This is a genomic window from Mahella sp., assembly GCF_020054945.1.
GTDB lineage: Bacteria > Bacillota > Clostridia > Mahellales > Mahellaceae > Mahella.
Genome location: NZ_JAIHAU010000009.1, coordinates 1 through 57,671 on the forward strand (window position 1 = coordinate 1; position 57,671 = coordinate 57,671).

Consider the following 57,671-nt stretch of genomic DNA (forward strand, 5'->3'; position numbering starts at 1 on the left):
CCGGGATACATGGAAAGATGTTGAGGCTGACTATATAGCCCAAAACGTGCTGGACGCCGTTAGGTGGATTATTAATGACTTATATCTCACCAAATGAGCTGGGGCCCGGATAATAGTGTTTGCATGAGATAAGTGGATATAATATAATAAGCATATGAAACAGATGATGGAGGTAATTATATTTGAATATATTGGTCAGTAATGACGACGGTATACATGCCAGCGGTCTTCGCGCATTAGCTGCTTCACTGGCCGATATAGGGCATGTTACAGTTGCCGCTCCAGACAGGGAACGCAGCGCCGCAGGCCATGCTATAACCATGCGCGATCCTTTGCGAGCGGTACAAGTATCGTTTGATATAGCCGGAGTACAAGCCTATGCTATAGAGGGTACCCCGGCCGACTGTATCAAGCTCGGTATAGATGTGCTTATGGATGATAAACCCGATGTGGTATTCTCAGGCATAAATCGTGGTGCTAATCTTGGTACTGATGTAATCTATTCCGGCACTGTATCGGCGGCTATAGAAGGCGCTATATTCAATATACCGGCAGTGGCTATGTCGGTCACATCATATGAATATCTGGACTATAGTGCGGCGGCGGTGCTGGCAGCTGATATATGCCGTACGCTTATAGAACACGATATGCCTTCTAATATATTATTGAATGTCAATATACCACCTATGCCTATAGACGACATAAAAGGCATTCGTATAACCCATATGGGTGTTAAGCGTTATAAAAACAATTATGAACAGCGTTATGATCCCAGAGGCAGGCCATATTATTGGCTTACCGGAGAGCTCATTGAAGAAGCCAACGATGAGACCAGCGATATAGTAGCCATAGAACATGGATATGTTTCTATAACGCCTATACACTATGATCTGACGAAATATGATATGATTAAGGAACTAAAACAATGGCAGATAGGCGAATGGCCATTGAAATAAAAGTATAAATGGGAGAGTATATAATGAGCGATAGCGACGATTTACTTGCACGGATAAAAGAACATTATCAATCCATGAGTAAGGGACAAAAGCTTATAGCGGAATACATAATGGCTCATTACGAAAAAGCCGCCTTTATGACGGCTTCGCGCATAGGAGAGCAGGTGGGGGTCAGCGAATCCACGGTGGTAAGGTTTGCTGATCTATTGGGTTATGATGGTTACCCGGCGTTGCAGAAAGCGTTGAGAGAGCTTATACGCAATAAATTGACCACTGTGCAGCGTATAGAGATGTCGGCGGATTTCAATGATCCCAATGTATTATTTAAAACGGTTTTAAAGTCTGATATAAACAATATACGCTCTACTATAGAGGATATAGATGAGAATACGTTTAATTCCGTTATAGACAACATATTTGCCGCTAACACAATATATATTCTGGGGATGCGCAGTTCTGCTCCTCTTGCACAATTTCTGGGATATTACCTAAGCTTTATATTACCCAATGTGCGCGTGGTTACCTCAGGGGTCAGCGACGTATTCGAGCAGATGATTTGGATATCGGATAAGGATTTGCTTATAGGCATAAGCTTTCCACGTTATTCCAGCCGCACGATAGAGGCTGTTCAATTTGCCAAAGAAAGAAAGGCTAAAATAGTGGCTATGACCGACAGCCAGCTTTCCCCATTGACAAAGTGGGCCGATTGTACATTATTGGCTCGCAGCGATATGGCCTCGTTCGTGGATTCACTGGTAGCACCGCTTAGCCTCATAAATGCGCTCATAGTGGCCGTAGGGCAACGCAAGCGCGGCGATGTATCGATGTATTTTGGCGAGTTGGAGAAGATATGGAGTCAATACCACGTGTATGTGGGTAAGGAGAAGGATGAGTAGGTGGTATATGGTAAGGCACGGCCAAACGCTGTGGAATTTAGAGGGCAAAACCCAGGGCCAATGCGATATACCGTTGAGCGATAGAGGAAAGCAGCAAGCGTACGCCGTAGCCAAAGCGTTTAAAGGATGCGATATATCCCATATATTTTGCAGCGACCTCAAGCGGGCTCGCGAGACGGCGGAAATAATAGGGGAGGAAATAGATGCGCCTATTGATTTTTTGCCGGAGCTTCGCGAAATGAATCTGGGTTGCTGGCAAGGGCTGACATCGCAGATGCTTAGTACGCGTTATCCTAAGGATTATAATCTTTGGCGTACTGATCCGGGCAGGGTCATTATAAGCGGCGGCGAATCTTTAGATTCATTCAGGCAACGGATACGTTATTGCATTGAGGTTATAATTTCCAATGGATTTGGGGAAGATATAATCATAGTAAGTCATGGTTTGACGTTAAAGGTACTGACGTTGGAATTGCTCGGCATGGATATAAGGCATTTTAATTCTATAAGGATGGATAACGCCAGCATAACCGCTGTGGAGCTTAGAGAGAAGGGAAATATACTTGTATGGCTTAACGACACCTGTCATTTGCGCTAGCTATGATGTGGTAGTGGTCGGAGGAGGCGCCGCCGGCATGATCGCCGCAGGGACCGCGGCCGGCCGCGGTAAGCGCGTTTTGTTGATCGAGCGCAATGAAAAGCCGGGCAAGAAGATATACATAACCGGTAAAGGCCGGTGCAATGTTACAAATGCATCGGATTTAAACGGTTATATGAGCGCGGCAACAGGGTCTTTCCGGTATCGGATAAGTCCAGCGATATCATAAAGGGACTATACCGATATGTGGAGCAAAGCGGCACGGATGTATGGTTTAATGCGCGTGTTAAAGATATAATGACGGAGAATAATGTTGTAAAAGGGGTTGAACTTTATGATGGCAGGTCGGTTGAAGCAAGTAGCGTAATCCTGGCTACAGGCGGTTTGTCATATCCTACCACAGGTTCTACGGGTGACGGTTATACTATGGCTCAGCGATTGGGCCATACCATTAAGCCACTTATGCCATCGCTGGTACCTCTGGATATAGTCGAGGATTGGGTGAAAGGTCTGCAGGGGTTATCGTTAAAAAACGTTAAATTATCCGCTTATGCTGTCGGCAAACGATTTTTTGAAGAACAGGGAGAGATGTTGTTCACGCATTTCGGGATCTCTGGCCCGCTTGTCTTGACACTAAGCCGATATGTGCTCGACTGCAATGTGGCTGATATAGAGATCGTGCTGGATTTAAAGCCGGCTTTGACGCTACAACAACTGGATGAACGCATAAGAAGGGACTTCTCAAAGTATAATAATAAGCAATTTAAGAATTCCCTAGGCGACCTTTTGCCTCAAAAACTGATACCTGTCATAGTGGAATTGTCGCAAATAGAACAGGATAAACCCGTTAATCAGATTACCAAAGAAGAAAGGCGAAACTTGGCGGAGATGTTGAAGGAGCTGAAAATGCATGTGTCAGGCCTGCGTTCATTCAAAGAGGCTGTTATAACGCACGGGGGCGTGGATGTTGGAGAAATAAATCCCAAGACTATGGAATCGAGATTGGTAAAAGGGTTATATTTTGCCGGCGAGATCATCGATGTAGATGCTTTGACGGGAGGATATAATCTTCAAATAGCTTTTTCCACCGGTTACCTGGCCGGCGCCAGTTGCTGAAAGGATGTTCGAGCAGTTGTATAAGAGAATAATCAATAATATGGAGAAGCTTGAAAGAAAGATCAGCGTTGTGCTTATTACGGCGCTTATATTAACGGTGGTGTCACAGGCATTTTTATTTTTTTATTCGGACAATATACCTTTGAACAGAGCGGCCAGATTAGAAGGTCAATCGTTGCAAAGCAACGATATAACCTGGCAGCAACAAGCGCACTTGGTGCTTCATATAGAGGCGCAAAGCCTATATTTCGGCGATGTCTATGCTATGATAAATGGAGAGAGACGAGCGCTGCTGCGTGGCGAGGATACTTCGATAGTTGTATATGATGGGGATATATTGGAGATAGATGGCAGCGATTGTCAAGGGACGGTTATGCTTACTATAAAGGATGTCGATAGAATAATAGAACAACCGGAGATCGGACAGAAGCTTGTGGTGGCCGGCCGCATAGAAAAATGGGGTAAAATCGAATTTGAAAAATAATTATTGAAATCCCGAGCATAGTATTATACAATATGTTGTATGAAGTGCATGACTGAACTTCTATATATAGATATAACGGATAGGGGGCTATAACTTGAAACTTACTGATAATGCAATTAAAGTGCTTGAGAAACGTTATTTGGCAAAAGATGAGCAAGGAAACATCATTGAAACGCCGGAGCAAATGTTCAGGCGGGTGGCCCATCATGTGGCTCAAGCCGATTCCATATATGATTCCAAGGTTGATGTGTCGAAAACCGAACAAGAATTCTACGATATTATGACCGAGTTGGAATTTTTACCGAATTCTCCCACTCTTATGAATGCCGGCAGACCGCTGGGACAGCTTTCAGCATGCTTTGTTTTGCCCATAGAAGATTCTATGGAGGGCATTTTTGATTCTGTAAAAAATGCGGCGCTCATCCATAAAAGCGGTGGTGGCACTGGATTCAGCTTTTCGCGCTTGCGCCCGAAGGGGGCTACCGTGCGTTCTACCGGTGGCGTGGCCAGCGGTCCGGTCAGCTTTATGAAGGTATTCAATGCTGCTACGGAAGCGGTTAAGCAAGGCGGCACCCGTCGAGGCGCAAATATGGGCATACTTCGCGTGGATCATCCGGATATACTGGAGTTTATACAGTGTAAGAAGGATAACAGCGACATAACCAATTTCAATATAAGCGTCGGCATAACCGAGAGGTTTATGGAAGCAGTAGAAAGGGATGAAGAGTACGACCTCATAGATCCTCATACGGGCAAGACAACACAGCGTCTCAGAGCCAGACAGGTATTCGACCTTATAGTTGATATGGCTTGGCATAACGGCGAACCGGGCATAGTATTCCTTGATCGCATCAATAAGGATAATGCAGTGCCGGCTCTTGGAGAGATAGAAAGCACCAACCCTTGTATAACCGGAGATTCCTGGGTGGTTACCAGCAATGGTCCGGCACAGGTATGGGATATTCTCGGGCAGGAAGAGAATCTGGCTTTGAATGGCGTATTTAACAAGTCGGATAAAAAAGGCTTTTTCAAAACTGGAGTAAAGAATGTAATAAAATTGAGCACAGATCGGGGATATGAATTGACCCTGACAAAGGATCATTTGGTTAGAACTGCATCTAATGTTACAAGATTTAAAATTGATGAAGAATGGAAGGCAGCCGGTGAATTAAAACCGGGAGACCGTATTATCCTTTCAAATAACAGGGGACTGGTATGGGAAGGCAAAGGCAGCTATAATGAAGGCTTTCTTTTAGGACTTCTCATTGGGGACGGTACTCTTAAAAAAGAAGGCGGAATTATTTGTGTCTGGGGTAGTGATGAAGAAGCTCAAACACTTATGAAGGCTGCCGAGGATGCAGCATATACCCTGCCGCACAGAGGAGATTTCAATGGATTTCAGACAATAATCAGTGACAGACAGGAAAACAGGATGCGCCTTGCTTCATTGAGAGATCTGGCTGGTGAATACGGTATCCTGCCTGGAGATAAAAAAGTCAATTGTTCCATAGAGAAAACCAGTTATAATTTCCACAAAGGCTTCCTTAAAGGCTTATTTGATTCTGACGGGACAGTAGTAGGAACCCAGAAAAAAGGAATTTCGGTAAGACTCTGGCAAAAAGATATTGAATGTCTGAAAACGGCTCAAAGAATGCTTCACAGGCTTGGTATCGCATCCACGATTTATGTTGACAGAAAAGAGCAGAGTATGAAATCCATGCCTGATGGCAAGGGGGGACATAGGGAATATACTGTACAGTCAGGACATGAACTAATCATTTCCCAGGATAATTTGTTCCAATTCGCTGAAACAATCGGATTCAGCAGCAGTGAAAAGCAAAAAAGATTGAAGGAAGGTCTTGACAATTATAAGCGCAGCTTGAACAGAGAGCGGTTCTATGCTGAAGTTACAGAATGTTTTGAAATGGGAGAACAAGAAGTATTTGACGTGCAAGTTCCCGCAATCAATGCTTTTGATGCCAACGGCATATATATACACAACTGTGGCGAACAGCCTTTGCTTCCATACGAAAGCTGCAACCTCGGTTCGATAAACCTGCTTTCGGTAGTACAGCCCGTAGACGCCGGGAAATGGGAGATAAATTATGCTAAATTGGCCAGGATAGTGGATACCGCAGTGCATTTTCTGGACAATGTCATAGATGTGAATCTTTATCCCCTGCCTGAGATAGAAAAAATGACTAAGAGCACGCGAAAGATAGGATTAGGAGTCATGGGTTGGGCCGATATGCTGTTCAGGCTGGGCGTACCCTATAATTCAGATGAGGCAATAGAACTCGGTACTAAGCTCATGAAATTTATATGCGATAGGGCAAGACAGCAGTCGGTCGAATTAGCTGAGCAGCGTGGTACGTTTCCTGCGTATGAACAGAGCATATGGAATGATAAGGGATTGAGGGTGCGCAATGCCACCGTCACCACCATAGCGCCTACCGGCAGTATAAGCATTATAGCCGGTGTTTCTAGCGGGATAGAGCCGTTATTTGCCATATCATTCGTGCGTAATGTGATGGATAATACCCAATTGCCGGAAGTGCACCCAATATTTGAGGAAGTGGCTAAACAAAGGGGCTTTTACAATGCCGAATTAATGCGCCAAATAGCGCGTCAAGGCAGCATAAGGCACATAGACGGCATACCCGAGGATATAAAAAAGGTATTTGTTACAGCTCACGATATATCGCCGGAATATCATATCCGCATGCAGGCTGCATTCCAACACTATACCGATAATGCGGTGTCTAAAACGGTGAATTTTCCGAACAGCGCTACTCAAGAGGATGTGCGCCAGGCCTATATCCTTGCCTATAAGCTGGGATGTAAGGGCGTTACCATATACCGCGACGGCAGCAGGGAGGCACAGGTGCTGAATATAGGCGATAAAGATAAGGCTGATGCTGACGCTATGGCTCAACCCGAGCTGACCATCATACCGAGGCCTAGGCCGGAGATTACCCGGGGAATAACGGAGAAGGTACGAATAGGATGCGGCAATCTCTATATAACGGTGAACTATGATGATCAAGGCATATGCGAGGTATTTACCAATCTCGGTAAAGCGGGAGGATGCCCGTCTCAATCTGAAGCCACCAGCAGGTTGGTATCGCTTGCGCTGCGTTCGGGGATCGATGTGAAGGCGCTGGTGGATCAGCTAAAAGGCATACGCTGTCATACTACCATACGACAAAGGGGATTGAAGGTATTATCCTGTCCTGACGCTATAGCCCGTACTATCGAAAAGGTCATGAAAATACAGTCGGATGAGCAGCAGAACCACTTTGACACAGCCGATGATATAGAAAAACAAGATGATAATGAAGGCGGAGCTGTGTGCCCGGAATGCGGCGGAGAGTTGGAGCATGAGAGCGGATGCGTGATGTGTCCGAGCTGCGGCTATTCCAAATGCGGCTGATTCATATAAAAATTTCTTCTATGCTCACTCTAAAATAGCGAGCCTGTTTTACTCCCAGATAGTTCTTCGAAACACCGTCCTTCCTTTATGGGGAGAGGCTTACTCCCCTCTCTCATACATGACATTATCATAGAATAGCAACAGTTTCGACAAATTTCTTGCTCATGATAAAATTATGTGGTATTATTAAAGGCGGATAAATTCATTATTTTTATAATTACAATATGCAGGAGAAAATACTAATGAAAGCAGAGTATATCAATCCGTTTTTAGAGGCTGGGCATATGGTGTTGTCTATGATTTGCGGTATTGAACCTAAGGTTGGAAAGATATATCTTCGAACTTCGCCATTTTCAGCAAATGATCTCATAATAATTATAGGGGTAACTGGTAAAATAAAAGGTCAAGTACATTTTCTTTTATCTAAGGAGGATGCAAAAGGTATAGCATCATACATGATGGGTGGTATGGAAGTAAAAGAATTGGATGAGATAGCTGTAAGCGCCATAGGGGAAATAGGCAATATGGTGATGGGCAATACCAGTACCATATATGCACAGAAGGGGCTGCAGATAGACATAACGCCGCCTACTATACTGACAGGGGATAGCATCGAGATTTCCAGTAAAACACCTGCTATATCCGTGCCAATGGATCTGGAGCGCTTCGGCAGTATGGAGATAGTAATAGCTGCTATAGAACAATAGGGGATGGTAATATGAAAGCTGTGACGGTTCAACAGATGCGTTCTATAGATAGAATAGCAATAGAGCGTTACGGTATACCCGGCGTAGTACTTATGGAGAATGCTGCTTTGGCAGTTGTGGACAGGGTGATGAAACGTGTTCAACATCATAATGGCCGTCGCATTGCCGTTGTATGTGGCGGAGGCAATAATGGCGGCGACGGCCTGGCAACGGCCAGGCATCTTTATCAACATGGCTTAAACGTAAAGATTTATCTTTTGACCAATCCTTCTAAATTTAATGGCGATGCCGCTGTAAATTTTAATATCATTCAGGGAATAGGCGTGCCTTGCATGCAATTAGACGATGAGAATGCCTTGCATGAATTTTACACCGATATAAAGTATGTCGATGTGATTATTGATGCAATATTCGGTACTGGTATCAAGGGAGAGGTAACGGGTTTGCCTGCTGATGTAATAAGAGCTATAAATGAGTCAGCCGGTTATGTGATATCTGTCGATATGCCGTCGGGTATAAACGGTGATACGGGTGAGGTGTGCGGATGCGCAGTGACAGCCGACCAAACCGTGACGTTTGCGTTACCGAAGATAGGCCAGATCATCTATCCGGGTAAAAAGTATGTCGGACATTTGAGCATAGCCGATATATCTATACCGAAGGCTGCTATAAATAATGTGGATATAAACGCTGCATATATAACTGCTGATGATATAGCTTTGCCTGTGCGTGAAGCAGACAGTCATAAAGGCGATTACGGTCACGTATTGGTGGTGGGTGGTTCCGTCGGGTTTTCCGGTGCGCCGATCATGGCCGCTAAAGCCGCCATGAGAAGCGGAGCGGGTATGGTTACTGCGGTCGTACCGTATGGTATATACAATGCAGCAGCGGCTTCGGTGCAGGAAGTTATGGTGAAACCTGTAACTGATGATGGCGTGGGCAGAATTTCGGCCGATGCTCTAGCCGATATCCTTGCCTTGGCGCAAAAAGCCGATGTCATGATTATAGGCCCCGGTATGCAGGTCTATGATGAAATTTTTTATGTTTTGAGGAATATTATCGATTATATAGATATACCTATAATAGTAGATGCTGATGGCTTAAATGCCATTGCCCAACAAAAAGATTTGCTTAAGAACAGTAAAGGCAATATTATTTTGACGCCGCATCCGGGTGAGATGAGCCGTCTGACAGGGCTACCTATTGGACAGATACAATGCCAACGCATCGATATAGCCAGGAATTTTGCCTCTCAATACAACGTTGTGGTTGTATTGAAGGGGGCGGCTACCGTAACAGCTTGCCCGGATGGCCGCGTGTATATAAATAGTACCGGGAATGCGGGTATGGCCACAGCCGGAAGCGGAGATGTATTGACAGGCGTTATAGCGGCTATGGCAAACCAATGCCGATGCCTTGATAAAGCTTCATATATCGGTGTCTTTATACATGGGCTGGCGGGTGATAAAGCCGTTGAGGACAAGGGGATGGATGGATTGGTGGCCGGTGACATAATAGAAATGATACCGACAGCCATAAAATACATTTATAACCATTGACTTATGGATTAAATGTGCAGTATAATTCATAGTGTTTATGTTCTTCCTTACATATTTTTTGAGGAGGTTCTAAAAATGTCGGTTTCCAAAAAGATACTGGTTAGCCTGCCCGACAGTCTATTGAAAGAAGTAGACGAGATTGTGGCTATGGAGAAGAAGAACAGAAGTGAATTTATAAGAGAAGCTATGAAGCTTTATATAAGAGAAAGGCAGAAGATAGAGATAAAAGAACAAATGATTAAGGGCTATCAGGATATGGCCAGGATAAATGAGGATATGGCCGAGATCGGCGTCAAGGCCGACAATTACGCCCTTAATGCGTATGAAAGCTTTATTGGCGGAGAGTGATAAAATTAGATGATTATAAAGCGAGGGGATTTGTTTTATGCCGATCTAAGCCCTGTGATTGGTTCCGAACAGGGCGGGGTTCGGCCGGTGTTGGTAGTGCAGAACGATATAGGCAATAAATATAGCCCTACTGTCATAGTGGCAGCTATAACGTCGCAGATCAATAAAGCGAAATTGCCGACCCATGTGGAAATAAGCGCTTCTGACTATGGCTTGCCTAAGGATTCGGTAATACTATTAGAGCAAATACGTACCATAGACAAAAAACGCTTAAGGGAAAAAATAGGTTATCTTTCGGCTGAAACTATGAAAAAAGTGGACGAAGCATTACAGATAAGCTTTGGCCTTATAGAGTTATGATTCAAATCGATTGATCGTATGGTCGGTCGACTTTTTTATCTTGTGCTCCTATAGCACCGTACATATTGTAATATTAATGAAATATCTATTTTTAACCGATAATTATTATCAGTAGAAGTTCTTTGCTCTTAAACAAAACCTGCAAGCGGTCGATAAAATGCAAAAGAGGAGGGAAAGGCACATACGCCTTATGTGCCTAAATAATATGAAAGGTACTATTGTATCTACGTGGATATCCACGCTGAGGGAATTATACGGTAAAGATACCGTAAACGCTGCCTTAGAAAGGCTTGATTGGGATGTAAATAGAATCATAGCTCCTTTGGATGATATAGCTGATGAACAAGCCAAGGCAATAATAGAGCAGGTAGCACATGATGTGGGCAAAGAGCCCGCAAATGTATGGCGCGATTTAGGACGTCATAATATATATACATTTTCCAAATGGTTTCCGTCGTATTTCGAACGCAGCAGCTTAAAAGGCTTTTTACTGATGATGGATGCCGTTCATGCTCAGCTGACCAAGATAATACGAGGTGCCAAACCTCCGCGCCTAATATGCACAGAGATAACGCCGGATCAGGTTGATATGGAGTATATATCCAAAAGAGGATTGTTCGATTATTTTCTGGGCTTGTTAGAAGGCAGCGCCGCTTTCTTTAATGAACAATTGGACTATTACAGGTATAGCAACTTTTGCTACATCATGGTTATTTCCCGGGTTATCTATTGGGCAAAGGGTTACATATGGGATTGTTATGGCGGTTATAGGTTACATAGTTTCGCGTATAGTGATGGCCCCTATGAAACTCATAGAAGATGAGATGGATAAATTAGCGCAATTGGATTTCAGCCATGCGATATTGTTGCATAGCCATGATAATTTCCAGCGTCTAATGGATAAAATAAATATAGTTAAATCTAATATAACCAAAGATATGGTATTCTTAAAGGGTGGTACTGATGATATGTATAATTTCGCCAGGAACTTCTCTGATATAGCGATGGATATGAAAGGTGTTTCCGATACCATATCGGATGTAGTGCAGGATGTGGCCAACGGAGCGATTTACCAAGCTGACGAAACGGTTAATGCCGTTGGTATATTAGATAACGATATAAGGGATATAAATCAATTAGCCGAACAAGAAGAAAATAGCAGAGAACAATTAGAGCGGGCAGTAGAAAACATTCAAACTTCATCGCAAAATGTCCGTCGTGTATCGGATGTATTGGTGGAAGTAAAGGATAATTTCTCAGCTGTGAACGAACAAAGCGCGAACTTGGTTCAAAGTGCTGATGATATATTACAGATAAGCGCTGCTGTAGAGGATATAGCCGAGAAAATTAACTTATTATCGTTGAATGCTTCTATAGAAGCGGCAAGGGCGGGGGAGGCCGGCAAAGGTTTTGCGGTGGTTGCCGGAGAGGTTAGGAAATTGGCGGAAACATCCAAGCGTTCGGCCCAAAGCATAAGCAGCAGCTTACAATTGTTTGTGCAGCAGATCAATAATCTGGCGGAGCAGATCGCTGCTCAATTTCAGCAGATCGATGAAAGCAATGAGTTGCTGCAAAATGCTTCCGGCGATACCATGAGCGCCGCCGATAACATACAGGCTGTATCGCAGCAGATTGCTTCTCTGGTAGATAGGTTGTTTAACGAAACCAAACAGTTAAGCAAGGTTTTCGATAATATACAATCGCTGGCTGCCATAGCTGAGCAAAATTCCGCCTCTTCGGAAGAAATGAGCGCTAATGTTACCACGTATTCCAATAAGATAAAGGAATTGATGGACTATATAAATCAGCTTGAGGAGCTCACGGCCAGTTTCAAAGAACAGCTTGAAGAATATCGTATCTAACTTGCTCAAAAGGGATATATATATTATAATATTAATATAGATCAGTTAGGTCGCTGTTATAGTGTATATACTTTAATTGCGGCAAACGGGTTTTTGGAGCAAACTATAATATTAAGGATTGCATAGCGCAGTTATACCGTATATGCCTATTTTGGCATGTTCCAGATTAAAGTGTATATAGTACCTGCAATTAGTATGAGGTGTTATGATGTGGCAACAAGTCTTAAATGCGGTATCATTATTTCGCATAATAGACCTTATAGATATATTGATAATAGCCTATATAGCATATAGGATACTTATGCTCATAAAAGAAACGAGGGCGGAGCAGGTGCTCAAAGGCCTCGTTATATTGCTGATATCCACCCAATTAAGCGAATGGTTGGGGCTCAATACCGTAAACTGGTTACTTAGAAATGCTATGACCGTCGGCGTTATAGCTCTGCTTATAGTATTTCAGCCTGAGCTCAGAAGGGCGTTGGAGCATATAGGCCGAGCCGGACTTATAAATATTTCGTTATTCATGCCCAGCGAGAACGATTATAGCGATGCCGTAGAGGAAATAGTTAAAACCGTGCAGAACTTATCCAAGGATAAAATAGGAGCGCTCATTATTATAGCAGGCAAAACGGGCCTGAATGAGATCATAGAAACAGGTATCAGAGTAGATGGAAAGGTTTCATCCGAGCTATTGAGCAACATATTTGTGCCTAACACGCCTTTACACGATGGTGCCGTTATTATAAAAGATGATCGCGTAATAGCGGCGGGGTGTTTTTTGCCATTGACCGATAGGCAGGATATAAGCAAACAGCTCGGTACACGTCATAGAGCGGCGATAGGCATATCAGAGGTCAGCGATGCGTTGGCTATAGTGGTTTCGGAGGAGACAGGCGTTATATCTATTGCGCGTGAAGGTAAGCTTACCAGATATCTGGATTCCAAAATGTTAAGGGACATATTGGTTCAAATGTATGCTCCGAGTCACGAAACAAGAGCTTTCAATTGGCGCATATGGCGGGAATGGAGGGAAAAGCATGGACAGAATATGGGCGGCGATGAAAAGTAATTTACCACAAAAAATAATATCTATAGTATTTGCGATAATACTTTGGTCTTATGTTGCCGGCGATCAAAATCCCAATATAGCGCGAACTATACGCAATATACCGGTTGAGATACAAAATGAGGCGGTTTTAAAAGGCAAACATCTAATACGTATGAATACGGATATACAAGAGGTAAGCGTAAAAATAGAAGGGCGCCGCAGCGATGTAGCCGCTTTTAAACCATATGATATAAAAGCCGTAGCCGATATAGGTTCGATAAATACCAGCGGTAAACACCAACTACCGGTTAAAATCATAAATGTCCCGAGCAATATAGATATAATCGATATTTCTCCGCCCTATATCGAAGTAGAACTGGAAGATATCGTGAACAATCAATTGCCTGTAGAATTGAAATTAGAAGGCCAACCTGCAGAAAATCATAGGGTGCTGGAAACCGAATTGGTGCCGGATGCGATCATAGTTACCGGACCGCGCAGTCTGGTTTCAAAGGTACGCACAGCAATAGTACGTATGGATGTGAGCGGGGCTGAATACGATATAACGCGTTCATTGCCAATAATGCTTTATGATGAACGGGAAAGACAAATAACAGATGACCTCGATTTAAGCACCGATTTTGTAAGGGTTTATCAAAAGATAAGGGCTGTAAAAACTGTGCCTGTAAAAGTAAATACGTCGGGGAAATTGCCTGATGGTCTGGAGATGGTCAGTATAGTCGCTCAACCTGCTAATGTGACTGTAGCTGGTTCAGACGACGATATTTCAAAGGTAACGGCAATTGAAACCGAACCCGTTGATCTATCTAAGGTTCAGGCCACCAGTACTGTTAAAGCGCAATTGATATCGCTCGCAGGTATTGATGTTATAGAAGGAGAACCCGTTATGGTGGATATAACTGTAAAAGAACAAGATGTACAGGAGGAGGTAGCTGTGACAGATCTAGTAATAGAAAATTTGGCAGAAAACCTTGAAGTAGGCGATAAACCGCGTAGTATAACGCTATCGGTAAAAGGGCCGTATAGTATTATAAAGGACTTAAAGCCAACCGATATAAAAGTCGTGGTTAATGCTCAAGGTATGAGCCGCGGGCGCCATGATATAACGCCTACTATAGTATTACCGGAAGGTGTAGAACTTATAAAAGTGGAACCACAGCCGGTGTCGGTGTTGTTAAAATGATGATGTCAGACAAGCGTATAAACATATTCGTAGGCCATTTCGGCAGCGGTAAGACCGAGATATCTATAAACTATGCTTTGGACCTGCAAAGGCAGGGCTTAAAAACCATGATAGTCGATCTGGATATAGTAAATCCGTTTTTCAGGACAGTTGAGGTAAGGGATTATCTAGAACAAAATGAAATAAAAGTCATAGCGCCGAATTTTGCCGGTACGGCATTGGACGTACCATCTATTCCGGCCTCGGTCTACAGCGCCTTTGATGATACGAATTTTAATGTGGTACTGGATATAGGAGGAGATGAGGTCGGGGCAAAGATATTGGGTAATCTGCGCGACCATATAAAAGACGGCACATACAATATGATGTATGTAATAAATGCCAGACGACCGTTGTCAGCTGATATATCGGCTGTCGGGAATTTGTTGCATTCTATCGAACAGACGTCGAGATTAAAAGTAACCGGCATTATTAATAATACGAATTTATCTTCCGAGACCACGATATATGATATAATGTATGGTCAGGCTTTGGCAGAAGATCTATCGCGGCAAACAGATATACCTGTGGTTAAAATATGCGGATTGCCGGACGTCTTAGAGCAACTGCCGGATGAATATAAATATAAGGCCATGCCTATAAAAATATTTTTACACGTTCCGTGGGAACAGTAACCGAAAGGGATGATGAAATGATTCATATAGTATTTTTCGAAGATATATGTAAGGGATGCGGTCTATGTACATCTGTATGTCCTGAAGGTATAGTGTCTATAAATAAAGATCGAATCAATGCCAGCGGATATAATCCGGCCGGTGTTACCGACGAGACCAAGTGTACGGGTTGTGCTTTTTGTGCCCGGATATGCCCTGATATAGCTATAAGAATAGAAAAGGTTTCGTAGAAAGGTGGAGTATTATGGCTCAAAAGGTACTTATTAAAGGAAACGAGGCTATAGGGGAAGCGGCTATCATGGCTGGTTGCCGTCATTTTTTTGGCTATCCTATAACGCCTCAAAATGAGGTGGCCGAATATATTTCCAAACGTATGCCAGAGGCCGGAGGCTGCTTTTTACAGGCCGAAAGCGAATTGGCTGCTATAAATATGGTATACGGTGCGGCAGGAGCTGGCGCCAGGGTGATGACATCGTCATCCAGCCCGGGTATAAGCCTTATGCAGGAGGGCATATCCTATATAGCCGCATCGGAATTGCCATGCCTGATAGTCAACGTCATGCGCGGCGGGCCGGGGTTAGGCGGCATACAGCCATCTCAGGCCGATTATTTCCAGGCCACAAAAGGCGGCGGTCATGGCGATTACAGGTTGGTAGTGCTGGCGCCATCGACTATACAGGAGATGATAGACCTTATAGTAGAGGGGTTTGATATAGCCGATCAATATAGAAATCCAGTGATGATATTGGCCGATGGCATGCTGGGACAGATGATGGAGCCTGTGGTATTGGAGCCTAAAAAGCGAATAGAAAGACAGCTTCCGGCAAAGGATTGGGCAACCACCGGATGCGATGGCAGCCGCCCGAGAAATGTGATAAATTCGCTGTTTATGATACCGGAGCAATTGGAACAGCGTAACCTTATACTCATAGATAAGTATAAACGTATTGAACAAAACGAAGTGCAATATCAATCAATAGATATCGAAGGCTCCGATGTAGTGTTGGTGGCTTACGGCACTATGGCCAGAATAGCCAGGACGGTGGCGAAAAAGGCCAAGGAATTGGGAATAAGCGTCGGAATACTGAGGCCTATAACTTTGTGGCCGTTTCCATATGATGCTGTTGCTGCCATAGGCGATATGCCGAATGTCAAGGCGGTATTCTCTATAGAGATGAGCGCAGGGCAGATGGTAGAAGATATAAAATTGGGTATAAACGGGAAAAAACCGGTATATTTCTACGGCCGCACGGGCGGCATGATACCGTCTCCCAATGAAATATTGGATTATATATGCGATGTACTGGAGGTGCGATAATGTCGATTATATTTGAAAGGCCGCGTTCGCTCACCGATAAACCATTTCATTATTGTCCGGGATGTACCCACGGTTTGGTACACAGGTTGGTAGCCGAGGTTATAGATGAATTGGACATCCAAGCCAATACCATAGGGGTTGAGCCGGTGGGTTGTGCCGTATCGGCACATGATTATTTTGATATAGATATGCAGGAAGCAGCGCACGGCAGAGCTCCGGCGGTAGCTACCGGTATAAAGAGGGTATGGCCGGATAAAGTGGTATTTACCTATCAAGGCGACGGCGATCTGGCTTCCATAGGTATGGCTGAGATAGTGCATGCCGCCGCTAGGGGCGAGAGAATAACCACCATATTTATAAACAACGCTATATTCGGTATGACGGGAGGACAGATGGCACCGACATCGTTGCTTGGGCAGGTTACCACCACATCTCCGCATGGCCGCGACGCGGGTAGTGCCGGTTATCCTATACGCGTGAGCGAACTTTTAGCCACATTGCAGGGAGCGGCCTACGTAGCGCGTGTATCGGTGCACGATGTCAAGAACATCGCCAGAGCTAAACGCAGTATAAAAAAAGCTTTTACCACTCAGATAGAGGATAAAGGTTTCTCCATAGTAGAGGTGTTATCCACATGTCCTATAAACTGGGGCATGACGCCTGCGGATTCGCTTAAATGGTTGCAGGATAATATGATACCGTATTATCCTTTAGGAGAGCTTAAAGTGGACGGCGAGGGAGTGATCAACCGATGACGCACGAAGTTATAATGGCGGGCTTTGGCGGGCAGGGTGTCATGTCGATAGGGCAATTGTTGACGCATGCCGGTATGGAAGTCGGCTTGAATGTATCATGGTATCCGTCATATGGTCCGGAGATGCGCGGTGGTACTGCGTTTTGCCATGTTATAGTTTCTGATGAATTCATAGGTTCTCCACTGGTTACCTCACCTACCGACCTTATAATAATGAACAGGCCTTCGCTGGACAAATTCGAGCAAACAGCAGCGTCCGGAGCGTCGGTGTTTGTGAATAGTTCGCTTATAGATCGCGAAGTAAAAAGGGATGATATAAAGGCGTATTATATACCAGCCAACGACATAGCCAATCGATTGGGTAACGTGCGTGTAGCCAATATGGTAATGTTCGGTGCATTTTTAGCTTGTACTGGTATAGCACCGGTAGATGTGGTTGAGCTTTGTTTTAAGGAGATGCTGGGCCCTTCTAAGGCTCATATGATAGATGTGAATCGTAAAGCTTTACGTGAAGGGATGAAGCTCGTCGACAAATGATAAATGATATACCCGATCTGGAGCAACGTCTTAAAGACCTTCCGGATAAACCGGGTGTTTATATAATGAGAGATAAAAATGGACGGATAATATATATAGGCAAAGCGGTGTCGCTTAAGAACCGCGTCAGGCAGTATTTCCGCTCTTCTACAAACCATTCCCCGAGGATACGCTCAATGATAGCGCATATCGCTGACTTCGAGTATATATTGACTGATTCCGAGGTGGAAGCGCTGGTACTGGAGTGCAGCCTTATAAAAGAGTATCATCCCAAGTATAACGTGTCGCTGCGCGACGACAAGCATTATCCTTATATAAAGATTACAGTAAACGAACCATATCCGCGCATAATGTTAGCGCGCTCGACTGAACCTGACGGAGCGCGCTATTTTGGCCCTTATCCGAATAGCGCCGCCGTAAAGGAAACTATAGAGGCTATTAAAGGATTGTTTCCTGTGCGCACATGCAAACGCAATCTGAACAGCAAAAAGAAAGAGAGACCATGCCTTGATTATTATATAGGCCAATGCATGGCACCGTGCCAGAAAGACATACCTGCCGAACAGTATGCCGATGTCATAAGACAGGTATGCGATTTTTTGGACGGCCGCCAGGAAGGTATTATAGATAAATTAAAAGAGCAAATGCAGCAGGCTATAGATGCGCTTAACTTCGAAAAAGCTGCCGTATTGCGCGATAAGATAAACGCCATATCGAGCTTGCAGGAGAAGCAGAAGGTGGTGTCCACAGAGCTCATAGATCAGGATGTGATAGGTGTTTTCCAGCAGAATGAGGATTCCATGATTCAGGTATTTTTTATTCGCGGGGGTAGGATGATAGGAGCGGAGCACTTCTTATTGGAAGATACGGGGCATGATGATACGGCGTCGCTCTTGGCTTCATTTATGGAACAATTTTATTCCGGCATAAACTTTATACCTAGTGAAGTATTGTTGCCGGTATGGCCCGAAGATGGGCAAACTATAGAAAAATGGTTGTCTGATAAAAAAGGCTTAAGGATTCAGCTTAAAGTGCCGATAAAAGGAGAGAAGCGCAAACTTGTGGAAATGGCGGAAGAGAATGCCAAGGAAGCATTAGAGCGTTTCAGTCTAAAGATAAAAGCTGATAAACAGCGTACGCAAGGAGCTCTTGAACAATTGGCCGAGATACTCGGATTAGATCAGATGCCATGGCGCATAGAGGCTTTTGATATATCCCATATTCAAGGCACCGATACCGTGGCTTCCATGGTGGTAGCCGAAGGAGGACGGCCCAAGAACAGCGACTATCGCCGGTTCAGGATCAGTACGCCTCAAAACGACGATTTTGCCAGTATGGCTGAGGTCGTGGAGCGAAGGTACAGTAAAGGCTTGGCGGAAAAGAGAGAACTTGCGGCAAAGGGTTTGGATATAGAAAACGGTAAATTTTCTGCGTTTCCCGATCTGATACTTATAGACGGGGGGCGCGGGCAATTAAATGCCGCCGGACAGATATTAACGGGCTTGGGCTTGGACTATATACCGATTATAGGTTTGGCTAAGGAAAATGAAGAGATATATATACCGGATAAACCGGAACCGCTGGTATTGCCCAAGGATAGCCCGGCACTTCAGCTGCTCCAACGCATAAGGGACGAAGCGCATCGCTTTGCCATCTCCTATCATAGGAGCTTACGTGGGAAGAGCGCTCTCCAATCAGTATTGGATAACATCCCCGGCGTGGGCGATAAACGCAGAAAGGCACTGATGGAACATTTCGGTTCTGTAGAAAATATAAAACGAGCCGGGGTGGAAGAGCTGGCATCGGTCGAAGCTATGAATATATCGGCAGCTAAAAAGGTGTACGAATATTTTCATAGCATATAGCAATTATATATGGGGGCCGTAATGTGAATAACACAAAGGACGTACAAAAGGCGAAATTAAGCATAATAATAGCACTTATGAAGGTTATGTATACAGTCTTTACAGGCATAGCCGTTACTAGCATTTTATCTGATATTATAGCGCTGGATATACGATATGTACAGGTCCGTATAATGATCGTATTAGCCACTATGACCATTTCATGGTGGCAATGGTTTTCGACAAATAATCAGCCGCGGTTATGGGAACAGCCGCGGCTGGCCGATTGTGCGGAATTGCTGTTTTACATCGCGATTGTAACGTGGATATTATATGCCAGCCAACCCGAAACAAGCATATTTAAGTTGACGTATATTTTTATAATCATGGCCAATGCTTTCAGATTCGATATGAGATACGGCTTTATATCGGCCGGTATAGCATCGGCAAGTGTTATATTCTGCGATGTGGCCAAGCTTGAACAATCGAGGCGTTTTGCTTATTTAGAGCAGGATATGTTGTTGATAGTCAGCTTCTTTGTGTTAGCCTTCATAATGGGATATATATCGATGAGCCAAAAACAGGATTCGGAGAATATGGCTAGAATGGCCACGACGGATGAATTGACTGGTTTATATAACAATCGCGTATTCCATGAAAGCCTGCTTAAATATATCGGAGAAAGCAATGATAATAGGCGCTACGAAAATGTGTGGGTAGCGCTTTTGGATATAGCTGAATTCGGGAGATACAATGAGCTTTACGGTTATACCATAGGCAATTCCGTTTTAACTCAAGTTGGGGTTATTATATCCGAAGGAGCGAGGGATGCGCAGTTGGTGTCCAGATACGGAGACGATAAATTCGGATTGATTTTTACAAATTGCAGTTTAGGCCATATAAAAGATACAATAGCACGTATTAAAAGAGATATAGAAGATTACCCATTTTATGGCAAGGACAATATGCCCGGTGGTGTGATAACCGTATATGCAGGGATAGCAGGCTATCCTATGAACGGTTTAACCAAGGAACAAATTATAAAATCGGCTGCTGATAACATGAATGCCGCAAAGCTTATTTATAATAATATCGATCCCGTTCGTATGGTACAGATGGAAGGCATGGGCGTCATGCAGGTATTCATAAATATGTTGAATTCTCGCGATCATTATACATATGAGCACACGCAAAGGGTTATTGCTTATGCCGATATGCTTGCAAGGGCTTTGGACATGCATCAGCGGTTTATAGATGATATAAAGTGTGGTGCATATCTGCACGATATAGGTAAAATAGACCTTCCTACCGCTATATTGGTCAAAGTTCAGCCTTTATCGGATGATGAGTATGATATATTCAAGAACCATGTCATATGGGGTGCCGATATAGTCGGCTCTGTAAAGTCATTGGCGCATACAGTGCCGATTATACGGCATCATCATGAGCGCTGGGATGGCTTGGGTTACCCTGATGGCCTGCAGGGTACGGACATACCTTTGGAAGCCAGAATAGTAGCGCTTGCAAATGGTTTCGATATGATGCTCATGGGTCGATGGCCGGATGAACCTGATTGCAGAGGCGTCGCTGATGCTGTGCAATGCCTTATGCGCAACGCCGGTACATATTTTGACCCTGATTTAGTGGATATATTTATCAAGACTATACAATCTTATAATTTGCAACACCTATTTCCAAACGATGCGTTTAGTGTTACAATAGATGCGTGATATTATATAATAGAGGTGTATGAATTTGCTCTCTATCCCTATAGAAACATTGGTAGAAGATTTGCAGTTGGAGGTTTTATATAAAGACGACTGCAAATATATAAATATATCCACATCGGATGTTAATAGGCCGGGCCTTCAATTGGCGGGTTTCTTCGATTATTTTGCCTATGAACGCATACAAGTGATAGGTAGGGTAGAGATGACCTATCTGATGAGCATAGACGCTAAAACTCGAAGCGAACGTTTGAATGATTATTTCAAGTACCCTATACCATGTGTTATAGTGTCGCGCGGCATGGATATACCGACCGAGCTTATGGAAATAGCTCAGACATATAAAAGGCCATTATTTCGTACCCATAAGAGTACTACGCAGTTTATAAATCGTACCATGAATTATCTTGAAAGCGTATTAGCGCCGCAGATAACGCGTCATGGCGTGCTGGTGGATGTGTATGGCGTGGGGATACTGTTGATGGGGGACAGCGGCATAGGTAAAAGCGAAACGGCGTTGGAATTGGTTAAGCGCGGGCATAGGCTGGTGGCCGATGATGCTGTGGAGATAAGGCGTGTTACCGATAACAGGTTGATAGGAGAAGCCCCCGATCTCATAAAACATTTCATGGAGGTGCGTGGTATAGGCATTATAGATATTCGTGCCATGTATGGGGCCGGCGCCGTTATAAGTACAAAGTCAATAGACCTTGTCGTAGCTTTGGAAATATGGGATAATAATAAGGTATATGACAGGCTGGGTCTGGTAGAGGAGAGTATGGATATCCTGGATGTTACATTGCCTAAGATAACCATACCAGTAAGGCCGGGCAGAAATCTGGCTATTATAGTGGAGGTGGCTGCCATGAACTTTCGCCTTAAAAACAGCGGCTATCATGCTGCTCAAGTGCTCAATCAGCGCTTGGAGAATATTATAGAACAAAAACAATAGGGAGGACAGATAAAAATGATAAACATCGATGACGTACAAGCATTAAAACAGGCCGATCCGAGCAATATGTTGGATGCGGTATATGGTTTGCCGGAACAAATGGAGCAAGCCCTAAGCATAGCGGAAAGCATGCAGTTAAATGTCGATAAAAGCTACATAAAAAATATAATAGTAACCGGCCTGGGCGGATCAGCCATAGGAGGGGATTTGGTGCGCGTATTTGCTGCCACCAGATTGAATATACCAATGGCTGTCAATAGGGATTATGTATTGCCAAATTATGTTGGCGAGGATACACTGGTGTTTACGTCCAGCTATTCCGGCAATACCGAAGAAACGTTATCAGCTTATGATACGGCTAAAGCTAAAGGCGCTCAAATTATAGCCATAACTACCGGCGGTCAGCTGCTAAAAAGGGCTCAAGCCGACGGCTATTCGGTCATAAATATACCAGCGGGGCTTCAGCCAAGGGCTGCCATAGGGGTTTCATTTGTTCCGCTTGTTATGGCTTTAGCGAAAATAGGCTTATTGGATGAAAATGATGTAAAGCCCCAGATACTCGAAGCTATAGAATTGCTCAAAGTTATGAGAAACGAATTAAATCCGTCTAAAGCTGAAGCTGATAATTTGTCCAAGCAGTTAGCCAGAAAATTTTATAATAACCTGCCTGTTATATACGGTGTTGTAGGTACCAGCGAAGTCGTCGCTCAACGTTGGAAAGGGCAGATATGCGAGAATGCCAAAGCGCCTGCTCATTACAATGTATTTCCGGAATGGAATCACAATGAACTGGTTGGTACAGAAGTACCTGCAGATCTCTTGAAAAGGTTCCAAGTCATAATGCTCAGGGACAAAAACGATCATCCGCGCATACAAAAACGCATAGATATAACAAAAGAGATTTTGAAACAAGTGGAAGGCGGAGTTACTGAAATATGGTCCAGAGGTAACAGTGATATAGCTAGAATATTTTCGCTTATATATATAGGCGATTACGCCAGCGTATATTTGGCCTTGCTGAATGGTGTCGATCCATCGACTGTCGAGAAGATAGATTTGCTGAAAAACAAGCTGGCTCAAATGTAACTGCATGGGATGAAGGAAGAGAAGGTGTAGGATTTGAAACTGGTTTTGGATACGCATGCCCATACGGTAGCATGCGGGCATGCGTACAGCACCATAAAGATCTAATATATCCGGCGTTAGAGTATTAAAAGGTATAGAAGCTAATATCATGGATAGTGATGGCCGCCTCGATTTGCCGGATCATTTGCTCGCCGGATTGGATATAGTGATAGCCAGCCTTCATGATGTGACAATACAGCCCGGCGATGTGGAGTACAATACGCAGGCTATGATAAATGCCATGAAAAACCCATATGTAGATATAATAGCGCACCCTGGCAATCCCGTATTTGCTATCGACATAGAAAAAGTAGTAGAGGCGGCAAAGCAATACAATGTGTTGTTGGAGATCAATAATCACTCATTTACAGCGCGCAAGGGCAGCTACGATAATTGCATGAACATCGCCAGAAGGGTTAAGGCATTGAATTGGCAGGTAGCACTGGGAAGCGATGCGCATATATGCTATGATATAGGCAATTTTACAGATGCAATGGGTATAGTGACTAAAGCAGGGATGACAGAGGATAATGTCATAAACACGTCGGTGTATAAGCTGTTGAATTTCTTAAAACAAAAAGGTAAAGTTGTTGAACTTATTGATTGATGTGGAGGAAACTATAGTATATGCTCTATGTAGGTGTAGATTTAGGCGGAACGAAAATGGCTGCCGGCATAATAGACGACAGTGGGCGGATATTGGTGAGGGATACCATGCCGACGGGGCGCGAGAGGCCGTTTGAAGTTATAGCGGCCGATATGGCTAAGCTTATACTGTCGGTTATACAAAAAGGCGGTTATGCCATAGATGATATAAGCGGCATAGGTATCGGCTCACCAGGTGCCATAGATAATACTAACGGCATAGTTATATTCGCCAATAATTTCGGATGGCATGATGTGCCGTTGCGCAGTGAACTGCAAAAATATATTGATTTGCCCATTTATATGGAAAACGATGCCACTGTGGCCGGATTGGCCGAGAGCGTTTATGGCGCGGGCAAAGGCGTTAAGAATGCTATCACGCTGACGCTGGGTACCGGTCTAGGCGGTGGCATTATAATAAACGGACATATATATAGCGGAAGCCATCATGTAGGCAGCGAATTGGGGCATCTGATAGTGGAAATAAACGGCCGTCAATGTACATGCGGTAACCGGGGCTGCTGGGAGCAATATGCATCGGCTACGGCGCTTATAACGGCAGGTAAAGAAGCCGTACTTAAATATCCCGATTCGCTGATATTGAAATTTGCCGACGGGGATCCGGAAAAAATAACGGCTAAAACCATAGAGGATGCGGCCAGAGCAGGTGATGCTGTGGCTGTTGAAGTGTTCGATGAGTACGTATATTATCTTACTATGGGCATAATATCTATTATAAACGCTTTCGATCCCGAAATGATAATAATAGGGGGAGGCGTATCCGGGGCCGGCGACTTTTTGTTAAAACCTTTGACAGAAAGGGTAAAGGAGCATATATTCTATAAAGAATTGGATTTTGCTGATATAAAATTGGCCGAATTGGGCAATGATGCCGGCATAATCGGTGCGGCTATGCTGGCCACCGATAAATATTTCATTTAGCGAGGGGTTATGACTTTTGGACAAGGAACAAATATACCGCCTATTATCTACGGAGATTGATCCGGCAAATATAAAAATGGATGAGCCTATGAAGGCTCATACCTCTTTTAAGATAGGCGGGCCGGCGGATATATTTGTTACTCCGGACAAATTAAATGAGATATACGGCGTATTGAGAATATGCGGTGAGCATGGGGTGCCGTTGCTTGTTATGGGCAACGGCACTGATTTGCTTGTTTTGGACGGCGGCATACGCGGCATGGTCATGCAGATTGCTCATAAGTGGGCTAAAGTGGATATAGACAACACATTAGTGACCGTTCAAAGCGGGATACTGTTGTCCAGGCTGTGCAAGACATTGGCCAAACGTGGATTGGGCGGCATGGAATTCGCAGCGGGGATACCAGGTACATTGGGCGGCGCGTTAGTCATGAATGCCGGTGCTTACGGCGGTGAAATGAAAGATGTGGTGCAGGCCGTCCGTGCCATTGATGCAAACGGGAATGACAGATGGTTTCGATCTGAAGAATTGGAATATGGTTATCGCAGCAGCATATTTCGGAACGGGAGATATACGCTGCTTGAGGCTAAACTATGCCTTGAGCCGCGAGAACCGCGAGTGTGCATGGATAATATAAACGATTTGAATCTGAGGCGTCGAACGAAACAGCCGCTGGAATACCCGAGTGCGGGAAGCGTATTCAAAAGGCCAAGTGGTTGTTATGTAGGTCCGATGATAGAGCAAGCCGGCTTAAAAGGTATGCGCGTGGGCGATGCCCAGGTATCGGAGAAACATGCCGGCTTTATAATAAACCGCGGCAATGCTACGGCAAGGGATGTACTGGAGCTTATAAACATCGTCAGGCAGCGTATAAAAGAGCTGTTTGGCGTGGAATTGGAGTTGGAGATACAGGTAGTAGGCGATGAGAATTAGCCTATTGACGATGAAAGCCAATTATGTTACTATATTTATGAAAATTAAATACGGCAAAGCCTTTATCCAGAGAGGTGGAGGGACGGGCCCGATGAAACCCAGCAACCGACCATCAGGTCAGGTGCTAATTCCTGCAGGAGGTATTTCCTTCTGAAAGATGAGGGTATGTGATAGAATAAAACCTCTTCATTTCAGAAGAGGTTTTTTATTGCATATGTAATGTGTCAAAGGGCTTTGGCGTAGTCTAGAAAGGAAAGGACTAATAAAAGCATGAACAAAAGATTTTTTACTTCAGAGTCGGTCACTGAGGGTCATCCCGATAAAATTTGCGATCAAATAGCCGACGCCATACTGGATGATATAATGTCCAAGGACCCTATGGGCAGGGTGGCATGCGAGGTGGCCGTTACCACAGGATTGGTTTTGGTGTTGGGTGAAATATCTACCGATTGCTATGTCGATATACCTAAGATAGTGCGCAATACCATAAAAGAAATCGGATATACCAGAGCAAAGTATGGCTTTGACGGCGATACCTGTGCGGTCATAACATCCATCGATGAACAGTCGCCCGATATAGCGTTGGGCGTAAACCAGGCATTGGAGATAAAGAAAGGCCTTTCAACAGAAGAGTATGAAACTATAGGGGCAGGCGACCAGGGTATGATGTTCGGCTTTGCCTGTGATGAAACCCCTGAGCTTATGCCTATGCCCATAGCACTGGCTCATGAGCTGACCCGCCGGTTAGCGTATGTGCGCAAAAACGATATACTGCCATATATAAGACCTGACGGTAAGTCACAGGTAACTGTTGAGTACCAAGATGATAAACCGGTAAGGGTGGATACGGTGGTTATATCCACGCAGCACGGACCGGAAGTCGATCATGATACAATAGAAAGGGATATAATAGAACATGTCATAAAGGCTGTTATACCGGCCGATTTGCTTGACGATAACACGAAGTATTATATAAATCCCACAGGTCGGTTTGTGGTAGGCGGCCCGCAGGGAGACTCCGGTTTGACCGGCCGAAAGATAATAGTAGATACTTACGGTGGATACGGTAGGCATGGAGGCGGTTCATTTTCAGGTAAAGATCCCACTAAAGTGGATCGATCGGCCAATTATGCGGCGCGATATGTGGCCAAGAATATAGTAGCCGCCGGTTTAGCCAAAAAATGCGAGGTACAATTGGCTTATGCCATAGGTGTGGCTCATCCGGTGTCAGTATTGGTGGATACGTTCGGTACAGGCAAAGTAGCAGATGACATCCTGGTAGATTTGGTCAAGCGCAACTTTGATCTAAGGCCGGCCGCTATTATAAAGAATCTTGACCTACGGCGTCCGATATACAGGCAGGTAGCGGCATATGGGCATTTCGGCCGTCCCGATTTGGACCTGCCATGGGAGAAAACCGATAAAGCAGATATATTGCTTGAACAAGCAAAATCAATGGTATAGCTCAGGAATATAGGCTGCTGCCGCGACAGTCTATGGCGACTATGAGCGGCAAATCTTCTACAACAAGCCGATATATGGCCTCGGGTCCAAGATCCTCAAAGGCCACTATGTCGGCTTTCTTTATGCAGCTTGCTATTAAAGCTCCGGCACCACCTGTGGCGGCCAGATAAACCGCTTTATATTCTACCATGGCATCTATTACGGCGCGGCTTCTGGGGCCCTTGCCTATCATGGCGTTTAACCCGCGCGCCAGCAACGGCGGTGTATATACGTCGACGCGGCTGCTGGTTGTAGGGCCTGCGGAACCGATGACCTGACCGGGCTTGGGCGGACACGGTCCGGCATAGTATATGGTTTGACCGGCTATATCAAAAGGCAAAGGGATATTCTGATTCAGCAGCTGTATCATACGCTTGTGAGCTGCATCGCGGGCCGTATAAATTATACCGGTCATTTTGACCATGTCGCCGGCGTTAAGCTCATCTATAGCGGTTTTTGACAACGGGCTCATTATACTTTTAATTTCCATATTTTCAATTCTCCTATAAAACAGCGGTTTTATGTCTGGAAGCATGGCATTGCATATTTATAGCTACCGGCAGTCCTGCTATATGCGTGGCGAATGTTTCTATGTGAACGGCCAGAGCTGTAACCGTTCCGCCTAGCCCCTGCGGACCGATGCCAAGGGCATTGATGCTATGGAGCAATTCCTGCTCCAGCGAGGCTACGGATTCATCCGGATTGTGTCGGCCGGCCTCCCTTAATAAGGCTTTTTTGGCTATATATGCAGCCTTTTCCATAGTGCCGCCTATACCTATACCGAGTATAACCGGCGGACATGGATTGCCGCCGGCCGCTTTTACCGTATCCAGCACGAACGCCTTTATACCGTCTATGCCGTCGGCGGGTTTCAGCATCTTAAGAGCGCTCATATTCTCGCTGCCGAATCCCTTGGGGGCGACGGTAATGGATAAAGACGAACCGGGTACTATTTCAATATGTATTATGGCCGGCGTATTGTCGCCGGTGTTCACGCGTTCAAGAGGATCTTTCACCACGGAGTTTCGCAGATAGCCTTTCCGATAACCGCGTCTTACCCCTTCGTTTATGGCGTCGATTATATAGCTGCCGGTTATATGCACGTCCTGGCCTATTTCCACAAAAACCACCGCCATACCGGTATCCTGGCATATAGGCATTTGCTGCTCGCGGGCTAGTTTTATATTATCGATTAGCTGGTTCAATATATATTGGGCTCGCGGCAACGATTCTTTTTCAGCAGCATCCGATATAAGCTGCTCGACATCATGGCCGAGATCGCAGGCAGCATCTATGCACAGGCTTTCAACCACATCGGTTATAGTTCTAGCATCTATTTCTCTCATAACAATACCACCTTTTGGCATACTCTTTGTTACTGCTGCTTACTGTGCACCCATCTTATGGGCTTGATAACACATGAACCGTAAAGCTTGGAAGCTGAGCAGTAAACAATTATAATACATTTTACCATAGATGGACTTAAAATGATATGCTTATGCTATGTCCAAGGGCTAAGATGATGTTTGTTTTTTCTCATCGGGATGTTATACCGCCCCCGAATAAAAGGCTAACAAAAAGACGCAGTCTTATCTGACCTGTGATAAGCGCTATTTGAGGGTTAAATAACAATGTTTCCAGCGATGTCTTGTTTGCAATAAAGCAGGTTACTACTCTAAAATGCTGTAGTGTGGTTAGCTTTGTTTTTGACAGAGAGTTTGACTAATCGCAAGCAATTGTGCATGCTGCTCAGTTAACGCACATTTAACGCTGACTTAATATGGATTTAACATTATTGATTTATACTATCCTAGTATGAACATACATTATTTCCATTGACGGTTGCTGGTTATTGTTGCCATATTTCGACCGAGATTTCACGCTTAGGTTATTTATGCACAAATGCCATGGTGACAGGACGTAGCTGCAGGGTATCATGATTACGATAGGGCATTTAGATAAGAAGATAACTCGATTAGTTAAAGGTTCACAAAAACACAAGAAAGTGTAATAAAAAGAAATGGGGGGTAATTTTTGAAATGGGGAAATATCGGAATAAGGGCATAGCGCTTATACTAGTGCTGCTTATGGTGTTAAGCTTTATGTCCATAGGTCAAGATAATGTGGCAAGGGCTGTGGACGATGATAGCAAAAAGGTCATCATCAACGAATTTGGCCAAGGTACTAGCGGTAAAAATTTCGAATGGGTGGAGCTTTTGGTAGTGCAGGATGTGGACATGAGAAAGTGGGATCTTGGCGATACAACCCCAGGGGTTCTTAGCTTTTCAGACGACGCGTTTTGGTCTGATGTAAAAGCCGGTACCATAATAGTCATAGACAACAATGTAGACGGTAAGACCAGGGTGACAATACTTGGCGGGACCGGCGTGTTAGGCAGCAGCATAGAGGATTATGCGATGACTAAGCTTGATGCGGCTAAGTGAGTTAATTAGAGCAGAGAGAGGACGGTCCAAAGAAACGTTCGATTAGAGATTGATAAAAAACTTGAGTGAACAGTTTCAAACAAGGCAAAAAAGACCAGTTACATCAAAGCATAATGCTTGGTGTGGCTGGTCTTTTTTAATTTCAATACTTCGGGCAATAGGCGTTTGGGACAACCTCATTGGCAGTAAAAAGATAAAGAAAATTTTCAAAAAAAGAAGGAATTATAAAATAAATGTAGAATATATAACTATAAGAGGACATGCTGCTGGAAATTTTGTTGGTTTGCTTCTATAAATCAAAATGATAGGAGGTGTACCGGTTCAGTGCTAGATTGGTCTTTCGGGAAATGTTGTTCTTAAAGAGGATGGTAAAGCATTTACCATATAAACATGTAAGATTACATGTGGCTTTTCAGGGAAAGTGTCTTGCATCATCTCCTAGTTGACGATATAATATAGCTAAACAGTATAAGGTAACGAAGGGAGAATATACATGAAACCGCTTTCGATATGGAAGTATTATGCCAATAATAAAAAATGATTCTTTTCTGTGTTTATCACTATATTCCTTGCGGTGTTCCTTTTGTACACTATGCATATGCTGGTCAGTTCCTTGTCCTATTCCCTCTACGCATCGTGGAGCAGGCCTATGGAGCATTTTTCATTGGTGCTGCCGGTCTCGGAAGAGAGGCCTTTGGAGCAAAAGGTGCAAGACGGCATAAAAGGGCATGCGGCGGTGGATAGCGTCATACCGATGGTATTGCAGGGAACCGATATCACCAATACATTCGGCGGCAGCAGCACCACGATGGCATTGGCCGTAAAGGGCAACGACCGGGAAAGCATCATGTCCGAGCTGGGGCTGACGTTAAAGGACGGCAAGCTGCCGGCTGCCGGTACAAAGGAGATCGCCGTGCATTGGCGCATCGCAACCAACAAGGGGTGGAAGATCGGCGATAAAATAGGCAGCTATGTGGATAAAGGCGAACGGCTGCCCGGCCAATACACCGTAGTGGGTTTACTGGACGGCCCGTCAATGATTTCATTCATCTCTTTGGAAACCTATGCCGCCGAGCACAATCTGACCGATCAGGATCTGTACAAGACGGGTATGCTCGTGCTGCCCAAAAGCGAGGCTTTAGAATCCATGAACCGGTATCTTGCCGATATCCCATCCTATGACGCCAAAGTCATGTCCTATGATACAGAGATGGCCGATGTAAACGAGATATTGGACAGCATAAACACCACCATGATGATAATCGAGGGGATGCTTATCGTAGTATTGTCCATATCGGTGGGCTTATTGTCATATATATACTTCTACCAGCGTCACAATGAATTCGGTTTGCTGTATGCCATGGGCTATACCCGCGGTCAGGTTATAAACAGGGCTGTGAGCGAGATCAGCGGTATGAACATAGCCGGATTTACCATAGGCATATTGCTGGCGTTATTGGGCGGCCTGCTTCTGAATGAGTTTGTATACATACCCCAAGGGCAGCCTTTGGAACTGTGGAATTGGGGATATGTGCTGCGGACATTTTCCATACCGCTGTTCGTGATGCTTTTCAGCATTTTTCCGGTATGGAGGATGCTGAGCAGGTTGGATCCCATATCTATAATCGAGGGGGTAGAGTAGCATGTTATTGGAAGGCAAAGGGCTAACCATGGTATATGATCGGGGCAAAGAATTGGAGACCTATGCTCTAAGGGATGTAAACATAGCGCTGGACATAAACCAGATGATCGGCGTGATGGGGCCGTCGGGCAGCGGCAAAAGCTCCCTATTGTATGTCCTATCGGGTTTAAAGAAACCCACCGCCGGCACGGTGGTTTATAAAGGCATGGATCTGGATGCCATGTCTGCCGTCGAGAGAGCGCGGCTTCGGAAGAAGGAGTTCGGCTTCATTTTCCAGAGGCATTTCCTTATTGACTACATGACCGCATTGGACAATGTGCTGGTGGGCATAAACGACGCCAGCGCCGCCGGTAAAAATAAAGCGCTGCTGCTGATGGATAGATTGGGCATGAAGCATGTGGCTTACAAAAAGCCTTTCCAATTGTCAGGCGGGCAGAGGCAGAGGATAGCCATAGCCAGGGCACTCATAAACGATCCCGCCGTTATATTCGCCGATGAACCTACGGCATCGTTGGATCATGCCAATGCTCAAGAGGTCATGGCGGTACTTGAGGAGATAAAAGCCAAAACCAGCGTATTGGTGGTAACCCACGATGCCTCTATATTGAAGAATGCCGATAGCGTCATAGAGCGGTGGGATGGCAGAATAAAAGCCGAGCAGCCGGAAAAGCCGGTTGTTGCCTTATCCAAAGAACGCCATAGGGCGTCGGCCGGATCAGAATAGAGGTGCTGACGATGTGAGTGTGCTTTTCATGTGCCTTCATCACAGTTCTTTGAAGTAATCCGTGATTTATATACTGAGCTAATTGCGGTTGCTCCTATCTATGCGCTAGCATAGGCGGTGGGAGCGTGTTCACTGCTTTCGATAATAAGTTATAGGGGAATATTATGAGGAAGCAATCAAAGCTAAGAAAGCCGTCTATTAAGCCCCTAACGAGATCGGATAACATATCTTAACTATGATAACATGTAAATAAATGCTAGGGATACATATAATTATGTCACAAGAACAATATAAAATAAAACGATTGCTGCCGAGCGCATACTCATAAATTCGTTATATCCGGGCGGAGAGAACGTTGCCTTGATTATAAAAAAATGAGTGGAAAGGAAGGGAAAATGTTTCTTCAAACAAAGGATCTGGTCAAATCATTCGGCGACAAGGTTGTAGTGGACCATGTAAACCTGGAGGTTAAAGAAGGCGAGGTATTCGGCCTTCTGGGGCCCAATGGGGCGGGTAAAACGACTACTATATCCATGATATGCGGTCTGTTGAAACCCGACGGCGGCGACATTCTCTTCGAAGGCAAGAGTGCGGTGAAGGACAGCATGTTTCTGAAGCGTGTCATGGGTGTGGTGCCCCAGGACATCGCCTTGTATCCTATGCTGACCGCCAACGAAAACCTTTATTTCTGGGGGCGCATGTACGGCCTTTCGGGCAGGGAGCTGGATCAAAGGGTGAAAGAGGTGCTGGATATCATGGGCTTATCCGACAGGGCCAAGGAACGGATAGATAAATATTCAGGAGGCATGAAGCGCCGCATCAATATAGCCGCGGCGCTTATGCACAGGCCGAGGCTTTTGATCATGGATGAGCCTACGGTGGGCATAGACCCTCAATCCCGCAATCATATACTGGAATCGGTGAAACAATTCAACCAGCAAGGGATGACCATAATATATACAAGCCATTATATGGAGGAAGTAGAGTATCTATGCCATAGGGTGGCCATCATGGATTACGGCAAGGTCATCGCCCTAGGCACCAAGGATGAGCTCAAAGCCATGGTAGGCGACGCCGATAAGGTTATAATGGAGACGGGTTTGATTTTCGACGATATAAAGCAGCGGTTATCGGCCTTTGATTACGTCGAAAATATTATGGTTACCGATAACACTGTAGATATATTGGTGCATGATGCCAAGACCCACCTGCCCGATCTCATCTCGGCCGTGATCGGTGCCGGTGGTGATATAGCCTCGATAAAGGTTGAAGAGCCTAATCTCGAGGGGGTTTTCCTGCATTTGACAGGACGTCAGTTGAGGGATTGAGGTGATATTTATGAGAGCAATACATATGCTATTGAAGGATATACGCATATATACCAGGGATTGGATAGCGCTGCTTATAAACCTGGTCATGCCCATAGCGCTGGTGGGCATATTGGGGCTTTCCTTTAGTTCATCGTTTGCAGAACTCGGGGCAAGTATAAGCAAATTTCCCGTAGCCGTAGTGGACTATGACAAAGGCGAGATGGCCAGGAAATTGGTGGATGATGTGCTCAAAAAGGATTTGGCCGATATAGTGGACGTGGAGGAGGTTTCGGAAGATGAGGCCGTGGCAGCGGTTAAAGGCGAAACCCCTGCGGCCATAATCATACCCGAGGGTTTTACGAAAAATATTAATGAGGGGAAAGCCACCGAACTTCGTGTAATAGCCAATCCTCATCTAAATATAAGCGGAGGCATAGTGCAGCAAGCGGTCGAAAGCTATACCGTCGCCATATCTTCGATAACCTCGGCCACCGATGCAATAATGAAGATGGTGAGCAAAGAGGGAATAGCCGTAAATCCTCAGGAGATAGCAGCACAGACCGCGGAGAGGCTGGCTGGGGTACAAGGCAAGAACGTAAACGCCATAGCCTTCAGCCAGCAAACAGGGGGAAAGAAGACCCCCACATCGATGCAATACTATGCCGCCGCCATGCTGGCCATGTTCTCTATGTTCATGGCCGCCACCGGCATCACTTCCATGCTGCAGGAAAGGGAGAATTATACCCTAAAGCGCATGTACGGCGCAGGTATCCCAAAATGGGAGATAATGAGTACCAAATTGGCGGGCACATGGCTCAGCGCCTTTATCGAGGCCTTGATACTGATGGCGTTTACGGCGTATGTCTTTGGGGTCGACTGGGGCGATAATATACCGGCTGTGCTGGGGGTAGCCGCGGCTACGGTATTTGCGGCGACCGGCGTAGCCATGATAATAGCCGCCATAACGCGCACGTCCAAGGCCGCCGGTGGGCTGGCTCCTGCCGTCATAAACATTATGAGCGCCATAGGGGGCAGCATGTTCCCCATATATGCATTTTCAGGCTTTATGCTCACCGCCAGCAAGGGCACCATAAATTACTGGTCATTGCAAGGCTTTTTAAGCCTTATGAGCCAAGATGCCATATCGGCCATATACCTTCCTATCGCTGTGCTGGCCGCCATAGGGGTCGCCGGGTTGGCTATAGGCATACTGACGCTGCGATTGGACTAGAAAGGAGGAGCTGAACGTGTTTACAGGACTAAAGATTGTTGAGATAATGAGATTGATGTTGCTTCAGGCGTGGAAGGACAAGAGCAGCCTGATATGGATGATAGCGGTGCCCATAGCCTTAAGCTTTATCTTCGGCTCGCTTATGTCGGGGCAAGGCGGCGATGAACCGCCAAGGGACGATATAACCATATTGGTGGCCGATCAGGATGGCTCAACCCTTTCCAAGAGCATAATCGAGGGGATAGATGGTCATGAGCGCTATGTGGTGAAGCCGGTGGATGAGGATACATTGCGCGCCGGAATAAAAAAGAGGGATTACAATGTGGGCGTTATACTGCCTCAAGGCTTTGAGGCGTCGTTAACCACCGATCAGCCGAAAAAAGCCAATGTGGTGGCTTTGGAGATGTCCAACATTAGCATGAGCGTCATGAAAATAGCGGTCACCCGCACACAACAGCATATCACGGCGGTTGAGGCATCCGCCATAGCCGGGGAATATACCGGCAATGAGGACGCAGAGCATCAGGTGTTTGACGATATGAAAGAGCGTTTTGAGGCCGACCCTCCCGTTCAAGTAAAATATACTACCGTGGGCTTGGAGGAGACAAAAACCGATGAAGCGCTGATGGGCATTAACCGCACATTTTCCGGATTTCTCGTCATGTTCGTCATGTTCACGCTGACCTATGCCGCCGCCGATATATTGGATGAGAAGAAGTATCGTACATGGGACAGGTTGCTGACGACGCCCACAGGCAAGGTTTCCATCATGGCGGGGAAACTGGCCGGGGCATACGCCGTAGGGGCGGTTCAGTTGGCCGTATTGCTGGGCTTTGGGGTGCTGCTTCTGGGGGTAGAGCTTCAAGGCAATGTAGCGGGAGCACTTTTGGTCATCGCCGTTTTTATGCTGGCTGTTACCGGTATAGGGCTGTTTTTATCCACCGTGGTTAAAACCTCCGCTCAATTGCAGGGAATGGGGGCGTTTATCATCATAGCCACCAGCATGCTGGCCGGCAGCTTTTATCCCGTGGAGGTGATCTCTCCAGCCATGCACACCGTCGCAAAATTTATGCCCCAATATTGGGCTATACGGGGCTTTACCGATGCCACGGTTTTAAATGTCTCGTTGGCGGCGTTAGGGCCTTCCATAGGCATATTGCTGGCCTTTGCCGGGGTATTCTTCGCTCTGGGGTTAGTGAGGTTGCGCTATGAATAGCGTTTATATAAAAGAAATCGGCACGTCTCTTTCGGCCTTTGAGATCTATAAGCTATTCCGCCATGAAAGGCATAGTTTTTTCTTGGACAGCGGTATGGATCCCAACAGGCTTGGACGATATTCCTTCATAGGCTTTGAGCCTTTCATGAGCATAAGCACGAAAAATAGCAATGTAAGCATATGGAATAATGGCAGGCACATGCATTATATGGACAATCCTTTCAACATATTGAAGGATGCCTTAAAGGAATACTCCGTAGAGAACTGTACAGATCTTCCGTTTATAGGCGGAGCAGTGGGTTTTTTGGCCTACGACCTGTGCCACCATATAGAGCGGCTGCCCCGCAACGCTGTGGATGATCTGGAGCTGCCCGATATGATCTTTGGCTTATATGACGGCATAATCGCCGTCGATCATTTAAAAAACAAGGTCTATGCCGTATCGGCGGGTTTGCCCGAGCATGATTCGGAAATAGCCCGCATGAGGGTGCGGCATATGGAGCGGCGCATAATAGATGGCATGCCAGCGCCTACTGACCGTCTCGACGAGCCTTATGCAAACAATGCCGTAGAGCCGGTATCCAATTTTACGCACGCCGATTATTGCAAGGCCATAGAGAAGGCGCGGGAGTACATACGCTGCGGCGACATATATCAGATGAACATGACCCAGCGGTTTACAACACTTATAGACCGGCATCCGCTGAATATATACGAATACCTACGCAGTATAAACCCCGCGCCTTTTGCCGCTTATCTGGATTACGGCGATATGAAGATATTATGCAGCTCTCCCGAGCGCTTTTTGCAGATAAGACATGGGCAAGTGGAGACCCGTCCCATAAAAGGCACTGTGCCCAGGGGCAAGGATGAGCATGAGGATGAGCTGAATCGCCGGAGGTTGTATAACAGCATAAAGGATCGGGCTGAGAACGTCATGATAGTGGATCTATTACGCAATGATTTGGGCAAAGTGTGCCGTTTCGGCAGCGTAAGGGTACCGGAATTATTCCGCGTAGAAACCTATGCCACGGTACATCATCTTGTATCCACGGTAATCGGCGAACTAAAGCCGGGATGCGATGCCGTGGATTGTGTTATGGCTACCTTCCCGGGAGGTTCTATTACCGGAGCGCCCAAGGTGAGGGCTATGGAGATCATCGATGAGCTGGAGCCCACCTGCCGCCACGTATATACCGGCTCTATCGGATACATCGGTTTCGATGGGGACATGGATATGAACATCGTCATACGCACCATATTGATAAAGGGTCAGCGGGCATATTATCAAGTAGGCGGCGGTATAGTATGGGATTCGGTTCCAGAGAATGAGTATCAAGAAACATTGGACAAAGGCTTGGCGTTGAAACGGGCATTGCTCCACGGCAGGGATGAATTGGCAGCGGCCAAAGCCATTTTAAGATAGGAGCGTTGTATCAATTGGCACAGCATTTAGTATCTATAAATAAAAAGATAGTACCTGTATCCAAAGCCCATATATCGCCTATGGATCAGGGCTTGCTTTATGGGTGGGGGCTTTTTGAGACCCTGCGCATCTATGGCGGTAAACCCTTCATGATAAGGGAACATATGGAGCGCATGATATCTTCGGCCAAGCGCTTGGGCGTTTATGTGTCCTTTGAAGTGGAGGAGCTAACCTTGCATATAGATGAGTTTATAGAAACTGCCCATATATTCAATGATGTTTTGCGTATAACCTTAACCAAGGAAGGGATGCTGCTTTTGACTCATAGGCCGGTGGTATACGCTAAGGAAAGCTATAGGCGGTGGTTTGCCGCAAAAGTATCCTCTATAAAGCGCAATCCCACATCCCCTTTGACCTTCATGAAAACCCTCAATTATATGGACAATATACTGGCCAAACAGGAAGCCGTCGAAGCCGCCTGCCAAGAGGCGCTGCTTTTCAACGACAAGGGGTATATATGCGAAGGCAGCATGAGCAATGTCTTTTGGATAAAAGAGGGATGTCTGCATACACCATCTGTGGAATGCGGCCTATTGCCGGGCATAGCCAGGCAGTTGGTGATAGATAGATTGGCCCCGTTGCTGTGCATAGGTGTGCGGGAAGGGGAATACGCAGTAGAGGACAAAGCTATAGGCGGCGGGGTTCCCGGCTCTATAACCGCGGCCATTATGGAAGCCTATGATAATCAGGTGGCCGGCGTTTAAGCCCGAACCGCCGCTATGGCACTATTGGCAGCTATAGTAAATTATTTGTTTGCAACTATATATCGAGCGATCCGCCTCTCATATGCGAATATACTGCTCAAACCTTTTTCGCATGGCATGTAGTTCCTGCAGTTGGGCAAGGGTGTCCTCCTGCTCCATGGTCACCGCTACTATGAGGCACTCTACCAGCGCCATAGGAGCCACCATGGAATGAAACTCCCAAAGCTCGCCGCGGGCCGTATACAAGGCTATATCGCTTAAATCTATCATTTCCGATATAAGCATATCTGTTATCAATATAGTGGTGCAGCCTTCGTTTCTGGCGAAGTCCAGTATAGCATGGATCTCGGGTATCATCCTGACAAAACCGAATATCACCACCGCATCATCTTTCTCTATGTTCACCATGGATTCAAATAACTCCCTACCGCTTTTGGCCATCTTCACCATACGCTTGCCCATGCGATTCAACCTGAAACACAAGAGATCGGCTAAGCTTTCGCTTGGACCGGGACCGAATACATAAACGGCACGAGCCTCCTTAATGGCCTTCACCGCTTTTACAAATTGGTCTTTGGACAGGTTTTTTAAGGTTTCATCGAGATAGGTTGAAGCGGTTTTCAACATACGGGTTGCAATATCCTCCCTGGATATCTTATTCAATATATCCTTCATCTTGCTTGCCGGAGTTATGGTAAGCTTCTGTTCCAGATATTGCTTGAAGTCCTTGATGCTCTTAAAGCCCACTGTCCGCCAGAAACGGGACACAGTAGCTATGCTGACGCCTAATTCATCGCCTATATCCCTTTCGGTCATATATGCGATCCTCGGCGGGTTCTTTAATATAAAGTCGGCGATTTTCCTTTCACTTTTTGTCATTTCGTCCGCGTTGAGCTCGATGTCAAAAAATTTCATAAACATCCTCCAAACAAGATTTTCACACTATATTATACAATATAAAAGCTAAAAATGAAAGAAATTTTTCATTTTATAATATAAAGATAAATTTTACACAAAATTAACCTTGACTTAACATCAGCTTAACATGAAACCATTAAAATTAATGATAGAAAGATCAAAATATTATCGCGAAGGAGAGGTGTTTGATTATGGAAAGAGTTTTGCGCCCTGAGAGAAAAAACAGCTCAAAAGACCTTATGTTGTTCATATTGGTGTTAGCATTATCGGGTATAGAGAACCTGATAGCCGAAGTCCTTCCCGAATTTCAATTGGGTCCTATCGAGGTAGGCATTTCCAGTTTCATATTCGTGCCTATTGTGCTGTGCATCCTGTTCGATTCGTTTTGGGCAGCGTTAGCGGCTCCAATAGGTGAGCTGGTATTTGCCGACCTCATACTCGGCGAGTTCGGTGGATTAGGTGAGTTTGAAGAGGTTATACTGCTCACCATGGGCCTATACATCGCCGGCAAGATGGTAAAGGACGTGACCAATAGAAAGCAGATCGCTGCTGCCGCTTTATTTGCTTTCATATTCCAGGATTTGATCGGTACATTTATCGACATGACTAAGGTGTGGGTTGGCATCGAAGATTTTGAGGCGATCTCCGGTCTCCCCGAGAGCGTGTTCGCTCTGGAGATGATAGACTTCCTTGTTGAATTTGCCGTCACGGGTATTATATTCGGCCTTATTCCTACGCTCTACTTCGCACCAAGGCTTTACGGTAAAATAGAACCGCTGCTTGGTATAAAGCCTCGTCTCATCGAAAAGGGCGCTGCGCTCAATGTGCCTATTCGCTTGATCGGCGGCGCAATTATAGCCGTAATAGCAGCTGCTGCCGTATCCATGCTTTCGGGCGCAGGCTTTAACATCATAGAATGGGAACCGGAATTTCTGGATCAATTCGGTCAGTGGTACATATGGGTGCCTATAACTATCGCAGCGATTGTGGCTATAGTGGTCATATGGCTGGGCAAATCGAACAATGGTGAAGGGCAAGATATAAATGTCTGAAAGTATCATACGTATCGAGGGTCTATCGTTTGTATATCCAGCCAACGAGAGGCCATCTCTCGATAATATCGATCTTGAGATAAACAAAGGGGACTTTGTATCTATAATAGGCGGCAACGGCAGCGGTAAGACCACACTTTGCAAATGCATAAATGGGATTATACCCCACTTTATAGCCGGTGATTTTTACGGTGAGGTAAAGGTTTGCGGTGTCGATACCTTGGATATGCCGGTATCCACCTTAGCCCAGCGCGTTTCATATATATACCAGGATTTTGAGAGCCAGCTTGTGCGGCCGACAGTGCTCGACGACGTCACATTCGGGCCGTTGAATTTTGGCATGAAGGATTATCACCAAAAGGGCATGGAGGCCTTGAGGATGTTGGACATAGAAGGCCTTAAGGATCGATTTATATGGGAGCTCAGCGGCGGACAGAAGCATCTGACCGCGTTAGCGGGAGCTTTAAGCGTAAAACCCGATATAATAATAATCGATGAGCCGGCGGCGCAGCTTGATCCCTACAATGCGGTGGCAATATACCGGAGGCTTAAAATCTTAAATGAAAGCTTTGGCATAACCGTCATCACCATCGAGCACAACACCGAGCTTATCGCCGAATATTGCAATAGTGTCATATTGATGGACGCCGGCCGCGCGGTATGGATAAAACCAGTACGCGATGCCTTGAATGCTGTAAATGATCTTGTAAAAAGAAACATATATCCTCCGCAGGTGAGCCAAGCGGCATGGCGCATCAGCCCAAACATGCCCTCTTATCCCCTTACTGTCGGCGAAGCCGAGAAATACTTTGCCGCGGCAAGGATACAATGCCCCGTCGAGAGCAATGACTGTGGTCTTGGCGATGATGCCCATATGCCTCATCCCGCAATCGAGTTCAAAGACGTTTCCCTTTGGTTCAGATCCTTGACCGAAACCACCAAAAACGTCTTGAAGGATATAAGCCTCTCTATAAATGAAGGGGAAAATGTGGCCATCGTCGGAAACAACGGCGCCGGCAAATCCACGCTGCTCAAAATGATAACCGGCGTGATAAAGCCAAAGGGTGGGCATATAACCGTCTATGGTACGGAAACGGCAGAGATTATGCCTGAGGAGCTGTCATCGACGGTGGCTTATATATATCAAAATCCCGAGGAGATGTTCATAGAGGATAGCATACGCAAGGATATAAGCTATTTTTTAAAGACGAGACACAAAGCGCATGAATACGAGGTGTTGGATTATTTCATTAATGATATCATAAAATCCTTCGGTTTAGAGGACCTCCAGCACAAAGACGGCCGCATGCTAAGCGGCGGCCAACAGCGCAGGGCATCGTTGGCCATAGGCGTCGCCATGCAGCCTAAGATACTCCTTCTTGATGAACCCACCGGCAGCCTCGATATTGAAAGCCGGCGCGAGATGGTCAACTCTTTGGAATTATTAAAAGATCGGGTCAAGACTGTGATCATAGCCACCCACGATATGTCGCTTGCGGCTGAATGGGCTGATCGGGTTATAGTAATGAAAGACGGTCGGATCATCGCCGACGGGGATACGAGATCGATATTCGACGATATAACGCTGCTGGATCAATGTCACCTGAAACCGCCGCAAATAGTGGAATTAAGCAAGCGCCTGAACATGCGGCCCATAGCCTTGAGCATAGATGAGTTTACCTCCCGCATAAGTTCAATAGATGAGGTGATGATATAATGAACCCCTTCAAAGGTATGCTGGATAAAATAAACGTTGAAAGTGTCGAGCTGGAGCTCATGCGGACAGCTTATGGCTCTACCACGACACTTTTGTCCAAACTGGATCCCCGCATATTGATGGTATGGTATTTGATATTCGCATTCGCCCCCTGGTTTTTCTTCGACAGCGCAAAGCTTCTTTCCATATTCGCATTTGTAACGGTTATTACGGCCATATCCAAAGCCAATAAACTCGTTTTGTTCCTGCTTTGTTTGGGCATCATCGGGCAAATGGCATGTTATGCCATAGTGGCCTACTTTTTAGGAGGAAACATGGCGGCATTAGCAGCGCTGCTCACGCTTACGCTTAAACTGGCCACCATATCTTTGGCCAGCATAGCGGTATTCTCCAATATAGACCCCGAAAGATTCAGCGATGCTTTATTAAGCTTCGGCGCTCCGGCTCAATTGGCTTTTTCGATCTCTTACGGATATCGGGTCATACCGGTTATGGTCGAGGAGTACAAGGATATCATGCTCTCTTTCAGATTAAGAGGTCATGCCCCTTCAAAAAAAGGGTTCCTGTCTTGGCGTTACGCCTATTATCTGCTAAAGATAGCGGTGCTGGCCTTTTATCCCCTGATATTGAATACCGCAAAGCGAATCAGGACCACCATCGAGGCTTTGGAGACAAAGGGCTTTTCCTACGCAATGAACAATAACGATGTAAAACGCCTCAAGCTATCCTATTTGAAGATAAAAGCCGCCGATATCATCTTCCTTTTGGTTTCCATTCTGATCCTCATAGCAATAATATTAATATAAACAGGAGAAATCGAATATGAATATAGATTTTCATTGCCACGGCAAGCCGAGCAAAAAGCTGAGTTTTTCGTTGCCCTATTTTTCGCGATATATAAGAATGGCCAAACGAAACGGATTGGATGCCATCGCTTTTACAGAGCATTTCAATACGATGGATTTCTACGATATCTATCATAAGCTGGACAATGCTTTCCCATATGCAGACGGCTATTATGATGCATATGATGTCAAGGTGTTTTGCGGCATGGAGATAAACGTTAAAGAAGGCGGCCATGTGCTCATAATCGGCTACAAGAAGGATATCTTGGATATCAGAGCCCTATTCCCCGAAGAGATATCCAAGAAGGACTATCCGGCCTTTGAGCATCTCATGGAGCTGGCCGACAGCCGCGGCATGATAAAGATAGGAGCGCACCCATTTCGAAATAGCAATATACTATGCCGCCATGATGAATATGCTTTGAAACAGCTTGATTTCATCGAGTTAAACGGCAAGAACATCGACCAAAAGGACGATGTATACGATTTGGCCCGAAAAATCAATCTTCCCGTTATAGCAGGCAGCGACAGCCACCATTGGTTTCAGCTCGGTTGCATGAAAAACCGCCTTCGCGATGAATGCGATAGCTTTCAAGAGCTGAAAGATTGCATTAAAAGCAACCGCTACGATATAGACGTATCCCCGCATATAAATCTGAAACTGGCTATGGCTTTCATGTGCAAAAAACTTATAAAAAGTGTATATGAGAAGTAAGATGTTCGGGGTCAAGCCGATTTTGCTGAACATTTATGATGCATAAAAGAAACGGAATCGACCATAAGCGTTAGCCAAGTCCTCTCATAATTAACACAGATTTAACAAAGATTTAACACTGCCATAATGTTGACAAGTTATCATGCTCTTGTAAACTAAAAAATATGAAAAGGAGATGGTATCTATGTCAAAGCGTAAATCTATCGCGGTGTTATTTGTCGGCATGATGATCTTAATGCTGGTTTTGTCAGCCTGTAGCGCTCAAGATCAGCCCGATGCATCCGCCGGTGGCGGATCGAACCAAAGCGTGCCGGAGGACAACTCGAAAAAAGGATGGCCTGAGGTTTTGCATTACAGCGTGGTGCCCGGAGAAAGCCAGGAGTCTCTCGCTAAGACCTTTGAGCCGGTGGTGGAGGATCTCAGCGAGGCGCTGGGCATTGAAGTGGAATTCTATATTCCTACCGACTATACGGCTGTGATCGAGGCTATGCGCACCCAAAAGGTTGATGTGGCCGAATTCGGTCCATTTTCCTATATAATTGCCAATGAGCGCAGTGGTGCCGAGGCCTTTGCGGTAGCAGCCAAAAGCCCTGAGGAGGCCTTTTACACAAGCGTGATAATCGTGCCCGACGAGTCTCCTGCCAAAACCCTGGATGACCTTAAAGGCAAAAAATTTCTTTTTGTTGATCCGGCTTCTACTTCGGGGAACCTATTTCCTCACGTGATGCTGGCCAAGCATTTTGGCTTAAAGACAGCGGATGAAGTGGATAAATTATTCAGCAGCGTGTCCTTCTCCGGAGGGCATGATGCATCAGCGCTGACCATAGCCAAAGGCGATGCTGACGGCGCCGCCGTTTCAAGCTCCAGTCTGAAACGATTTGTGGATAAAGGCCTGCTCAAAGACAGCGATTACAAAGTTATAGCCGAATCCTCGCCTATTCCCGTTGACCCTATAACCTACCGCAAAGATCTGCCTGAGGATTTAAAACAGAAAATAAAAGATTTCTTCTTATCTTACCAAAACGAAGAGATATTCGCTGAACGGGGTATCAACGGCTACTTCCCTATCGAAGATTCTGACTATGATATAGTTCGAGAAACGGCCGAGATACTCAATATGAGTCCGGAGGAATTGTTGAAATGAGCGAGATCGTAAAGGCCGATGGCATAGCCCAGCCTATATTGACAGTAAGCGCTTTAAAAAAGACCTATAAAGATGGAACAGTGGCATTGCGAGGTGTGGATTTTACTGTTAAAGCAGGGGAAATTGTGGGCATCATCGGTTCCAGCGGTGCGGGGAAAAGCACCCTTATGCGCTGCATCAACCGATTGATAGAACCGTCGGACGGTTATGTGTATTTCGATGGCATCGATGTGACTAAATCCAATAAACATCAATTGCGCTACGTGCGACGCCAAATGGGTATGATATTTCAAAGCTTCAACCTGATAGCGCGAAGTACCGTTCTAGGCAATGTATTGAACGGCCGATTGGGGTATATGGACAGCGTAAGGGGGGCTTTGGGTATATTCTCGAAACAAGATATCGAGGATGCCATGAGCATATTGGAGCGCGTCGGGCTTGTGAATCAAGCGCATAAAAGAGCGGACGAATTGAGCGGGGGTCAACAGCAGCGGGTAGGTATCGCCCGGGCACTCGCCCAAAAACCCAAACTCATATTGGCGGATGAACCCATAGCCAGCCTCGATCCGGTCACATCTGAAAACATAATGGATTATATATACCGTATATGTAAAGAGGATGGAATAACATGTCTTATCAACCTGCATCAGGTGGAGTTTGCTAAAAGGTATGCCGACAGGATAATAGGCATACGAGCCGGCAGAAGGGTCTTTGAGGGCAGAGCGCAGGATCTTGCTCAGGACGTTGTGCAAGAGATCTATGCATGAGTTATGAAAGATGTGATGATATGAGATGGAAAAAATTCCTGCTGATTTTGGTCCTTGTGGCTATCACAGTCTGGTCGATGGCCGGCATCGACTTTTCTATAAAGGAGATCGTTTCCGGCATGGGGGAGGTTATCCGTTTCATAACCGTGGATATGATTCCTCCGGATATATCCAGCCTGTTCGATCTTATGCAGCCGCTACTGGATACCATTTATATGAGCTTGGTGGCCGTAGTAGTCGCCGCTGTAATTTCCTTTGTGCTGGCATATCTTGCTTCCAGCATCACCACACCTCATCCGATATTGCAGATAGCCGCTAGGGGAGTGGCATCGATATTGCGCACTATACCAGATATGGTTTGGGTGCTGCTTTTGGTGCCGGCATATGGTTTAGGGACTCTGGCAGGAACTATGGCGTTGCTCATAGCCGGCGTGGGTCTACTTACACGTTCTTTTGCTGAGGCGTTGGATGAGGTTGATAAGGGCCAGTTGGAAGCTGTTAAAGCCACCGGAGCCAGTTGGCTTCAGACCATGAGCAGGGCGGTGCTGCCTCAGTTTTTACCTCAATTTGTAAGCTGGTCACTTTTCGGATTGGATACCAATGTGCGCAGTTCCACCATGATCGGTATGGTAGGCGCCGGCGGTCTTGGTTTTGCCATACAGTCGGGTATAAAGCTATTTCAGTTTGAAGAGGTTACCATGGCCATCCTGATGACGGTGGTTCTATTCATAGGTATAGAGATGATCACGACTAAACTGAGAAGGAGGATAATATGAGTGTTGATTTAGCAAAAAAGGAGATGCCCATAGGGCAGCCCGAGCCATCCGGCGTCGAGCAGCACAGAAACAGGACCAATGATCGCTATCTGCTTTGGATAGCGTTGTTTAGCATTATTTTCTTCATTTTTGCTTTGCAGCAGTTGGATTTCGATTATGGAAGATTGATAAGCGGTACGAGAGAATTGCCATTAATGGCTGTTAAAATGTTTCCGCCAAATTTTTCCGAATGGGAAGACGTATTGCGATCAGTGGCGGAGACATTTCAGATGACGTGGGCGGCTACATTGCTGTCGGTGGTTGTTGCCTTTGTGCTTTCATTCTTCTGTGCGGCCAATACGGCGCCCAGCCGTTGGATGTTTTGGTTTCTGCGTGGCTTTGCGGCGCTCATGCGCGCCATACCGGTGCTGGTATGGGCTATCATATTTGTGGCGGCATTGGGATTAGGACCGCTGCCTGGGGTATTGGCATTGGCCATTCATAGTTTAGGAATGATGATAAAGGTGTTTTCCGATTCTATAGAAGAGGTGGACCAACGGGTGTTGGAGGCCATGCGCGCCGCGGGAGCCGGGTGGTTACAGATGATAGTGCGGGGTGTTCTGCCGTTGGTATATACATCGTTTATGTCATGGGCTTTGCTTAGATTCGATATCGATCTTAGGTACGCCACAGTCCTGGGGATGGTCGGAGCTGGTGGCATAGGCTGGCAGCTCATTCGATCCATGCACATGTATGAGCTGCACGATGCGCTGTTTATTGTAATGGTTATGTTTGCCATGCTTTATACCGTTGAGATGATGAGCAATTTTATTAAAAAAAGGATGATTAACGCTAATGGATTATAAAGATAAAGCCATATTGACCAGAATACTGGTGGAGGGTGACAAAAGCATATGGGGGAACTGGTCTGAAGATGTATCAAGGTGCCATGAAGTGACGGAGGTTAAACCCGCCAGTAGGAGTCTGGTCATGGTAAAGGTCAGGGATTCGGTATCCCAACAGCCATTTTATATGGGAGAGGCGCTTATGAGCGAGTGCGCAGTGAAGGTGGATGGGGTGGCAGGGTTTGGTGCCATTATGGGAGATTGCCCGGAGCATGCCCGAAGCTTGGCGGTGATCGATGCGGCGTTCAACGCCTGTCTGCCCGAAGTCGAAAGGTGGCTACCGGTGTTAGCCGAGCAGGAAAAATTAATTGAGAAGCGGCAGAGACAGGACTATGCGGCGGTATCGAAAACAAAGGTGGATTTTTCCACTATGGAGGATTATGATGGCAAAGACAGATAGCTTGGTATTTGATCCGGTATTCGATGCTCAATGGGTCTATAGGCAGCTTTTGGATGCCATGGCCCGGCCGGGCAAGATTTGCAGCGTGCTTAAGCCTCCTATGACCTCTATAGCTTTGACGCTGCTGGATAATGAGGTGACCTTTGCTATTGCAGGTCGCGGTTCTGCCGATGAGGAAAGGCATATAAGATGGCTTACAGGCAGCAGCCCTGCGCCATGGGATAGAGCCGACTATATATTCGCAGAAGGAGCGCTGGAGGATAAACAAATTGCGGAGATCATGCATATGGCAAAACGAGGCAGCCTGCTTAGGCCCGATGAGAGCGCTACCATAATTTTGTCCGTGGAAGAGCTTGGCAAAGGGAAACAGCCCGGAGGATATATATTGAGAATATCCGGGCCGGGCGTCGAACATGAACGGTTTTGTGCGGTCAAAGGGTTATCCTCATGCTGGATGCGCTTACGCGAGATCGTCGATGCGGAGTATCCTATGGGTATAGACATGATAATAACCGATGAAAAAGGCGAGATCATAGCTTTACCCCGTACTACCATAATAAAGGCTGGTGACAAATAATGGGATATGTTACAGTTACCGGAGGAAAAGAGGCTATAGTCTCGGCCAACCGTCTCATAAGGTTTTATCGTTTAAAGGATGCAGCCGTGCCTTTGGATGTAAAGGAAATACAAAGCCAGATGCGCCTCATGATTGATCGAGTCATGGGAGAAGGTGGGTTATATGCGCCTGAATATGCTGCCATAGCCTTAAAGCAGGCCGAGGGTGATATAGCCGAAGCGGCTTTTTTGCTGCGGGCTTATCGTTCGACACTGCCACGCAGCCATTATTCTCTCACGGTAGAACCGGCGCAAATGCGCCTCATAAGGCGTATATCATCGGCATTTAAGGATATACCGGGGGGGCAGATGCTAGGGCCTACCTATGATTATACCCACAGGTTGATTGATTTCGCTTTGACAAACGAAAATGAGGACGATATAGCCGCTTTTATAAAGGATTTCCGCCAAGAAATGGATGATGCCGAGCAGATGCCAACATTTTCGAAGGTGATAGATGTCTTGCGTTCAGAGGACTTGATGGATGGCATGCCCGAATCCCATGCCGAAGCGACGCCATTCGATGTGACTATGGAAAGCTTGAGCTTTCCGGCACCTCGGTCGGCTAGGTTGCAGCTCTTGGCTAGGGGAGAGACCGGTGCTATGGTAGCGCTGGCATACAGCAGCATGCGCGGCTACGGTGCGGTGCATCCCACCATAGGCGAATTGCGAGTGGGTTTTGTTTCGGTGTATATACCCTATCCATTCTCCGACCAAGCGGAGGGAATGCCGATATATATAGGCGAGATATTGCTAACCGAGGTGGAGATTATAAACTCCTTCGCCGAGAATAAGACAGCTGATAAGGCCCGATTTTCGATGGGCTACGGTCTTTGTTTCGGCCATAATGAGCCTAAAGCCATCGCTATGGCCATATTAGAGAGCAGCCTTGAAACCCAAGGCACGGCGCCCGTGCAGGATCAGGAGTTCGTACTCATGCATATAGACAGCGTCGAGGCCAACGGTTTTGTATCACATTTAAAGCTGCCCCATTATGTCACATTCCAATCATCTCTGGATCGCATAAGGCAGACCCGGAACCAGCCCGGAAAGGAGGAAATCGATGTTATCGCTGATCGACGAGAGGTATAACTTCGCTTTTTTGGACGAGGGGTCAAAACGGGAGATACGGCGCAAGACTCTTAAAGCGGTGGCCATTCCGGGTTATCAAGTACCATTTGCCTCAAGGGAACTGCCCATAGCGCGCGGATGGGGCACCGGAGGGCTTCAGCTCACGCTTTCATTGATAGGGCCAAAGGATGTGCTCAAGGTCATCGATCAAGGCAGCGACGACAGCGTCAACGCGGTGAGCATACGCCATCTGGTGGAGAACACAGCCGGCATAGCTACTACTGAAGAGACCGGAGAGGCTACGATAATACAGACGCGCCATCGCATACCTGAACAACCCCTTAGGGAGAATCAAATATTGGTGTTTCAAGTACCACTTCCAGAACCTCTTCGTGTCATAGAGCCAAGGGAGGAGATAACGAGGCGCCAGCATGCCGAGATGGATTACAGCTCCATGTGGCTGAGCCTTTATGAAGATATAGTGCATTGGGGTGTGGTGACGGTAAGTCACAGTTACCCATGTATCGCACACGGCAGGTATCTTTTCAGTCCCAGCCCTATACCCCGATGGGACATACCGAAATTAAACCATGCCGAATGTCTTTACCTTTTCGGAGCCGGACGCGAAAAGCGTATATACGCCATACCGCCTTATACCGATGTGCTGCCTCTGTCCTTTGAGGATTATCCTTTTGAGGTAGAAAGTTTTGTGGGGCGTGCATGCTGCAAATGTGGCAGCTCGGATACATTCCTCAACGAGATATTTGATGAGGCTAGCGGTCAAAAGATATATCAATGCAGTGATACGGCATTTTGTAAAAAAAGGCAGAGGGAGCGGGAAATATGATGGAAACCAAGATTTTAAGCCAACAGGAAACTGACGATGCATTCGATGAGCATGATATACCTTTAATGAAAGTAAAAGGTTTAAGCAAGCGCTATGGTGAGGGATGCGAAAAATGTACCATGGACGACAGTATAAGCCGATGCCCTGAATGTGGTGCCCTGTGGGCGTGTCGAGATATATCCATCGAGCTTTATCCAAAGGAGATACTCGGCATAGTAGGTGAGAGCGGATCGGGCAAAAGTACCCTTATGCGTTGCCTATACTTTGAAGAGCAAGTTACCCATGGTGCTATGTATTTGTCGATTTTTAGAAGCGGCAAAGCCGATTTATTTAAGGAATCGTCCCAAATCCAGCGGTATATACGCAACCATATGATGGGTATGGTATTTCAGAACCCGTGGATGGGGCTTAGAATGCATATTTCAGGCGGTGGCAATATAGCCGAAAAGCTTATAGCTGCGGATATGTACCATGTGGGCAGTATACGCTGCCGGGCAGCCGAACTGTGGCGTCGGGTCGAGATGCCATTAGAGCGCATGGATGAATCGCCGAGAAACTTCAGCGGCGGTATGCAGCAGAGGGTTCAGATAGCCAAAGCACTGGCCAATCATCCGCCTCTCTTGTTTTTGGATGAGGTTACTACCGGATTGGATCTATCTGTACAGGCCAAGGTATTAGATCTAGTGCGGCAGTTGCAGCAGGAGCTGGGAGTGGCCATGCTCATCGTATCCCACGATCTGGCCGTCATAAGGATGTTGGCCGATCGCACCGTGGTCATGAAGCATGGACGGATTATAGAAGAAGGGCTTACCGATCAGATATTGGAGGACCCGCAGCATCCGTATACACAGCTTTTGGTACGTTCGTTACTATAAAGAAGGGGGTGTTTTATATATTAAAGGTGGAATCATTAGTTAAGCGCTTTCATCTGGCCCTGACACGGGACATAGATGTATGCGCGCTGGATGGCGTATCATTCGAGGTGCCTCAAGGGTGTTTTCTGGGTATAGCCGGCCCCAGCGGCGTCGGCAAATCGACTATATTGAAATGCATATACCGTACATATCTGCCTACGTCGGGCCATGTATGGTATCGGTCAGCGCTTTTTGGGGAAATCGATCTCGCCAATGCTTCAGAGAGACAGATAAGCCTATTGCGGGCGCAGGAGATAGGATACGTATCCCAATTTCTAAAAGTGATACCCAGGGTGACAGCAATTGATGTGGTGGCCGGGAGGCTGATCCCATTCGATTATACGTGGCAGCAGGCCCGGCAAAGGGCGCAGTTGTTGCTGGAGATGCTCCATGTGCCGAAGGATCTGTGGGATGCTTATCCAGCCACCTTCAGCGGCGGAGAGCAACAGCGCATCAATCTCGCGCGGGGCTTTATAACTCGGCCCCGATTACTGCTTTTGGATGAACCCACCGCATCTTTGGATGATGGAATGAAACAACATGTAGTGGAGCTTATCTTGAAAATGAAGCAAGAGGGGGTAACTATGGTGGGCATATTTCACGATCAAGACACCATGAAACGAGTGGCTGACAGCGTTCTTAACATGGGCGATGTCATCGCAAGAAACGATATCGCGAAGAGAGCGGAGGCTATGTCATGATGTCTGTAAAGCGCATAACAGGTGGCAAGCTCGTCATGCCCTTTGGCATTATGGAAAACGCCGCTTTGATCTTGGAGAATGGCAAGATCGCTGCCATTGAAGAAAGGCCTTCGGTGGCTTATAAGGAGGGGGATATGGATGCCTCGGGTCGATGGGTGTTGCCGGGCATAATAGATTGCCATAGCGACGCCATCGAAAGGGAGATGCAGCCGCGCCCCAACAGCAGTTTTCCTTTTGATGTGGCTTTTTATGAATTGGAACGCAGGCTGATGGGTTGCGGTATCACTACAATCTTTCATTCTATATCCATGTTTAACGAGAGCGGAGGAAATCAATTGCGTACCAATGGTGCAGTCCGCCGCATGGTACATGATATACGTCGCATGGCGAATAGCTGTGGCTTGATAAGGCATAAGATACATTTACGATTTGAGATAAACAATATATCGGCCGTACCCATCGTAGAGCAAATGCTGCGGGAAGGTTCGATAGATGAGCTGTCATTTATGGATCATACTCCGGGGCAGGGCCAGTTTAGGGATCTAGAGGTTCAAAAGAGAATCTATAGGGATCTGTATGCCCTTTCAGATGGGGAGGTAGTCCGTCTTTTAGAGAAACGGCAACAGATGGCGGTATTGGATGCCGACGAATTACAGCGGTTAGCAGATCTGGCTTATAGCTGCGGTATACCGCTGGCATCTCATGATGATGATTCAATCGAAAAACTGGAGCTTGTCAAGGGATGGCATGCGTGCATAAGCGAGTTTCCAGTCGATATGGATGTGGCGAACAAGGCGCACCGAGAGGGCTTGCACGTGGCTGTGGGTGCTCCGAATGTGCTGCTGGGCAGGTCCCACAGCAATAACCTCTCGGCGCTTGATAGCATTAAAGCCGGTGCTGCAGATATACTGTGCTCTGATTATTATCCGCCGGCGCTTTTGCATGCAGTGTTTTACCTGCAAGATTTGGGATATCCGGCAAACGACGCTGTGAATATGGTATCGTTAAACCCGGCCAAGGCTTTGGGTATAGCGAGGTGCAGTGGCTCCATAGAGGTAGGCAAAGAAGCGGATTTAATCTTGATAAATAAGCATGGGGTACGCCCCGTGCTGGAGAAGGTATTGGTCGGAGGCGATGTGGTTTATGAGCTCCATTGCCAAAAGCAGGATTATTACAATAGAGAGGAGATAAAAGGTGGGCATTAAGGCTGTCGGAGTCAGCCTGATGGATAATCGGGCGGTAAGGGAAATGGATGTGCTGGAAAGGAAGTTGGCTAAGATATCCCAATTGGGATTTAAAGCAGTGGAGGTCCCAATCGAGGGTATGGACGTTATAGTAAACGGCAATATAGATTATAAGCGGTTGAAGATGTATATGGAGCTTCTTGCGCGGTTTGATTTAAAGTATACTGTCCATGCGCCGTTGGACATGAATATATTTTACCGGGAGGATTTTGAAAGCGAGCACAGGTTGCTAATGGCGTCACTGGAGGTAAGCGGGATAATGGGCGCGCCTATGATGGTCTATCATCCCGGCAGGTTTGTAGCTGAGACCGAATTTTTATGTCCGCGGGATTGGACGGAATACAGTCCGCTGCAACAGGAGAGACTTTTAGAGAAAGAGAGGGAGGTCTTGAGAGAGGCCGGCGATAAGGCAAAAGCATGGGATATGCTCATAGGCATAGAGAACATGAGGCCGTATCTGGATTATCACGGTTATTGCTACGCCGAGATACCCCGGCGATTAGTAGAACAGGTAAAGGCCATAGGACACAGCAACATAGGCATAACGCTGGACGTAGGCCATTTATATATAGCTTCGCGCATATATGGGTTGGATATGACCGATGAATTGAAAGCCATGCTACCTTATATAATACACGTGCATATGCACGACAATTTTGGCAAACCATGCTATTCATGGGAGAAGGATCAATACGAGCTGGTGCCCAGAGGGCGAGGGGATATGCATATGCCTATAGGCCATGGCAGCATACCCATGGATGGAATATACAAGACCCTTTTGCCGCATTATAATGGTTATATAATCCACGAACTGCGAGAACGCTACGAGGATCAATGGCCGGAATTGGCGGCTTGGCAAACAAAGGTTTGCCGAGTTGAAAGCGCATAAAGGAGGTAGGGCATGTGAATATTTGGTCGAAAGGTATGCTTGGGGAGCAAGGTTACACGCATCCTACGTCGAAGGTGGTGGACAGCCGCCTGGGGCAATGGACGGCATTGGGACCTAATGTGATCCTAATGGAATCCAGTTTTAACGATTATAGCTATGCGGCAGGGGATAACACCATAATATATTCCGAGATAGGGAAGTTTTGTTCCATAGCGTCTCATGTATGCATAAACCCCGGCAACCATCCCATGGGAAGGGTTATGCAGCATCATGCCACCTATAGGCGAGCGGCCTATGGATTTGGGGATACGGATGATGAGAATTTTTTTGGTTGGCGCAAAGCTAATAAGGTGGTAATAGGCCATGATGTGTGGATAGGGCATGGCGCCATCGTGTTGCCCGGAGTCGTCATAGGCACAGGCGCAGTGGTGGGCGCCGGTGCTGTGGTAACAAAGGATGTGGAACCGTATATGATAGTAGCGGGCGTGCCCGCAAAGCCCATACGAGAGCGTTTTCCAAAGGATGTGGCGAATAAGCTCACGGAGGTGGCGTGGTGGGATTGGCCCCGACATCTCTTGGAGGAGCGCTTTGCGGATTTCTTCGATCTCGACGTTTTTCTGGAAAAATATTGCGGGAAATGATCCACTTTGTTTGAGGGCAAATGTTCATTAGGCGATGGTTGGGAAGCAGAGTATGCTATAACTAAGGATAACGATAAGGAGAATAGGTATGATAATACGGGAGATGAAAGCTGACGAATTGTCCGCCATATGCGGGTTGCTGGAGGAAATAGATCAGGATGCCAATATGCCGTCACCGCAGGCACAAAGCATATGGGAGGCCATGAACGGCTACAGCTACTACAAGATTTTTGTAGCCGAGGATGAAGCCGCTGATCCGCCGGCCATAGTGGGCACATTTGCGCTCTTGATAGTCCATAACCTCGGGCATGGTGGCAAACCCTTCGCTATTGTGGAGAACGTGGTGGTTAACCCTGACCATCGGGGCAAGGGCATAGGGCACCGGATGATGGAGGAGGCCATGATTTTGGCAAAAGCCCAAGGCTGTTACAAGCTTATGCTTTCCAGCGATATAAAGCGGGAGGCCGCTCATAGATTCTATGATAGCTTGGGTTTTGAACGGCATGGCATAAGCTTTAGAATAAACCTTATATCGAGGGTATGACCATGGATGAGCTGAACCGAAAAAAGAATATCCCCAAATATCTGGCTATTTCCGATAAACTACAGGAGGAGATAAAGCATAAATATAGATCAGGCGATCGTTTACCGTCGGAGGCAGATCTGTGCAGCCGATTTAACGCAAACCGGTATGTGGTGCGACAGGCGCTCGCGCGTTTGGTACAATTGGGGCTGATACGATCCAGCCAAGGCATCGGATATTTCATCAACGAAAAACCCATCGATATACGATATACTATGACTCCAATTACCCAATATTCGGAGATCATAAGACAGGCGGGGCGTAAGCCTGGAGCTGAGCTTCTGTCGCAGCAGCTTCTTATTCCGTCCCGAGATGTGGCCGAAGCCTTGTGCCTGTCCCAAGGGCAGCAGGCTTATAAACTGGAAATACTGCGGTACGCCGATGGGGTGCGGCTTACCTACAGCGTTTCGTGGTTGCCAGAGTATATCTTCCCTGATTTTTCGGCCCATACCGAGGGGTTCAGTTCCCTTTATGACATATTTAAGACGGTATACGGCATACATCCTCTGCGCATGAGATCTACGCTGCGAGCCATATATCCCACCGCCAGTGAAGCGCTGCATCTGCAGATTTCACCCAGTACGCCTCTGCTTCAGATAGAAAGCATGGTCTGCGATGAACAAAATCGGCATGTAGAGTATACTGTAGCGAAATATCGCGGCGACCTCTGTATGGTGTCAATCCAATTCCAGTAAACAACATTCTATACATAATTGGCCTGATCTATGAGTTTTACAGTAAAAATAGTTAAAAAACCCGCTAGTCTAGTGCTTTAGAGGGCTAGCGGGTTTTGCGTTTTTACATAAAGATGTTGTGTATTTATACTTACCAAACTGTATCGGCAAGACAGAAGAAAGGTTTATCGTTCATTCAAAATATTTGCAAAAATACAATGATACAACCCGAATTAGAAGGAAGAAACAATGGAAAGGGACAAGAAAGAATATAGCAAATAATCATAAAGGTAGAGTCAGACAAGTAATGAATAGGTTATAAAGTGATGTTCTTTTTTCATGCCCATGTTCAATATATATAGATGAGAAAATGTATATTGGGAGGGGTGGTAAATGTTAAGGTTACGTCGCACAATCCTTTTTGCGTTGATTGCTTGTATCGTTGCTTTGTCGCTATGGTGGTATTTTACGTCGCCATCGGAATATGCTTTATGGGAAGAGAGAGCCGATATACAGCATGCATTGAGCTATGAACAACCGGTGCAACAAGCCATGAGCGATAAATTGACCATAGAAGGCGCGTCTTATGCCGTGGCAGTTGAACCGCCCGGCGACGGTCAGCAGATATTTATCGATCTCGAGGATAATACATTGTATCTGCTTAAAGACAATAAGGTTATAAAAAAATATCCTGTGGCTGAGGGCAAATACAAGACGCCTTCGCCTATAGGTGCATGGCAAATCGTTTCAAAGAAAACGGATTGGGGCAGCGGCTTCGGTACCCGCTGGATGGGCCTTAATGTGCCTTGGGGAATATATGGCATACATGGCACCAATAAACCCGATTCGATCGGATGGTCGTCATCTCATGGCTGCTTCAGGATGCAGAACAAACATGTCGAGGAGTTATTTGATTTGGTCAAAGTAGGTACGCCGGTTTATGTATACGGTGGGCCATACGGGCCATTTGGTACCGATCTGAGACCGCTGAATCCAGGCGATAGAAATTCGGCGGTAATGGAAGTACAGAAACGCTTGAAAAAGCTCGGGTATTATAACGGCCCTTTAGACGGTATTTACGGTGAGGGTATGAAAGCGGCCTTATTAAAATTTAAAAAGGATTATGGGCTGCCGTACACCCACACCGTAGATGCTGTAACATATAAGGCATTGAATATACTAAAATTCGACTGATAATTTCAGGCTTTCAGGATCTCAGGTTCCCGCGCTTTAGATACAATCATGCGCCGCAACAGATTATCGTATTGTTGACCTATAATAGGCCATTGCATGTGAAGGCCATATGCGTAGGCCCGTTCCTCAAGGCTGCGCTGCAGTGCAGGATCAGCCAGTATTTTTATTATATTGTCGGCTATCGATTTGGGGTCGCTGAATTCGGCTATCAATCCTCTGCCATCAGCCAGCAGTTCCTGCGCGTATATATACGGCGTGGATACTATAGCCTTGCCGGCGCCCATAGCATAGGATAACGTGCCGCTTACCGCCTGATCTTTACCTGGATAAGGTGTCACATAGACATCGGTCATGGATAGATAATCATTTAATTCCTGCATACTGAGGTACTTATTGACGAAGAGTACGTGCTGATCGATATCGAGTTTATTTATGATACTTACCAGGTACTCCCTATAATGCTCACCCTCGTAGCGTTTCAGATTCGGGTGGGTTTGGCCCAATATCAGATACAGAGCGTTGTCGAATGCGTTCGATACATCTGCCATGGCTTCTATGGCGTATTCCAATCCTTTACCTGGTCCTATCAATCCAAATGTGGATATTATCTTCTTATCTGCAAATCCGTATCGTTTTTTTAATCCTTTGCGTGAAAGCCTATCGAATACAGGTATGCCATGGGGTATAATATAGAGCTTATTTTCGCTTATATCATATATATCGCTCAGCAATTCTTTACTATGTGAGGACATACAAATCGTGGCTGCCGATAATTTGCCGAGTTGACTCAGTATATA

57 protein-coding genes, 2 pseudogenes and 1 riboswitch (1 of these 60 running past the window's edge) are annotated in these 57,671 nt (G+C 46.0%); of the genes and pseudogenes, 55 read left to right on the top strand and 4 right to left on the bottom strand.

Translation table 11 applies throughout. The features are described 5' to 3' along the window. Positions 1-182 precede the first annotated feature (182 nt). The 27 genes and pseudogenes from surE to metK all read left to right on the top strand — a co-directional run bounded on the left by surE (position 183) and on the right by metK (position 27,487). The gene (gene surE / locus JG770_RS03130) at positions 183-956 is read left to right on the top strand and encodes a 5'/3'-nucleotidase SurE (protein ID WP_291955086.1); all 774 of its coding nucleotides are present in this window, start codon (positions 183-185) and stop codon (positions 954-956) included. A 23-nt stretch (positions 957-979) separates the two neighbouring features. Beyond that, the gene (locus JG770_RS03135; protein ID WP_291955089.1) at positions 980-1,852 is read left to right on the top strand and encodes a MurR/RpiR family transcriptional regulator; all 873 of its coding nucleotides are present in this window, start codon (positions 980-982) and stop codon (positions 1,850-1,852) included. Next, the gene (locus JG770_RS03140) at positions 1,845-2,450 is read left to right on the top strand and encodes a histidine phosphatase family protein (protein WP_291955093.1); all 606 of its coding nucleotides are present in this window, start codon (positions 1,845-1,847) and stop codon (positions 2,448-2,450) included. The genes JG770_RS03135 and JG770_RS03140 overlap by 8 nt, the downstream gene beginning before the upstream one ends. A 37-nt stretch (positions 2,451-2,487) precedes the next feature. Further along, positions 2,488-3,566: pseudogene (locus JG770_RS03145) on the top strand (NAD(P)/FAD-dependent oxidoreductase). 16 nt (positions 3,567-3,582) lie between these two features. After that, positions 3,583-4,050, top strand: coding sequence for a hypothetical protein (locus JG770_RS03150; RefSeq protein WP_291955096.1), 468 nt, complete (start codon positions 3,583-3,585; stop codon positions 4,048-4,050). 94 nt (positions 4,051-4,144) lie between these two features. Continuing rightward, positions 4,145-7,483 (top strand): ribonucleotide reductase N-terminal alpha domain-containing protein, encoded by a 3,339-nt coding sequence (locus JG770_RS03155; RefSeq protein WP_291955099.1) that lies wholly within the window; start codon positions 4,145-4,147, stop codon positions 7,481-7,483. A 242-nt stretch (positions 7,484-7,725) separates the two neighbouring features. Further along, a complete protein-coding gene (locus tag JG770_RS03160) occupies positions 7,726-8,190 on the top strand; it encodes a chemotaxis protein CheX (protein WP_291955101.1) in 465 nt (154 codons plus the stop codon). Between the two features lie 11 nt (positions 8,191-8,201). Beyond that, positions 8,202-9,749, top strand: a complete 1,548-nt coding sequence (locus JG770_RS03165; RefSeq protein WP_291955104.1) for an NAD(P)H-hydrate dehydratase — start codon at positions 8,202-8,204, stop codon at positions 9,747-9,749. Between the two features lie 75 nt (positions 9,750-9,824). Continuing rightward, entirely contained in the window at positions 9,825-10,097 is a 273-nt protein-coding gene (locus tag JG770_RS03170) for a ribbon-helix-helix protein, CopG family (RefSeq protein WP_013781454.1), read from the top strand. Positions 10,098-10,106: 9 nt separating this feature from the next. Continuing rightward, on the top strand, positions 10,107-10,457 hold the full coding sequence (locus JG770_RS03175) for a type II toxin-antitoxin system PemK/MazF family toxin (RefSeq protein ID WP_291955111.1): 351 nt from the start codon (positions 10,107-10,109) through the stop codon (positions 10,455-10,457). A 157-nt stretch (positions 10,458-10,614) separates the two neighbouring features. Beyond that, positions 10,615-11,280, top strand: a complete 666-nt coding sequence (locus JG770_RS03180; RefSeq protein WP_291955114.1) for a heme NO-binding domain-containing protein — start codon at positions 10,615-10,617, stop codon at positions 11,278-11,280. After that, entirely contained in the window at positions 11,216-12,319 is a 1,104-nt protein-coding gene (locus JG770_RS03185; RefSeq protein WP_291955117.1) for a methyl-accepting chemotaxis protein, read from the top strand. The genes JG770_RS03180 and JG770_RS03185 overlap by 65 nt, the downstream gene beginning before the upstream one ends. Positions 12,320-12,527: 208 nt before the next feature. Then, positions 12,528-13,388, top strand: coding sequence for a diadenylate cyclase CdaA (gene cdaA, locus JG770_RS03190; protein ID WP_291955242.1), 861 nt, complete (start codon positions 12,528-12,530; stop codon positions 13,386-13,388). Then, the gene (locus JG770_RS03195; protein ID WP_291955120.1) at positions 13,357-14,571 is read left to right on the top strand and encodes a CdaR family protein; all 1,215 of its coding nucleotides are present in this window, start codon (positions 13,357-13,359) and stop codon (positions 14,569-14,571) included. The genes cdaA and JG770_RS03195 overlap by 32 nt, the downstream gene beginning before the upstream one ends. Further along, a complete protein-coding gene (locus tag JG770_RS03200; protein ID WP_291955123.1) occupies positions 14,568-15,245 on the top strand; it encodes a hypothetical protein in 678 nt (225 codons plus the stop codon). The genes JG770_RS03195 and JG770_RS03200 overlap by 4 nt, the downstream gene beginning before the upstream one ends. A 17-nt stretch (positions 15,246-15,262) precedes the next feature. After that, positions 15,263-15,475: a 4Fe-4S dicluster domain-containing protein gene (locus tag JG770_RS03205; protein WP_291955126.1), complete on the top strand. Its 213-nt coding sequence runs from the start codon at positions 15,263-15,265 to the stop codon at positions 15,473-15,475. A gap of 14 nt (positions 15,476-15,489) precedes the next feature. Then, positions 15,490-16,563, top strand: coding sequence for a 3-methyl-2-oxobutanoate dehydrogenase subunit VorB (locus tag JG770_RS03210; RefSeq protein WP_291955129.1), 1,074 nt, complete (start codon positions 15,490-15,492; stop codon positions 16,561-16,563). After that, entirely contained in the window at positions 16,563-17,318 is a 756-nt protein-coding gene (locus JG770_RS03215; protein ID WP_291955132.1) for a thiamine pyrophosphate-dependent enzyme, read from the top strand. Before JG770_RS03210 ends, JG770_RS03215 begins: the two co-directional genes overlap by 1 nt. Beyond that, positions 17,315-17,854 (top strand): 2-oxoacid:acceptor oxidoreductase family protein, encoded by a 540-nt coding sequence (locus tag JG770_RS03220; protein WP_291955135.1) that lies wholly within the window; start codon positions 17,315-17,317, stop codon positions 17,852-17,854. Before JG770_RS03215 ends, JG770_RS03220 begins: the two co-directional genes overlap by 4 nt. Then, positions 17,851-19,719: an excinuclease ABC subunit UvrC gene (gene uvrC / locus JG770_RS03225; protein ID WP_291955138.1), complete on the top strand. Its 1,869-nt coding sequence runs from the start codon at positions 17,851-17,853 to the stop codon at positions 19,717-19,719. The genes JG770_RS03220 and uvrC overlap by 4 nt, the downstream gene beginning before the upstream one ends. A gap of 23 nt (positions 19,720-19,742) precedes the next feature. Further along, positions 19,743-21,428, top strand: coding sequence for a diguanylate cyclase (locus tag JG770_RS03230; RefSeq protein WP_291955141.1), 1,686 nt, complete (start codon positions 19,743-19,745; stop codon positions 21,426-21,428). A 25-nt stretch (positions 21,429-21,453) separates the two neighbouring features. After that, complete coding sequence (hprK, locus tag JG770_RS03235) at positions 21,454-22,377, top strand: HPr(Ser) kinase/phosphatase (RefSeq protein WP_363320896.1); 924 nt, start codon at positions 21,454-21,456, stop codon at positions 22,375-22,377. A 15-nt stretch (positions 22,378-22,392) separates the two neighbouring features. After that, positions 22,393-23,463 carry a bifunctional phosphoglucose/phosphomannose isomerase gene (locus tag JG770_RS03240; protein ID WP_291955146.1) on the top strand — a complete coding sequence of 357 codons (1,071 nt, stop codon included), beginning with the start codon at positions 22,393-22,395 and terminating at the stop codon, positions 23,461-23,463. 33 nt (positions 23,464-23,496) lie between these two features. Then, positions 23,497-24,109 (top strand): annotated as a pseudogene (locus JG770_RS03245) (phosphatase). Between the two features lie 20 nt (positions 24,110-24,129). Next, the gene (locus tag JG770_RS03250) at positions 24,130-25,089 is read left to right on the top strand and encodes an ROK family protein (protein WP_291955148.1); all 960 of its coding nucleotides are present in this window, start codon (positions 24,130-24,132) and stop codon (positions 25,087-25,089) included. Positions 25,090-25,105: 16 nt separating this feature from the next. Continuing rightward, on the top strand, positions 25,106-26,023 hold the full coding sequence (gene murB, locus JG770_RS03255; RefSeq protein ID WP_291955151.1) for a UDP-N-acetylmuramate dehydrogenase: 918 nt from the start codon (positions 25,106-25,108) through the stop codon (positions 26,021-26,023). 59 nt (positions 26,024-26,082) lie between these two features. Then, a riboswitch (SAM riboswitch) is annotated at positions 26,083-26,187 on the top strand. Positions 26,188-26,293: 106 nt separating this feature from the next. Beyond that, positions 26,294-27,487 carry a methionine adenosyltransferase gene (metK, locus tag JG770_RS03260; protein WP_291955154.1) on the top strand — a complete coding sequence of 398 codons (1,194 nt, stop codon included), beginning with the start codon at positions 26,294-26,296 and terminating at the stop codon, positions 27,485-27,487. A 1-nt stretch (position 27,488) separates the two neighbouring features. On the opposite strand, the gene JG770_RS03265 is transcribed toward metK, so the two are convergent. Then, positions 27,489-28,016 (bottom strand): Fe-S-containing hydro-lyase, encoded by a 528-nt coding sequence (locus JG770_RS03265; RefSeq protein WP_291955158.1) that lies wholly within the window; start codon positions 28,014-28,016, stop codon positions 27,489-27,491. Between the two features lie 13 nt (positions 28,017-28,029). Further along, on the bottom strand, positions 28,030-28,872 hold the full coding sequence (locus tag JG770_RS03270; protein ID WP_291955161.1) for a fumarate hydratase: 843 nt from the start codon (positions 28,870-28,872) through the stop codon (positions 28,030-28,032). Positions 28,873-29,565: 693 nt separating this feature from the next. Here JG770_RS03270 and JG770_RS03275 point away from each other — a divergent pair. The 8 genes from JG770_RS03275 (at position 29,566) to JG770_RS03310 (ending at position 38,283) form a co-directional block, all read left to right on the top strand. After that, positions 29,566-29,970 (top strand): hypothetical protein, encoded by a 405-nt coding sequence (locus JG770_RS03275; RefSeq protein WP_291955163.1) that lies wholly within the window; start codon positions 29,566-29,568, stop codon positions 29,968-29,970. A gap of 649 nt (positions 29,971-30,619) precedes the next feature. Then, the gene (locus JG770_RS03280) at positions 30,620-31,612 is read left to right on the top strand and encodes an FtsX-like permease family protein (protein WP_291955165.1); all 993 of its coding nucleotides are present in this window, start codon (positions 30,620-30,622) and stop codon (positions 31,610-31,612) included. A 1-nt stretch (position 31,613) separates the two neighbouring features. Next, on the top strand, positions 31,614-32,336 hold the full coding sequence (locus tag JG770_RS03285; RefSeq protein ID WP_291955167.1) for an ABC transporter ATP-binding protein: 723 nt from the start codon (positions 31,614-31,616) through the stop codon (positions 32,334-32,336). A 395-nt stretch (positions 32,337-32,731) separates the two neighbouring features. Continuing rightward, positions 32,732-33,664 carry an ABC transporter ATP-binding protein gene (locus tag JG770_RS03290; RefSeq protein ID WP_291955170.1) on the top strand — a complete coding sequence of 311 codons (933 nt, stop codon included), beginning with the start codon at positions 32,732-32,734 and terminating at the stop codon, positions 33,662-33,664. Between the two features lie 10 nt (positions 33,665-33,674). Further along, complete coding sequence (locus JG770_RS03295; RefSeq protein ID WP_291955172.1) at positions 33,675-34,877, top strand: ABC transporter permease; 1,203 nt, start codon at positions 33,675-33,677, stop codon at positions 34,875-34,877. Between the two features lie 16 nt (positions 34,878-34,893). Then, complete coding sequence (locus JG770_RS03300) at positions 34,894-36,093, top strand: ABC transporter permease (RefSeq protein WP_291955175.1); 1,200 nt, start codon at positions 34,894-34,896, stop codon at positions 36,091-36,093. Continuing rightward, positions 36,086-37,519 (top strand): aminodeoxychorismate synthase component I, encoded by a 1,434-nt coding sequence (gene pabB / locus JG770_RS03305; RefSeq protein ID WP_291955177.1) that lies wholly within the window; start codon positions 36,086-36,088, stop codon positions 37,517-37,519. The genes JG770_RS03300 and pabB overlap by 8 nt, the downstream gene beginning before the upstream one ends. A gap of 14 nt (positions 37,520-37,533) precedes the next feature. Beyond that, positions 37,534-38,283, top strand: coding sequence for an aminotransferase class IV (locus JG770_RS03310; protein ID WP_291955179.1), 750 nt, complete (start codon positions 37,534-37,536; stop codon positions 38,281-38,283). 78 nt (positions 38,284-38,361) lie between these two features. Here the strand turns inward: JG770_RS03310 and JG770_RS03315 are convergent, their stop codons facing one another. After that, positions 38,362-39,198, bottom strand: a complete 837-nt coding sequence (locus JG770_RS03315) for a MurR/RpiR family transcriptional regulator (protein ID WP_291955181.1) — start codon at positions 39,196-39,198, stop codon at positions 38,362-38,364. A 194-nt stretch (positions 39,199-39,392) separates the two neighbouring features. On the opposite strand from JG770_RS03315, the gene JG770_RS03320 reads away from it, so the two are divergent. From JG770_RS03320 to JG770_RS03415, 20 genes are all read left to right on the top strand, one after another. Then, positions 39,393-40,253 (top strand): hypothetical protein, encoded by an 861-nt coding sequence (locus tag JG770_RS03320; RefSeq protein WP_291955183.1) that lies wholly within the window; start codon positions 39,393-39,395, stop codon positions 40,251-40,253. Next, positions 40,246-41,970, top strand: a complete 1,725-nt coding sequence (locus JG770_RS03325) for an ATP-binding cassette domain-containing protein (RefSeq protein WP_291955185.1) — start codon at positions 40,246-40,248, stop codon at positions 41,968-41,970. The genes JG770_RS03320 and JG770_RS03325 overlap by 8 nt, the downstream gene beginning before the upstream one ends. Further along, on the top strand, positions 41,970-42,776 hold the full coding sequence (locus JG770_RS03330; protein WP_291955187.1) for an energy-coupling factor transporter transmembrane component T: 807 nt from the start codon (positions 41,970-41,972) through the stop codon (positions 42,774-42,776). The genes JG770_RS03325 and JG770_RS03330 overlap by 1 nt, the downstream gene beginning before the upstream one ends. A gap of 16 nt (positions 42,777-42,792) precedes the next feature. Then, positions 42,793-43,530, top strand: coding sequence for a PHP domain-containing protein (locus JG770_RS03335; protein ID WP_291955190.1), 738 nt, complete (start codon positions 42,793-42,795; stop codon positions 43,528-43,530). 184 nt (positions 43,531-43,714) lie between these two features. Beyond that, positions 43,715-44,674, top strand: a complete 960-nt coding sequence (phnD, locus tag JG770_RS03340) for a phosphonate ABC transporter substrate-binding protein (protein WP_291955192.1) — start codon at positions 43,715-43,717, stop codon at positions 44,672-44,674. After that, positions 44,671-45,441, top strand: coding sequence for a phosphonate ABC transporter ATP-binding protein (gene phnC / locus JG770_RS03345; protein ID WP_291955194.1), 771 nt, complete (start codon positions 44,671-44,673; stop codon positions 45,439-45,441). The genes phnD and phnC overlap by 4 nt, the downstream gene beginning before the upstream one ends. A gap of 20 nt (positions 45,442-45,461) precedes the next feature. Continuing rightward, positions 45,462-46,217 carry a phosphonate ABC transporter, permease protein PhnE gene (gene phnE, locus JG770_RS03350; RefSeq protein WP_291955196.1) on the top strand — a complete coding sequence of 252 codons (756 nt, stop codon included), beginning with the start codon at positions 45,462-45,464 and terminating at the stop codon, positions 46,215-46,217. Next, positions 46,214-47,062 (top strand): phosphonate ABC transporter, permease protein PhnE, encoded by an 849-nt coding sequence (gene phnE / locus JG770_RS03355; RefSeq protein WP_291955199.1) that lies wholly within the window; start codon positions 46,214-46,216, stop codon positions 47,060-47,062. Before phnE (JG770_RS03350) ends, phnE (JG770_RS03355) begins: the two co-directional genes overlap by 4 nt. Continuing rightward, positions 47,052-47,501: a phosphonate C-P lyase system protein PhnG gene (gene phnG / locus JG770_RS03360; RefSeq protein ID WP_291955200.1), complete on the top strand. Its 450-nt coding sequence runs from the start codon at positions 47,052-47,054 to the stop codon at positions 47,499-47,501. The genes phnE (JG770_RS03355) and phnG overlap by 11 nt, the downstream gene beginning before the upstream one ends. Beyond that, on the top strand, positions 47,485-48,078 hold the full coding sequence (gene phnH, locus JG770_RS03365) for a phosphonate C-P lyase system protein PhnH (protein WP_291955203.1): 594 nt from the start codon (positions 47,485-47,487) through the stop codon (positions 48,076-48,078). The genes phnG and phnH overlap by 17 nt, the downstream gene beginning before the upstream one ends. Next, positions 48,078-49,208, top strand: coding sequence for a carbon-phosphorus lyase complex subunit PhnI (locus tag JG770_RS03370; protein WP_291955204.1), 1,131 nt, complete (start codon positions 48,078-48,080; stop codon positions 49,206-49,208). Before phnH ends, JG770_RS03370 begins: the two co-directional genes overlap by 1 nt. Beyond that, complete coding sequence (locus JG770_RS03375; protein ID WP_291955207.1) at positions 49,180-50,034, top strand: alpha-D-ribose 1-methylphosphonate 5-phosphate C-P-lyase PhnJ; 855 nt, start codon at positions 49,180-49,182, stop codon at positions 50,032-50,034. The genes JG770_RS03370 and JG770_RS03375 overlap by 29 nt, the downstream gene beginning before the upstream one ends. Then, positions 50,034-50,909, top strand: a complete 876-nt coding sequence (locus JG770_RS03380; RefSeq protein WP_363320898.1) for an ATP-binding cassette domain-containing protein — start codon at positions 50,034-50,036, stop codon at positions 50,907-50,909. The genes JG770_RS03375 and JG770_RS03380 overlap by 1 nt, the downstream gene beginning before the upstream one ends. Positions 50,910-50,935: 26 nt before the next feature. Further along, positions 50,936-51,649 carry an ATP-binding cassette domain-containing protein gene (locus JG770_RS03385; RefSeq protein ID WP_291955213.1) on the top strand — a complete coding sequence of 238 codons (714 nt, stop codon included), beginning with the start codon at positions 50,936-50,938 and terminating at the stop codon, positions 51,647-51,649. Further along, a complete protein-coding gene (locus tag JG770_RS03390; protein ID WP_291955216.1) occupies positions 51,646-52,854 on the top strand; it encodes an alpha-D-ribose 1-methylphosphonate 5-triphosphate diphosphatase in 1,209 nt (402 codons plus the stop codon). The genes JG770_RS03385 and JG770_RS03390 overlap by 4 nt, the downstream gene beginning before the upstream one ends. Further along, positions 52,844-53,782 carry a sugar phosphate isomerase/epimerase gene (locus tag JG770_RS03395; RefSeq protein WP_291955219.1) on the top strand — a complete coding sequence of 313 codons (939 nt, stop codon included), beginning with the start codon at positions 52,844-52,846 and terminating at the stop codon, positions 53,780-53,782. The genes JG770_RS03390 and JG770_RS03395 overlap by 11 nt, the downstream gene beginning before the upstream one ends. Before the next feature lie 35 nt (positions 53,783-53,817). Next, positions 53,818-54,423, top strand: a complete 606-nt coding sequence (locus JG770_RS03400) for a DapH/DapD/GlmU-related protein (protein ID WP_291955245.1) — start codon at positions 53,818-53,820, stop codon at positions 54,421-54,423. A gap of 88 nt (positions 54,424-54,511) precedes the next feature. Next, positions 54,512-54,967, top strand: coding sequence for a GNAT family N-acetyltransferase (locus tag JG770_RS03405; RefSeq protein ID WP_291955222.1), 456 nt, complete (start codon positions 54,512-54,514; stop codon positions 54,965-54,967). Positions 54,968-54,969: 2 nt separating this feature from the next. After that, positions 54,970-55,701, top strand: a complete 732-nt coding sequence (locus tag JG770_RS03410) for a GntR family transcriptional regulator (protein ID WP_291955225.1) — start codon at positions 54,970-54,972, stop codon at positions 55,699-55,701. A 372-nt stretch (positions 55,702-56,073) separates the two neighbouring features. Next, positions 56,074-56,874 carry a L,D-transpeptidase family protein gene (locus tag JG770_RS03415; RefSeq protein WP_291955228.1) on the top strand — a complete coding sequence of 267 codons (801 nt, stop codon included), beginning with the start codon at positions 56,074-56,076 and terminating at the stop codon, positions 56,872-56,874. Positions 56,875-56,879: 5 nt separating this feature from the next. On the opposite strand, the gene JG770_RS03420 is transcribed toward JG770_RS03415, so the two are convergent. Then, positions 56,880-57,671, bottom strand: partial view of a glycosyltransferase family 4 protein gene (locus JG770_RS03420; RefSeq protein WP_291955231.1) — the 3' portion only. It continues 375 nt past the right edge of the window; only the last 792 of its 1,167 coding nucleotides appear in the window; the start codon falls outside the window, past its right edge — the gene reads right to left on this strand; it ends in the stop codon at positions 56,880-56,882.

What these genes read in the sequence shown, in the direction of transcription:
- JG770_RS03135 (WP_291955089.1), top strand. Translation starts at nt 980, where the DNA reads ATGAGCGATAGCGACGATTTACTTGCACGGATAAAAGAACATTATCAA.
- JG770_RS03140 (WP_291955093.1), top strand. Translation starts at nt 1,845, where the DNA reads ATGAGTAGGTGGTATATGGTAAGGCACGGCCAAACGCTGTGGAATTTA.
- JG770_RS03160 (WP_291955101.1), top strand. Translation starts at nt 7,726, where the DNA reads ATGAAAGCAGAGTATATCAATCCGTTTTTAGAGGCTGGGCATATGGTG.
- JG770_RS03165 (WP_291955104.1), top strand. Translation starts at nt 8,202, where the DNA reads ATGAAAGCTGTGACGGTTCAACAGATGCGTTCTATAGATAGAATAGCA.
- JG770_RS03170 (WP_013781454.1), top strand. Translation starts at nt 9,825, where the DNA reads ATGTCGGTTTCCAAAAAGATACTGGTTAGCCTGCCCGACAGTCTATTG.
- JG770_RS03175 (WP_291955111.1), top strand. Translation starts at nt 10,107, where the DNA reads ATGATTATAAAGCGAGGGGATTTGTTTTATGCCGATCTAAGCCCTGTG.
- JG770_RS03180 (WP_291955114.1), top strand. Translation starts at nt 10,615, where the DNA reads ATGCAAAAGAGGAGGGAAAGGCACATACGCCTTATGTGCCTAAATAAT.
- JG770_RS03185 (WP_291955117.1), top strand. Translation starts at nt 11,216, where the DNA reads ATGGCGGTTATAGGTTACATAGTTTCGCGTATAGTGATGGCCCCTATG.
- cdaA (WP_291955242.1), top strand. Translation starts at nt 12,528, where the DNA reads ATGTGGCAACAAGTCTTAAATGCGGTATCATTATTTCGCATAATAGAC.
- JG770_RS03195 (WP_291955120.1), top strand. Translation starts at nt 13,357, where the DNA reads ATGGACAGAATATGGGCGGCGATGAAAAGTAATTTACCACAAAAAATA.
- JG770_RS03200 (WP_291955123.1), top strand. Translation starts at nt 14,568, where the DNA reads ATGATGATGTCAGACAAGCGTATAAACATATTCGTAGGCCATTTCGGC.
- JG770_RS03205 (WP_291955126.1), top strand. Translation starts at nt 15,263, where the DNA reads ATGATTCATATAGTATTTTTCGAAGATATATGTAAGGGATGCGGTCTA.
- JG770_RS03210 (WP_291955129.1), top strand. Translation starts at nt 15,490, where the DNA reads ATGGCTCAAAAGGTACTTATTAAAGGAAACGAGGCTATAGGGGAAGCG.
- JG770_RS03215 (WP_291955132.1), top strand. Translation starts at nt 16,563, where the DNA reads ATGTCGATTATATTTGAAAGGCCGCGTTCGCTCACCGATAAACCATTT.
- JG770_RS03220 (WP_291955135.1), top strand. Translation starts at nt 17,315, where the DNA reads ATGACGCACGAAGTTATAATGGCGGGCTTTGGCGGGCAGGGTGTCATG.
- uvrC (WP_291955138.1), top strand. Translation starts at nt 17,851, where the DNA reads ATGATAAATGATATACCCGATCTGGAGCAACGTCTTAAAGACCTTCCG.
- JG770_RS03240 (WP_291955146.1), top strand. Translation starts at nt 22,393, where the DNA reads ATGATAAACATCGATGACGTACAAGCATTAAAACAGGCCGATCCGAGC.
- JG770_RS03250 (WP_291955148.1), top strand. Translation starts at nt 24,130, where the DNA reads ATGCTCTATGTAGGTGTAGATTTAGGCGGAACGAAAATGGCTGCCGGC.
- metK (WP_291955154.1), top strand. Translation starts at nt 26,294, where the DNA reads ATGAACAAAAGATTTTTTACTTCAGAGTCGGTCACTGAGGGTCATCCC.
- JG770_RS03265 (WP_291955158.1), bottom strand. Translation starts at nt 28,016, where the DNA reads ATGGAAATTAAAAGTATAATGAGCCCGTTGTCAAAAACCGCTATAGAT.
- JG770_RS03270 (WP_291955161.1), bottom strand. Translation starts at nt 28,872, where the DNA reads ATGAGAGAAATAGATGCTAGAACTATAACCGATGTGGTTGAAAGCCTG.
- JG770_RS03275 (WP_291955163.1), top strand. Translation starts at nt 29,566, where the DNA reads ATGGGGAAATATCGGAATAAGGGCATAGCGCTTATACTAGTGCTGCTT.
- JG770_RS03280 (WP_291955165.1), top strand. Translation starts at nt 30,620, where the DNA reads ATGGAGCATTTTTCATTGGTGCTGCCGGTCTCGGAAGAGAGGCCTTTG.
- JG770_RS03285 (WP_291955167.1), top strand. Translation starts at nt 31,614, where the DNA reads ATGTTATTGGAAGGCAAAGGGCTAACCATGGTATATGATCGGGGCAAA.
- JG770_RS03290 (WP_291955170.1), top strand. Translation starts at nt 32,732, where the DNA reads ATGTTTCTTCAAACAAAGGATCTGGTCAAATCATTCGGCGACAAGGTT.
- JG770_RS03295 (WP_291955172.1), top strand. Translation starts at nt 33,675, where the DNA reads ATGAGAGCAATACATATGCTATTGAAGGATATACGCATATATACCAGG.
- pabB (WP_291955177.1), top strand. Translation starts at nt 36,086, where the DNA reads ATGAATAGCGTTTATATAAAAGAAATCGGCACGTCTCTTTCGGCCTTT.
- JG770_RS03315 (WP_291955181.1), bottom strand. Translation starts at nt 39,198, where the DNA reads ATGAAATTTTTTGACATCGAGCTCAACGCGGACGAAATGACAAAAAGT.
- JG770_RS03320 (WP_291955183.1), top strand. Translation starts at nt 39,393, where the DNA reads ATGGAAAGAGTTTTGCGCCCTGAGAGAAAAAACAGCTCAAAAGACCTT.
- JG770_RS03325 (WP_291955185.1), top strand. Translation starts at nt 40,246, where the DNA reads ATGTCTGAAAGTATCATACGTATCGAGGGTCTATCGTTTGTATATCCA.
- JG770_RS03330 (WP_291955187.1), top strand. Translation starts at nt 41,970, where the DNA reads ATGAACCCCTTCAAAGGTATGCTGGATAAAATAAACGTTGAAAGTGTC.
- JG770_RS03335 (WP_291955190.1), top strand. Translation starts at nt 42,793, where the DNA reads ATGAATATAGATTTTCATTGCCACGGCAAGCCGAGCAAAAAGCTGAGT.
- phnD (WP_291955192.1), top strand. Translation starts at nt 43,715, where the DNA reads ATGTCAAAGCGTAAATCTATCGCGGTGTTATTTGTCGGCATGATGATC.
- phnC (WP_291955194.1), top strand. Translation starts at nt 44,671, where the DNA reads ATGAGCGAGATCGTAAAGGCCGATGGCATAGCCCAGCCTATATTGACA.
- phnE (WP_291955196.1), top strand. Translation starts at nt 45,462, where the DNA reads ATGAGATGGAAAAAATTCCTGCTGATTTTGGTCCTTGTGGCTATCACA.
- phnE (WP_291955199.1), top strand. Translation starts at nt 46,214, where the DNA reads ATGAGTGTTGATTTAGCAAAAAAGGAGATGCCCATAGGGCAGCCCGAG.
- phnG (WP_291955200.1), top strand. Translation starts at nt 47,052, where the DNA reads ATGGATTATAAAGATAAAGCCATATTGACCAGAATACTGGTGGAGGGT.
- phnH (WP_291955203.1), top strand. Translation starts at nt 47,485, where the DNA reads ATGGCAAAGACAGATAGCTTGGTATTTGATCCGGTATTCGATGCTCAA.
- JG770_RS03370 (WP_291955204.1), top strand. Translation starts at nt 48,078, where the DNA reads ATGGGATATGTTACAGTTACCGGAGGAAAAGAGGCTATAGTCTCGGCC.
- JG770_RS03375 (WP_291955207.1), top strand. Translation starts at nt 49,180, where the DNA reads ATGTTATCGCTGATCGACGAGAGGTATAACTTCGCTTTTTTGGACGAG.
- JG770_RS03380 (WP_363320898.1), top strand. Translation starts at nt 50,034, where the DNA reads ATGGAAACCAAGATTTTAAGCCAACAGGAAACTGACGATGCATTCGAT.
- JG770_RS03390 (WP_291955216.1), top strand. Translation starts at nt 51,646, where the DNA reads ATGATGTCTGTAAAGCGCATAACAGGTGGCAAGCTCGTCATGCCCTTT.
- JG770_RS03400 (WP_291955245.1), top strand. Translation starts at nt 53,818, where the DNA reads ATGCTTGGGGAGCAAGGTTACACGCATCCTACGTCGAAGGTGGTGGAC.
- JG770_RS03405 (WP_291955222.1), top strand. Translation starts at nt 54,512, where the DNA reads ATGATAATACGGGAGATGAAAGCTGACGAATTGTCCGCCATATGCGGG.
- JG770_RS03410 (WP_291955225.1), top strand. Translation starts at nt 54,970, where the DNA reads ATGGATGAGCTGAACCGAAAAAAGAATATCCCCAAATATCTGGCTATT.
- JG770_RS03415 (WP_291955228.1), top strand. Translation starts at nt 56,074, where the DNA reads ATGTTAAGGTTACGTCGCACAATCCTTTTTGCGTTGATTGCTTGTATC.